This window comes from Limnohabitans sp., from assembly GCF_034680285.1.
Taxonomy (GTDB): domain Bacteria; phylum Pseudomonadota; class Gammaproteobacteria; order Burkholderiales; family Burkholderiaceae_C; genus Limnohabitans_A.
Map to the genome: position 1 here is coordinate 56,511 of NZ_JAXITC010000008.1, position 56,938 is coordinate 113,448.

A 56,938-nucleotide genomic window follows, 5' to 3' on the forward strand; every position below is an offset into this window, starting at 1 on the left:
ATACCAAACTGGACAGCTGCACATCCAAGACTTGAAGGTCGGTGCCAGCGAGCAAAACACCATCACCCAAGCCCTGAACAAGCTCGGTTACCAATGGCGTGCCGATGGCACCAGCTGGGTCATGCGACCTCAGGAGGGGAAGCCATGAGCACACCCATGACCGAGGCCAGTGCTTCACTGTTTGCGGGGCTGCGCACTGCATTTCACCAAGCTTGGCAACAACGCTCAGCACGAGAACAGCAGCTGATGCGCATCGCCGTTTGGCTTGTGCTCGCAGCTGCCCTTTGGAGTGGGGCACTGGCGCCGGCTTTGCGCACTTGGCATGAAGCACCTGCGCGCCAAGCATCACTGGACGCCACATCACAACAAATGCAGCAGCTGCAAGCGCAAGCCCAAACCTTGAAAAAACCCATAGCTGTCACGCGCGCCGAAGCCATACGCTGGCTGGAAGAAAACATTCCCACCCAGCTGGGCGCACAAACCCGTTGGCAACTGCAAGGCGAGCGCTTGAGCGTGCAGCTGGCTGACACCTCACCTGAGCGGCTCGCCTCTTGGCTGGGACAAGCGCGTGAACGCGCCCAAGCGCTGCCCGTTCAAGCCCAACTTCAGCGGTCGCCCGCTGAGGCGGCGAAACCCAAAGCGCCAAATTCTGCGTCCAACGCCACTGACAAGCCAGAGCTGGCAAGCCATCCGGTCCTTTGGCAAGGCAGCTTGCTGCTGAGCTTGCCCTGAGCGAAAGACCTCCACAGATGGCCACCACCACCGCAAACCCCGTACGACTGCACCAGACTGCAACTTGGTCCTGGGCAGCTTGGGGGACTTTGATCGGCTTGCTTTCGGCTTTGCTGGTTTGGGCCCCTGCCACTTGGTTAGCTTGGGGCTTGGCGCAAGCCAGCCAACACCGCGTGGTGCTGCAATCGGTCCGAGGTAGCGTCTGGAACGGATCGGGACAGCTGCTGCTCAGCGGTGGAGCGGGCAGTCGAGATGCCCAAGCCCTGCCCGGACGGGTTCAGTGGCGCATTCAGCCTGGTTGGCTGTCGGCCACACTGAGCCTCCATGCCGATTGCTGCATGGCTGAGCCCTCGCATTGGGCAGTCCGAACCGAAGGCACCACCCTGCGCTTGAACACGGCCAACCACCGCTCCCAGTGGCCCGCCGTTTTACTCAGTGGCTTGGGTGCGCCTTGGAACAGTTTGCAAGCAAGCGGTCAACTGACTTTGCAAACCGAAGGACTGGCCCTGCAATGGGCTTCGGGCCGTTTGTTGCTCCAAGGCCAACTTGAACTTCAAGCCCAACAAATGGCGTCTCGCCTCAGCACCATGAAACCCATGGGCAGTTACCGCATCGTTCTGCGCGGAACTCCCGAGGGAAGCCCCACCCCCGAGTTGCAACTCAGCACCACCCAAGGGCCCTTGCAACTGACGGGTCAAGGTCAATGGGTTGGGGCACGTTTGCGTTTCACAGGCGAAGCCAGCGCCGAAGAGGGCAGCGAAAATGCCCTGAACAATTTGCTCAACATCATCGGCCGCCGCCAAGGCGGCAAAAGCCTGCTTTCATTGGGATAAGCCATGCACACGCCTCACTTTTTGACCACTCCACGCCTTTCAGCCATGGTCTTGGCCGTGGCCTGCTGCGCGCCCATGGCCATGGCCCAAAGCAGCAACAGCAAATCCAATACAGGCAAAGAGCCCGTCACGCTGAATTTCGTCAATGCCGAAATTGACGCTGTGGCTCGCACCTTGGCCACCCTGTCAGGCCACAACGTGGTGGTGGACCCCCGAGTCAAAGGCACCATGACCCTGTCCAGCACCGTGGCGGTGCCACCTGCACAAGCGCTGCGCTTGTTTGCTTCCCAGCTCAGGACTCAAGGTTTCGCACTGGTCGAGTCGGCGGGTCTTTACACCGTCATTCCGGAGGCTGAGGCCAAGCTGCAGAGCAGCGCGGTCTCAGCAGGTGCGGTGCCTGCCAGCAGCGGCCAAATCGTGACGCAAATTTTCAAGCTCAACCATGAGAGCGCCAACAACCTGGTGCCTGTGCTGCGCCCCCTCATCAGCCCCAACAACACCATCAACGTGAACCCCGGCACAAACGCACTGGTCATCACAGATTACGGCGATAACCTGCAAAGGCTGGGGCGCATCATCGCTGCACTTGATGTGGCCAACGCCACCGGGGTGGAGGTCATTCGCCTGAAACATGGCATCGCAGGCGAAATGGCGCCCATGTTGCAGCGCCTGATCGATTCGGGCGCCGCAGCGGGTGCGCCTGCGGCCCAAGGTCAAACCGACAACGGCTTCAAAACCACCGTGCTGGCAGAAGTACGTACCAATTCACTGATCGTGCGGGCCGCCAACCCGGCCCGATTGGCCTTGACACGCTCTTTGGCCGATCAGTTGGACCAACCCAATGCCACGGGTGCAGGCGCTGCCAGCGGCAACATCCATGTGGTGTATTTGAAAAACGCCGATGCCACCAAATTGGCCGGGACTTTGCGCGCCGCCATGACTGGCCAAGGGGGCACGACCAACATGCCAACCAGCGCATCACCCACAGGCACACCCAGCGCTGCGAACAATGCAGCCGCGAACGCCTCGGCGCCAGCCACAGGCGGTCAAGTGCAGGCTGACACCGCGACCAATGCGCTCATCATCACCGCGCCTGAGCCGCAGTACCGCCAATTGCGCAGCGTGATCGACATGCTGGACCAACGCCGCGCCCAGGTGTTTGTGGAAAGCCTGATCGCCGAGGTCAGCGCCGACAAAGCCGCCGAGTTTGGCGTCCAATGGATGAGCGGTACGGGCACAGGCAGTAACACCGTCGGTTTGCTGGGGACCAACTTTGCGGTGGGAGGCACCAACTTATTCACCTTGGCTGCGGGCGCTGCTTCAGGTCAAGTCACCCCGTCCACCGGACTGAACCTGGCCATTGGGCAACAGCGCAACGGGGTTTTGGCCTTGGGTGCGTTGGCACGGTTCTTACAGTCCAACGGCGATGCCAACGTGCTGTCCACACCGAATTTACTGACCTTGGACAACGAAGAGGCCAAAATCGTGATCGGTCAAAACGTGCCTTTTGTGACGGGCCAATACACCGCCAACAACAGCAACAGTGGCGCCGTGAACCCATTCCAAACCATTGAACGCAAAGATGTGGGCTTGACATTGCGCGTCAAACCTCAAATCAGTGAAAGTGGCACCGTCAAACTGCAAATCTTTCAAGAAGTCAGCAGCATCGACAGCAAAAGCTCCAGCAGTGCAGGCCTGATCACCAACAAGCGCTCCATCGAATCGAGTGTACTGGTGGAAGACGGCTCCATCGTGGTGCTGGGCGGGTTGCTGCAAGACGACACCACCAACAGCCAAGAAAAAGTACCAGGCTTGGGGGATTTGCCGATTTTTGGCAATTTATTCAAGTCGGAAGCGCGCAGCCGCAAAAAAACCAACCTGATGGTGTTTTTGCGCCCGATGGTCGTGCGCGACGGTGCGGCCACCGAAGCTTTGTCCATGGGCCGTTACGAGCAAATGCGCCTGAACCAGCAAGGTTTCCAGCCCACCGCCACAGGCACCTTGCCTTTGAATGGTTCGGCTGTCATGCCGCCATTGGCTGAACCCGCCAAACGCCAGCCCTGAACCTGATCATGCGATACCCCCTGCCCTACGCTTTCTCCCGCACCAGCCGCCTGCTGCTGGAGGACGATGGTGAGCGCCTGACCCTTTGCTGGTGCGACGAGAGTGACCGCTCTGCCCTGTCCGAAGTGACACGCAAGTTTGTTGTCCAAGGGCTTCAGATGCAGCACAGCGCCTCGGTTGAGTTGGCGCAACGCATCAACCAAGCGTATTCGGGCGGGCAGGCCAACAGCTCGTCGACGGCAGCGGCAGTCGTCAGCGAGGTCGAATCCGAGGCCGACCTGTCGCGCATGATGCAAGAGCTGCCCGCTGTAGAAGACCTGCTGGAAGCCAGCGACGACGCGCCCATCATCCGCATGCTCAACGCTTTGCTCACGCAAGCGGCACGCGACGGCGCCAGCGACATCCACATTGAGCCCTATGAGCGACACAGCAGCGTGCGCTTTCGGGTGGACGGTACGCTGCGCGAGGTGGTGCAACCCAACCGCGCCCTGCACGCCGCGCTGATTTCTCGCCTGAAAATCATGGCTGAACTCGACATTGCCGAAAAACGCTTGCCACAAGACGGGCGCATCAGCTTGCGCTTGGGCACGCGTGCGGTCGATGTGCGCGTCTCCACCCTGCCCAGCGCGCATGGCGAACGTGCGGTGCTGCGTCTGCTGGACAAAAGTGAAGCCCGCTTGACCTTGGAAGCCGTGGGCATGCAAGGGCGCGTTTTGCAGCAGGTGGACCAACTGATTGCCCAGCCGCACGGTATTTTGTTGGTGACCGGCCCCACGGGTTCAGGCAAAACCACCAGCCTGTATGCGGCCCTGCAGCGGCTGGACGCCACCCGCAACAACATCATGACGGTGGAAGACCCGATCGAATACGAGCTATCCGGCGTAGGCCAAACCCAGGTGAACGCCAAAATCGACCTCAGCTTTGCCAAAGCCTTGCGTGCCATCTTGCGGCAAGACCCGGACGTGATCATGATCGGCGAGATCCGGGATTTCGAGACCGCACAAATTGCCATCCAAGCTTCGCTCACGGGCCACTTGGTCCTGGCCACGCTGCACACCAACGACGCGGCCAGCGCCGTGACGCGCTTGACCGACATGGGCGTGGAGCCGTTTTTGCTGAGTTCGTCGCTCTTGGGTGTGCTGGCGCAGCGCTTGGTGCGCAAGCGTTGCACCCACTGCGGTGGCGCAGGGTGCGAACAATGTGGCCACACAGGCTACGCGGGGCGCACGGGTATTTTTGAATTGCTGGTGGCCAGTGACGAGATCCGCGCCCAGATCCACAACCGTGCCGCCGAATCTGAGTTGCGTGCCACAGCATTGGCACAGGGCATGGTGTTGATGCGCGACGACGGGCAGCGCCTGGTGGAAGCTGGCATCACCAGCGCTGAAGAACTCTTGCGTGTGACGCGCGACTGACCCGCATGCCCGCTTACCGCTTTGAAGCCCTGCAAGCCGATGGCGCCCTGCGCAAAGGCGTGGTGGAGGCCGACAGCCTGAAGTCGGCCCGCACCCAACTGCGTTCGCAGTCGCTGGTGCCCTTGATGGTCGAAGTCATCGCAGCAGGCACTTCGGACGGTCAAGACCAATTGCCTTGGTGGCAGCGCCCGGTGGGCCAAAGGCGTGCGTTCAGTTCCAGCCAACGTGCCACATGGACACGCCAACTGGCCGGCTTGGTCAGCAGTGGCTTGCCGATTGAACGTGCGCTCTCAGCCTTGGCCGAAGAATCCGAACACGAGCAGCAGCGGCAACTCATGGCTGCGATCCGCGCCGAAGTCAACTCAGGCAGCAGCTTAGGCCGCGCATTGGGGCTGCATCCCAGCGAGTTTCCAGCGATTGACCGGGCCGTGATCGCCGCAGGCGAAGAAAGCGGGCATTTGGGCGATGTGTTGAACCAATTGGCCAACGACCTGGAAGACCAGCAAATACTGCGCTCCAAATTGTTGTCGGCTTCTTTGTATCCGGCCATCGTCAGCCTGGTGGCCTTGGCCATTGTGATTTTTTTGGTCACCTCGGTGGTGCCACAGGTGGCCGGTGTGTTTGCGGGTACCAAGCGGCAACTGCCAATGCTCACGCTGGCCATGCTGGCCCTCAGCGACTTTGTGCGCGCTTGGGGTTGGTTGGTCTTGCTGGGTTTGGGTCTGGGAGGATTCGGCTTGCGCCTGGCCTTAAAGCAAAGCGCGTTTCGCTTGAAATTTGATGCCGCCTGGCTGCGTTTGCCTCTGATTGGCCGACTGGCCCGCGGCTACAACAGCGCCCGCTTTGCCTCCACATTGGCCATGCTCACCGCTGCTGGCGTGCCCATTCTGAAGGCTTTGCAAGCAGCCGCCGATACGCTGTCGAACCAAGCCTTGCGGGCCGACGCCTTGGAAGCCTTGGTGCGTGTGCGCGAAGGCGCACCGCTGGGGACGGCTCTGGCCCAAAACGCCCGTTTTCCGGGTTTGCTGTCGATGTTTGCCCGGCTGGGCGAACAAACCGGCCAACTGCCTGTGATGCTTCAACGGGCCGCCACACAGCTGTCATCTGAAGTGCAGCGCCGTGCCATGGCCCTCGCTACCGTGCTCGAGCCCTTGCTGATTGTGGGCATGGGCGGTATGGTCATGTTGATCGTGCTGGCGGTGCTGATGCCCATCATGGAACTCAACCAATGGGTGAAGTAAGCCCGAGGAGCAAGCATGCCCGCATCCCTTGAAGGCCAACTCGTGGTCGCCATCTCGTCTCGTGCCCTGTTCGACTTTGAAGAAGAGAACCAAGTGTTCGAGCAAGGCGATGACCGGGCTTACATGAAGTTGCAGCTCGATCGGTTGGAGGCCCCCGCCAAACCCGGTGTGGCTTTTTCGCTGGTGCGCAAGCTGCTGGCGTTCAATGACGCCGAGGCACAAAGGGTCGAGGTCGTCATCCTGTCACGCAACGACCCGGTCTCGGGCATGCGGGTGTTCCGCTCGGCGCAGCATTACGGCCTGCCGATCCAGCGCGGCAGTTTCACACGAGGCCAACCGCCGTGGCGTTACCTCAAACCCCTCAACGCCAACTTGTTTTTGTCGACCCACTTGTCCGATGTGCGTGCGGCATTGGGCGCTGGTGTGCCGGCCGCTCAGGTCTATCCCCACTCGGCCTTGGCCTCAGAGGCTCACCCCACCGAAGTGCGCATTGCTTTTGACGGGGATGCGGTGCTGTTTTCCGACGAGGCTGAGCGGGTTTTTCAAGCCGAAGGGCTGTCAGCGTTTCAAGCACATGAGCGCGACAAGGCAGGGCAACCTCTCCTGGCAGGACCTTTCAAGCCATTGCTGGCGGCCTTGCACCGCCTGCAGCAAGAGGGCACACCCGCCATGCGCGTTCGCACAGCGCTCGTGACAGCCCGCAGTGCCCCAGCCCACGAGCGTGCCATCCGCACGCTGATGGATTGGAACATCGAGGTGGACGAAGCCATGTTCCTGGGTGGCTTGCCCAAAGGCGAATTTCTGCGTGAGTTCGAACCCGACTTTTTCTTTGATGACCAAACGGGTCACATCGAATCGGCGGCACGGCATGTGCCATCGGGGCATGTGGCTTCAGGCGTATCGAACCCAGACTGAGCCCTCATTTTTTATCGACAAATGGCGCCACCAGTTTCGCCTCCATCCTGTAACTGGACATGCCCATGTGCGAGTCGGTTTGGGTGGCGCTCAAAGCGCCTGTGACCCACAAGGTGTCCATCAGGCGAAAGCGCTTGGTGGGTTTGTCCAGCACCACATGCACTATTTGGTTGGCTGGGGGTGGTGGCGAATGCACGCAAGCGCCAAAGTAGGGCACCAACAAAAATTCCTTGGTGCCTTCAGGCAAATCTTCCAGCGGCACCATGTAACCGGGCAAGCGCACGCTCTGCCCCAAGATCAGCGGATTGATGGGCGCGTTGTCCCACATTTTGCGCATTTTCTTGAGTGCCTCATCGGCCTTGGGGTCGTTGTCCTTGAGCTTGTCCAAATTCAGCGCCTTGAGGTCTTTGTAAGGATCCCAGCCTGCGGGAATCAGTTGCTCCCAACCGATGGTGCGCGTCGAACTGGCCACGCTGGCACCTGGCGGTGGCGCTTCACCCGACAAGGCGGGCTGCACTTGCGGCACAGTTTCGCGCACCGTGTCGCGCACGCTTTGGGCCACAGCCTGGCCCGCGAGCCACAGGCCCAAAGCACACACGCCACACTTCAATAGGGCATAGCAGTTCATTCCTGATCCTTGTTGTTCATACGCGTGGCGACAAGCCATCGGCCAAAGACATACGGTAAGCCCGCCAGGCAGGCCCCAAACTGGCCAACAATCCGGCCAGCAAGACAGCGCCGGCCAAAGCCATTTGTGTGGGCAAAGGTACAGCCAGTTGCAAGCGGATGCCCAGCGACTGCTGCAACCACGGCGTGGCCAGCGCCATGCCCGCGTAGGCCAACAGCACACCCAACACGACCCCGGCACAAGTGACCCACACCCCTTCGAGCGTGAGCAGGCCCAGCACATGGCGCGGCGCGGCGCCCACCGCACGCAGCACGGCCAGTTCGCGGCGGCGTTCGTTCAGGCCCGCCAACACCACCGCCACGAGCGAAACCACACTCACCAAAGCCACCAAGGCCGAGACGGCCAACAAAGCGTTTTCACCCAGCCCCAGCACCGACCACAGCTCACCCAGCGCCACACCAGGCATCACACCCATCAGGGCTTCGTCTTCGTAGAAATTCACAAAGCGCTGCACATTGAACACCGCTGCCCGGCTTTTCAGGCCCACCAAGGCAGCCGTGACTTCTTCGGGCTCGAGCTTGAATTTGCGGGCTTGGTCGGCCGGGATCTGCCCGACTGGCATGGGCGTGCCCGCGACCCAGCCCAAGTGGATGGCTTCGAGGGCCTGCAGGCTCACCTGAACCGAACGGTCTACAGGTGTGCCGGTGGGCGCCAGAATGCCGACCACCTTGAAAGGCTTGTCGGCGTGTTCATCGGCCTGGTCGCCTTCTCCTTTGTGGTCGTGATCGTGCATGCCGTGACCCAGCGTAATGCTTTGGCCCAGGCCATAACCCATCTTGCGTGCCACTTCGGCCCCGATCACGGCCTCGTACAAACCATCGAGCGTGTCGGCAAACGCCTGGCCCTGCTGCAAGACCAGCGGCTGTTTGTCGCCATAGGCAAAGTGCTGGAAAAACGCGGGCGTGGTGCCCAGCACCGGAAAGCCCCGGTGCGAATCACCCAGGCTCAAAGGCACCACCCAAGACACCGAGCGGTGCTGCGCCAGTTTGTTCACGCTGTCCATGCTCATGCTTTGCGGCACGCTGCCAATGTGAAAGACCGAAAACAACATGAGCTGCACCGGGCTGCTGCGGGCACCCACAATCAGATCGACGCCGCTGACCGATTGCGAAAAACTGTGGCGGATGTCTTGGCGCAAACGCTCCAGCGTCCACAACAAAGCAGTGGCCAGCGCCAGCGACACCACCACCCAAACCAAGGTGCTGCGGCGGTTCCAGGCGCTGCTGCGGGCCATGCTCAGTAGGCTGTTCATGTGCTCACCCCCGCTTGCTGCAAGGCGGGCAATGACCATTGCACATCAAAGCGCACCGCCTGCTGCTCGTCGTGGCTCACACACACCAAAGTGCTGCCCGCCTCGCGTGCGGCCTGCAGCAACAAGTCCATGAAGTCCTGGCGCAAGGCGGCGTCGAGCGCCGAGGTAGGCTCGTCGGCCAGGATCAATTCGGGCTGACCCATCAGGGCGCGGGCCGCAGCCACGCGCTGCTGCTGGCCCACCGACAAGGCGTCGGCGCGGCGGCTCCACAGCGTTTGGGGCAAAGCCATGCGCTGCAGCCAGCTTTGGGCCGAGGCCTCGGGGCCACCTTCGGCCTGGCAGCGAGAAAGCCGCAGCTTGGAAAAACGGCAAGGCAGGGTCACGTTGTCCAGAACGCTCAGATAAGGTAACAAATTGAACTGCTGGAACATCACACCCACATGGTTGGCCCGAAAGGTGTCACGCTGGCCGGGCTTTAAAGCCGCCCAGTCTTGCCCCAGCAAAGACACACGGCCATGATGGGGCGACAAAACGCCCGACAACAAACCCAGCAAAGTGCTTTTGCCGCAGCCACTGGGGCCATGCAAAAAAACAGTCTGACCCCGGTCAATATGCAAGCGGCCCAGCACCAAGTTGTCAGGGCCACTCCGGGTCCAGGCAAAGCGCAATGGCTCAATGTCGATCACAGCTACTCCCTGTTGAACGGGGCAATATACCCCGTCAATCGGGCACAACGGTCTTTCTCCGGCTTTCCCTGCGGGCAATCCAGACGGTAGAACCGAGGATGACCAAGGCCCCGGCCCAAGTCCATTGGCTGGGCACGTCGCCAAACACCAACCAGCCCAAGACCGAAGCCCAAACCAAGTCGAGAAAGCGCAGGGATTGAGTGGCCGAAATATCGGACAAGGCAAATGCCCGAGTCAGGCAGTAATGCGCCAGTGTCCCCAACACACCCGTGGCTGCAAAACCCAACCACTGCATCAGCGTGGGCATTTGCCAATGGGGTAAAGCCATGGGGAGGCTGAGCACGGACACCGTCAGCGCCTGCCACAACACGATCACGCCAGGTTTTTCATAACGGGTCAGGGCTTTGGTGATGAGAAAAGACGCCGCAAACACCGGTGAAGACGCCAACATGACGAGGTTGAACCAACCGCCCTCACCCGACATCTTGGGCAAGACCACCACCAACACCCCGGCAAAACCGACGATGGCGGCAATCCAGCGGTCTTTGCGCATCGGCTCGCCCAGAAACCAAGCAGCGCCGAGCATGATGAAAATCGGCCCGGTAAAGCCAATGGCGGTCATGTCGGCCAAAGGGATTTTGGGCAAAGCGGTGAACCACAAAATCAGGCCCAGCGTGTGAACACCGCCGCGCCAAAACTGCCCCGCCATGTTGACGGGCATGTAAGCACGCCAGCCATCGCGAAACACCCAGGGCAAGATCACCAACAGGCCAAACACATAACGCAAGAACTGTGACTGGTAAACGTCCAACTGCAAAGTCAGTTCTCGGGCGATGGTGTTGAGCAGGGAAAACAAAAATCCGCCCAAAACCATCCAAACCATGCCTTGCACTGCCAATGGCCAAGACGAAAAAGCACGGCCAGTGCGGTGCTGCACCAGCCGCCAAGAGCGTGGGAGGGCGAAAAAGGCTTTGCGCGGTTTCATGCGCAGCCACTGCGTAAAAGATGAATCACCCGGCCATCTTAGGCCGGGTCAGCGCGCCAATGGGTCGCTTGGGTTACGCCAAGCTCATACCGCGTTGTTCTGCAAAGCCGCGATGCGCTCTTCGATCGGTGGGTGGGTGCTGAACAACTGGCCAATGCCACCGGCAATGCCCATGGCGGCCATGCTCTTGGGCAGCTCGGCGGTGTGCACGCCACCCAAACGGGCCAAAGCGTTGATCATGGGTTGTTTGCGGCCCATCAATTGGGCAGCGCTCGCATCGGCACGGAACTCGCGCTGACGGCTGAACCAAGACACGATGATCGCAGCAAGTACGCCTAACAAAATGTCCATCACGATGGTGGTGATGTAGTAGCCCATGCCGGGGCCCGTGTTTTCTTCGTCGTTTTTGCGCAAAAAGCTGTCCACCGCATAGCCAACGATGCGCGAAATGAACACCACAAAGGTGTTCATGACGCCTTGAATCAGGGCCATGGTGACCATGTCGCCGTTAGCGATGTGCGCCACTTCGTGGGCGAGCACTGCCTCGATTTCTTCGTGCGTCATGTTTTGCAACAGGCCAGTGGACACGGCCACCAAGGCCGAGTCACGGAAAGCGCCAGTGGCAAAGGCGTTGGGGTCGCCTTCAAAAATGCCCACTTCGGGCATGCCGATGCCAGCTTTGTCGGCCAATTTGCGCACCGTGTCCACGATCCAAGCTTCGTCGGCATTGGCCGGTTGCTCAATGAGTTTCACACCCGAGGACATTTTGGCGATCCATTTGCTCATGAGCAAAGAAATGATGGCACCGCCAAAGCCCATGATCAGCGCAAAACCGAGCAAAGCGCCCAAGTTCAGGCCATTGGACGTCAAAAAGCGATTAACGCCCAACAAGTTGGCGACGATACCCAACACCAGCACCACGGCCAGGTTGGTCACGACGAAAAGAAAAATGCGTTTCATGTTCAATTTCAATTTCACCCGAAAGACGCGGGCACGTTGGAGTGGATATTAGGGTGTCGGAGTTCAAAATCAAGCCGGCGGCAAGATTTCCGAATTGGCGTACGGTTTTTCAGCAGGGGCAGTTTGGCGGCGAGGGCGAAATACGCTCGCATCGTCATAAAACGCGGGGTTCTCGTTGTCGGGCCACCAGCCAGGCACACCCAAAAGAGGCAGAGGGCTGAAGGGTTTCACCGCCAGCTTTTCGGGCGTCAGGTCTTGCGCCAACCAGCCATCCAGATCAGCCGCAGCCACTTCTTGCGGAACGCGCCACAGATGAACGGTGATCGATTTGTAGGGCTGAACCGCTTTTTCAAGCGCAGCATGGCCAAAGGCCCACAGGCGGGTGTGCACCCATTCGGCCCGCAAATCGACCAAAGCCTCCGTCCAGCGGTGTTCGGTCAACGCTGACCAAAGCCCGTCTGATGGCTGGATGAGCCAGGCGTTTTCGTCGAACACCGTGGCTGCATCGCGCACCGGACCACGCACTTGACCGACACCCGCACGGGCAATTTCACGGGCTTGCAATTGGTTCAAACGCTTTTTGGCCAGCGGAAAGTGCATCCAGCACAAAGCATTGAAGAAATCGTGCAAGCCTTCGCGCGTGGGCACCTGGCCATGGGCAAAGATGAAGTCTTCGTAGGCCTGCCCTTCGGGCAAATCGGTTTGTGGCACAAAGCGCACGGGCACTGGCGCGTGCGCCAGGCTAGGGGCTTTCATGAGGGTTTGATTCAGGGCTTCAGGCTGAGGGCAACCCGCTGCCACCTGCTGGGCGATGGGTTCGCCCACAGCACGCCAGTCGGCCAACCAAGGGGCTTGCCAATCGATGTCTGGAACGCTCAGTGCAGATGTTGGGACACACCTGCGTCCCGCCCGGTTCGGGTTCAAGCTGAGGCTCAGAGGCTGACCATCCGCCAGGGCAGACTTTCGCCCGAACGCAAAGGCTTGAGCTCGGCCTCGCCGAAAGCAAAACTTTCGGCAGGGGTCCAGCTTTCGCGGCGCAGGGTGATGGTGCCGCTGTTGCGCGGCAGTCCGTAAAAGTCGGCCCCGAAGAAGCTGGCAAACCCTTCGAGTTTGTCGAGTGCGCCGGCTTGGTCAAAAGCTTCGGCATACATTTCGATGGCCGCGTGCGCGGTGTAGCAACCGGCGCAACCGCTGGCGTGCTCTTTGAGGTGCGCCGGATGCGGCGCACTGTCGGTGCCCAGGAAGAACCGGTTGTTGCCGCTGGTGGCCGCTTGCACCAACGCCAAGCGGTGCGTCTCACGCTTGAGCACTGGCAAACAGTAGTAATGCGGGCGCATGCCGCCCAAGAACAGGGCGTTGCGGTTGTACAGCAGGTGATGCGCCGTGATGGTCGCACCCAGGTTCTCGTCACCTGCAGCCACGTACTGTGCGGCCTCTTTGGTGGTGATGTGCTCCATCACAATTTTCAGGCCCGGAAAATCGCGGCGCAGGGGAATGAGTTGCTGCTCAATGAACATGGCTTCACGGTCAAACAGGTCGATGTCAGACGAAGTGACTTCGCCGTGCACTAGGAGCAACACGCCTTCTCGTTGCATGGCTTCGAGCACGGGGTAAATCTTGCGCAGGTCGGTCACACCCGCATCGCTGTTGGTGGTGGCTCCGGCCGGGTAAAGCTTGCACGCCACCACACCTGCCGCCTTGGCCCGGGCAATTTCTGAAGGGGCCAAGTTGTCGGTGAGGTAAAGCGTCATCAAGGGCTCAAAGCTCATGCCTTGGGGCACGGCGGCCTGGATGCGGGCCTTATAAGCCAGCGCCTGCTCAGCGGTGGTCACAGGGGGTTTGAGGTTGGGCATGATGACGGCGCGGCCGAATTGGGCAGCCGTGTGGGGCACCACCACGTTCAGGGCGGCGCCATCGCGCACATGCAGGTGCCAGTCGTCTGGGCGGGTCAGGGTGAGTTCGTAGGTCATGGGCCGTATTGTCTCAAACCTGCGGCAGTGGCAGGATGGGTGGGCAACTCATGGGACAAGAGGCGGGGCAGTGGGCCGGGACTCCTACTCGCTTCGCTCGCCAAGTCGCCCCAACCCACTGCCCCGCCTCTTGTCCGAAGGTTAGAAATGAACTGCCTCAGTGCCCCAGGATCTTGGACAAAAAGTCCTGTGCCCGATCGGTTTGTGGCGAGTCAAAGAACTGCTGGGGTGGAGCTTGCTCAACCACCTGGCCTTGGTCCATGAAGATGACGCGGTCGGCCACGGCTTTGGCAAAGCCCATTTCGTGCGTCACGCACAGCATGGTCATACCCTGGCTGGTCAGCTCGATCATCACGTCCAGCACTTCCTTGATCATCTCGGGGTCGAGCGCTGAGGTGGGCTCATCAAAAAGCATGATTTTGGGGGTCAAACACAGTGCACGGGCAATGGCCACACGCTGTTGCTGACCACCGGACAACTGCAAGGGGTACTTGTGAGCATGCTCTGAAATGCGTACACGCTCCAGTTGCACCATGGCTTTGTCCACGGCTTCTTTGCGTGGCATCTTGGCGACCCAGGTGGGCGACAGAATCAGGTTTTCCAAAACGGTCAGGTGCGGGAACAGGTTGAACTGCTGGAACACCATGCCAACTTCGCGGCGCACTTTGTCGATGCCTTTGAGGTCATCGCCCAACACGGTGCCATCAACGGTGAGGGTGCCTTCTTGGTATTCCTCGAGGGCGTTGATGCAGCGGATCAAGGTGGATTTGCCTGAGCCCGAGGGGCCACAGATGACCACTTTCTCGCCTTTGGCAAATTGCAGGTTCACATCGCGCAACACATGGTAGCCATTGCTGGCATACCACTTGTTCACGCCTTTGAATTCGATGAGAGGGGTAGCGTTGGAGGTCATAAGAGTCTTTCGTTCAACGGACTTTGCTCACGGCCGTGCGTTCTTCGATCCACAGGCTGTATCGCGACATGGCAAAGCAGAACGCGAAATAAATGAAGGTGATGAAAAGGTAGGCTTCGATCTTGAAGGGGCGCCAGTCGGCGTCCGAGTTGAGCGCCAGGCCTAAGGCGCCGGTCAACTCATAGAGCGAGACGATGGTCACCAAAGAGGTGTCTTTGAACAAGCCGATGAAAGTGTTCATGATGGACGGCACCACGGTGGCCAAGGCCTGAGGCAAGACGATCATGCGCTGGGTCTGCCAGTAGCTCAGGCCCAAAGTGGCCGCCGCCTCGGTTTGCCCTTTGGGCAAAGCTTGCAGACCACCCCGAATCACTTCGGCCATGTAAGCCCCTGAAAACAGGGTGATACCCACCACCACACGCACCAGTACGTCGATTTTCACGCCTTCTGGCATGAACAGCGGCAGCATGAACGAGGCCATGAACAACACGGTGATCAGCGGCACGCCGCGCACCAACTCCACGTACAAAGTGCACAAAGTCTTGATGGCCGGCATGTTGGAGCGTCGGCCCAAAGCCACGAAGATGGCCAAAGGAAAGGCCAAGGTCATGGAAATCACGGTGAGCATGACCGTGAGCGGCAAGCCGCCCCACTGGTCGGTATCGACCGGGGTCAGACCGAAAAACCCACCCTTCATGAGCACGAAATACACAGCGAGCATGACCAGCCATACCAAGGGCAGAGCCTTGTTCCAGAAACGCGGCATGCAGCTGAGGACGACCACGCCGAGCATCAGAGCTGTCGCGATCACCGGACGCCAGTGCTCGGTCTCTGGGTAACGCCCCATCACAATCAAGCGGCCTTTCTCGGAAATGACCCCCCAGCAAGCGCCCACACCGCGCATGTCGTTACACGCTTGCAACTGGCTACCAAAGACGGCTTGAAACAGGGCCCAGTCCAGCGAAGACACCAGGGCCAGAAGGCCCACGGCCAGCAACACCAGCGACAAGACGGTGTTGCCCAAACTGGAGAACAGATTGGTGCGCAACCAAGCCAGAGGACCTGAACTGCGGCCAGGCATCGGCCGGGCTTCCAACGATTTGAAAACAATGCTCATGTCAGCGCTCCTGAATAGCGGCACTGGCGTTGAACCAGTTCATAAGAGCCGACGTGATAAGGGACAGCGTCAGGTAAACCAACATCACGATGGACAAGGCCTCAATGGCACGGCCCGTCTGGTTGAGTGTGGTGTTGGCGATTGACACCAACTCGGGGTAGCCGATGGCCACCGCCAAAGAAGAGTTTTTCGTCAAGTTCAAGTACTGGCTGGTGAGCGGCGGAATGATCACCCGCAGGGCCTGGGGCAAGACCACCAAGCGCATGGATTGGCTTTTGCTCAGCCCCAATGAGGCAGAAGCTTCGTGCTGCCCCAATGACACCGAAGCAATGCCCGAGCGAACCACCTCTGCAATGAAAGATGCGGTGTAAAAAACCAAGCCGCAGAGCAGCGCCATGAACTCGGGGCTGAACACCCCCCCATCTTCGATTTGGAAATCACCCACTTTGGGCACATTCCACTCGGCAGGAGCTCCCCCCACCAACCAGCCCAAGAGCATGAACGCGAAGGTGACCGCCAACGACACCGCCCACACCGGACGGGTATGGCCTGTTTGGTCGAAATGCGCCTTGGCCCGACGGCGATAAAAAATAGCAAATACGCAACCCATGGCCAGCCCGATGAGGGCCAGTGTTTGCCCTAGCTCCCAGACAGGCCAGGGGAAAGAAACACCATTTTTGCTCAAATAGAAGTGCCCCAATTTCCAAGCTTTGTCGAAATCGGGCAAGGCTTCGGTGAACACCAAATACCAAATCAGCAACTGCAGGTAAACCGGCACGTTGCGAAAAAATTCCACATAGGCGTAGCAAACCTTGCGAACCAAAAAGTTGGCCGAGAAACGCCCCACGCCGACCAACACACCCAGCAAGGTGGCCAGCACAATGCCAATCACAGCCACTTTGAGCGTGTTGAGCATGCCAATGAAAAAGGCCACCAGATACGTGCTGTTGGACGCGTACTCGATCATTGTTTCGCTGATGTCAATGCCGAACGGCTGCAGCAAAAAGTCGTAGCCACTTTGGATGCCACGCAATCGCATATTGGTCAGCGTGTTGCGCACCAACAAGCCCACCAAGGCCAAGGCGGAGAGAATCGCGACGATCTGGTAGATGACCGAGCGCCCTTCGCGGCTTCGCCACGAAATGGATCGGTTTTTCTTGCCAGGCAATGGCCTGGCCTCGATCATGGAAAAATGGGACATGTACAGGGCCTGAAGAAAACCACGGTTACAAAAGATACGCCCCAAGAAGGGGCGTATCCAGAGTCTTTAAGAAAGACCGAAAATCAACGCAGAGGGGCTGCGTACATCAAGCCGCCTTTGCTCCACTGGTTGTTCAGGCCACGTGGCAAGTTGATGGCCGTCTTAGGACCGACGTTGCGCTCGAACATCTCACCGTAGTTACCAGTGGTCTTGATGGCGCGTGCCAACCACTCTTTGTCCAGACCCAGGTGCTTGCCCAAATCTTCAGTGGCACCCAACAAACGGCCCACTTGGGGGTTATCGCTGGATTTCATTTGGTCCACATTGGCTTGTGTGATGCCGTACTCTTCGGCTTCCACCAAACCACTCAGCACCCATTTGTTGATGGCGAACCACTCGTCATCACCGCGGCGAACCATTGGGCCGAGGGGCTCTTTGGAGATCAAGTCAGGCAGCACCACGTGAGCTGCAGGATCTTTGGCTTCCTTGGCGCGAACCGAGGCGAGGCCCGATGCGTCGGTGGTGTAAGCCTGGCAACGGCCAGAGAAGTAAGCACCCGTAGCGGCTTCCACTTTCTCAAACACCACAGGCTTGAGGTTCAACTTGTTGGCACGCGAGAAATCGGTCAGGTTTTTCTCAGTGGTGGTGCCCGATTGCACGCAGACCGTTGCGCCTTTGAGTTGCTTGGCGCTGGTGATCTTGCCTTTTGGCACCATGAAGCCTTGGCCGTCATAGTAGTTGGCGCCAATGAAGTGCAGACCCAAAGAACCATCGCGGTTCAAAGTGTTGGTGGTGTTGCGAGCCAAAACATCCACTTCACCCGACTGGAGAGCGGTGAAACGCTGTTGTGCGGTCAAAGGCACGTACTTCACTTTGGAAGCGTCGCTCAGCACGGCGGCCGCCAGCGCACGGCAATGGTCCACATCCAAACCCGACCAGTTGCCACTGGAGTCGGCGGCAGAAAAACCAGCCAAACCTGTGTTGACGCCGCAGACAATTTGTCCGCGCTGCTTGATTTGGTCCAACGTTTTGCCGGCCATGGCCGAAGTGCCGGCCATCAAGCCCACAGTGGCCAAAACGGCAGTGATCACGGTATGTGCATGTTTTTTCATCGTTTGTATCCTCTTTTCAATTTTGAGCGGCAAAACGCCACTCGTTGATTAAATGCCAAATTTGCGCCCAAACCGACTAGGAGCTTCCCTAGGTGGCGCCTTGAGCTCAAAACACCGATAGGCCGCACCATCATGATGCATTCGCCAAACCCGTATTTTTTGTAAGCACAAAACACGCCAGAATTGGATCAAGCTTTGCGATTGTGATCCAAAAATACCCCTACTTTGCGGCCCCGGCAATGAATCGACAGCTTAGTGGTGGAATTCTTCCGTTTTAGCCAGCAGGCACGTTGTCGCGCAACAAGGCCCGCGTGTTTTGAAGCGACTGCAAAAGGCCCAAAGCCTGCGCATACAAAATCTGCCCTGCGGGTGTGAGCTGGGTCGGGTAAGAACTGCGGTCCACCAAATCCGTCCCCGCCCAAGCCTCGAGCGACTGGATGCGCCTCGAAAAAGCAGGTTGCGTGACATGTCGCAATTGGGCCGAACGGCTGAAACTGCGGGTCTCAGCCAAACTCACGAAGTCTTCAAGCCACTTGGTTTCCATGGGCGTGCACTCCAGTCAGGGTCCTGTCAATCGCCAGATTGCTGCAAAGCCCACATGCTGGCGTAACGCCCTTGACGGGCCAGCAACTCTGCATGGTTGCCTCGCTCGATGATGTGTCCAGCTTCCATCACCAAAATCTCGTGTGCATCGACCACAGTGGAAAGGCGGTGAGCGATGACCAAGGTGGTTTTGTTTTGCGCAACGCTGGCCAATTCAGCCTGGATGGCGCGCTCATTGGCCGAGTCCAGCGCCGAGGTGGCTTCGTCAAACACCAGAATCGGCGGATTCTTGAGCAAAGTCCGGGCAATGGCCACGCGCTGCTTCTCGCCCCCGGAGAGCTTCAGACCCCGCTCGCCCACCGAAGTTTGGTATCCCTTGGGGGTAGAGGCAATGAAGTCGTGGATGCGGGCCGAACGGGCAGCCCCTTCGATTTCAGCTTGACTGGCACCGGGACGACCATAGGCGATGTTGTAAGCCACACTGTCGTTGAAGAGGACTGTGTCTTGCGGCACGATGCCCAAGGCCTGACGCACGCTGGTTTGCGTGACCAGCCGGATGTCTTGTCCCGCAATGCGTATGAAACCTTGCTGCACATCGTAAAAACGAAACATCAAACGCGCCAGCGTGGACTTGCCCGAGCCAGAAGGCCCCACCACCGCCACCGTCTTGCCCGCAGGAATGGTGAAGCTGATGTCTTGGAGGATCGGGCGGTCGCTTTCATAGGCAAAGGACACACGGTCAAACACCACATCGGGTGCACCTTGCAAAGCCAAGGCTTGGGCATCCGGCGCATCGGCCACTTCGCGCTCGCGGTCCATCAACACAAACATCTTGTCCAGGTCGGTCAAGCTTTGCTTGATCTCGCGGTACAGCACACCCAAAAAGTTGAGCGGAATGTAGAGCTGGATCATGAAGGCGTTGATCATGACCAGGTCGCCCAAAGTCATGCGCCCGGCCACCACACCTTCGGTAGCCCGCCAGAGCATGGTCACCAGCGCCGCCGCGATGATGAGCTGCTGCCCCGTATTGAGCACCGACAAAGTGGTTTGCGCCTTGAGCCGCGCAATGCGCAAGCGCTCCAGGCTTTCGTCGTAACGGCCCGCTTCAAACACCTCGTTGCCAAAGTATTTGACGGTTTCGTAGTTCAAAAGTGAGTCAATGGCGCGGGTGTGCGCGGCCGAATCGAACTCGTTGGCCTGCTTGCGAAACTGCGTACGCCATTCGGTGATCCGCACGGTGAAGACAATGTACAAGGCCAAAGCCAACAGCGTGATGCCCGCAAACCAAGCGTCAAACTTGACGGCCAAAATGGTCAATACCAAAGCCACCTCGATCAGCGTAGGGATGATGCTGTAGAGAGAGTAGGAGATCAAAGACTCAATGCCCCGCACGCCGCGCTCGATATCACGCGTCATGCCCCCGGTTTGCCGCGCCAAGTGAAAGCGCAGGCTCAGCGCATGCAGGTGCTCAAAGGTTTGCAAGGCAATGCTGCGCGAGGCACCCTGCGTGGCTTTGGCAAAAACCAGTTCGCGCAACTCGGTGAATGCCGAGGTCAGCAAGCGCAAAGCGCCATAACCCACCAGCAGTGCCACGGGCACCACCAGCACCGCTTGCGGATCGTTGGGCTTGAGGCTCATGGCGTCCACCAACTCCTTGAGCAGCAGCGGAACGCTCACGTTGGCCAACTTGGCACCGACCATGAGAGCCAACGCAATGACCACACGCCATTTGTATTGCCATAAATAGGGCAATAGGCGGGACAAGGTTTGCCAGTCACCGCCTGCAGCGGGCTGTGGAGCCTGCCCAGAAGTTTTGCCAGGAGCGGCTGCAGTTGGGGCGGTTTCGCCGTGGTGGCGCATAGGGGACAATCCAGTTTTGTTGTTAACCACCGATTGTGCCCATGTCTGACACCCCACACCCCCAAGCTGTGTCTTTGCCCACCGACCAGGAACTGGTGCTCAAGGTCATCCCCATGCCTGCTGACTGCAATGCCAGCGGCGACATTTTTGGTGGCTGGGTCATGGCGCAGGTCGACTTGGCAGGCGCCGTTCTGCCCGCCCGGCGTGTGCGCGGCCGCATGGTGACCGTAGCGGTGAACGAGTTCATCTTCAAACAGGCCGTCAAAGTGGGCGATATCCTGTCTTTTTTCTCGCGCATCGTGCGTGTGGGACGCACCTCGGTCACCGTCAAGGTGGAGGTGTTTGCTGAACGCTTTCAGTTGCAGGGGCAGTACATCAAGGTCACTGAAGCGAACCTGACCTACGTGGCGGTGGACGACCAAGGCAAACCCAGGCCCGTGCCTGCGGAGTGAATGGCCCGACAGGTCAGGACACGATGTAAGCGGCAGCGCCAGTCGACATCAAGGTACCGTCGGGCCCACAAAACTCCATGCGCGACGACCCCACCCTCGAGCCGACGCGCAAGGCGTTGGCGGTGATGATGAAGTGCTCGCCAATGCCGGGGCGCAGGTAGTCCACCCGCAAATCGATGGTGCCCAGCTTGGCAAAGCGCTCCAGGCGCTTGGCAGGCGGTTCATCCATGTGCTTCGCGGCCAGCGCCGCCATCACGGCCGCGCTGCCGATGGCGTCAAGCACCGCACTGATGACGCCGCCATGGATGCGGTTGTAGGCAAAGTGCCCCACCAATTCAGGCCGCATGTCGATGCGGGCCTCCACGCCCTCAGGCGTGACCTTGACGAGCTTCAAGCCCAAGGTTTTGTTGAAGACAATTTTTTCTTCGTAGATCTGGCGAAAACCTTCGATGTACTCAGGTTCCAGAACGATGGGGACAGGTGAACGGTGGGGCATGCCTGAGATTCTAGGGAAGAACCGCGCTTGGCAGCCCCCAGCCTTCAAAGTTTGGAAAAATCGGGTTTGCGTTTTTCCATGAACGCACCAAACGCCTCTTTGGCTGCGGGTTCGCGCAGCATGCGGCCAAAGTCTCGGCCTTCTTCGTCCATCTTTTGCAGCACGGCTTGCTGATCGCCGCCCTTCATCAACCGCTTGGTCGCGATGAGTGAGCTCAAAGGTTTGGACGCCAATTTCCGGGCTTGCGCTTGGGCATAGCCATTGACTTCGGTGGGCGGCACGACACGGTTGACCAGGCCGACTTCTTGCGCAGCTTCGGCAAAAAAGGGCTCACCCATGAGCAGTGCTTCGGCAGCACGGTGGTAACCAAACATGCGCGGTGCGAGATAACTCGAAGCCGCTTCGGGGCACAGGCCCAAGTTGACAAAAGGCATGGAGAACGCCGCGTTGTCACCGGCATAAACCAGGTCGCAATGGAACAGCATGGTGGTGCCAATGCCCACCGCAGGCCCAGCGACGGCAGCCAGAAGCGGCTTTTCGAAAGTGGCAATGCCGCGCAGAAAACGGAACACGGGCGACTCTTGTGTGCTGGGCGGCTGGTTCAAAAAATCACCGATGTCGTTGCCAGCACTGAAGATGCTTTCATGCCCCTGAAACACGACCACACGAACGGCCGGATCGGCCGCAGCCTGCGCCACAGCGTCGGCCATGGCCGCGTACATGGACGAGGTGATGGAGTTTTTCTTGTCCAGGCGGTTGAAGGTGATGGTCATCACCCCTGCGTCGGTGTGGGTCAGGATGTCAGACATGGAGAGAGGTCCTTGTGGTGTGGTCAGTTATTTGGAGCAAGTAAGAGCGCTTTACTGAACCCGAATCCAGGTTTGTGTGCGGCCCAACATAGGAGCACCGATGTAGCCGCGCACTTCCAACTTCTTACCCCCGTCGATCGGGGTCAGACGCAGGCTGTAGTTTTTGCCGTTCTCGGGATCGAGGATTTTCCCACCCTCCCACACCACTTTGCCGTCACTTTGTTGACCGCCCCGGATGATTTCCATGCCGATTTTGGGCTTGTCTTTGCGGTCGTCGGTGCACAGGTTGCAGTTCGGCTCAGTGTTGGGGTTGTTTTGCAGCGATCTTTCGACCACGCCCGACAAGCCACCCGATGCGTTTTGGCTGATGCGGATTTCGGCTTTGGGCTGCTTGGTTTCGTCATCAATGCTGCGCCACAGGCCCACCGGGCTCATTTGGGCATGGGCGGCCAGGCTCAGCAGGCCCAAGCTCAGCGTCATTACGGATTTGATCATCGTGTGATTCCTTGATTGAAGTTATGGACTCAGGCCAAGGCCGCGTCGGTGTCCATCAGCACATCGCTGCCGGCACGGATACGGCGCATCAAAGTGGATGTTTCAGGCATCAGGCGGGTGAAGTAAAAACGAGCGGTCTGCAGCTTGGCCTGATAGAACGGATCGGGGCGCTGCGCTTCTTCTTCGGCCTCGGCCAATTTGGCCAAAGCGATTTGCGCCGAGCGGGCCCAGAAGTAACCCAGCACCAGGTGGCCCACCACGCGCAGATAGTCTACGGCGGCTGCGCCGACTTCGTCGGCATTGCTCATGGCTTTCATGCCCACTTCGCCAGTCAGCTGCGTCAGCTTTTGGCCCAGATCGGCCAGTGGCTTGATGAACTCGCCCATGGCTTCATTGGCCATTTCGGCCTTGACCAGTTGCTCAACCAGTTTGCCGAACTTTTTGAGTGTAGCGCCTTGGTTGCCGAGCACCTTGCGACCCAGCAAATCCAGTGATTGGATGGTGTTGGTGCCTTCGTAAATCATGTTGATGCGGGCATCGCGCACATACTGCTCCATGCCCCACTCCTTGATGTAGCCGTGGCCACCAAACACCTGCATACAGGCCGAGGTGGACTCCCAAGCGTTATCGGTGGTGAAGGCTTTGACGATGGGCGTGAGCAGGGCCACGACTTCTGCAGCCTCAGCACGCACGGCCTCGTCAGGGTGGTTGAATTCTTTGTCGAGCAACAAAGCGCAGTAGCAAGCCAGAGCCCGGCCGCCTTCGGCATAGGCCTTGGCGGTCATGAGCATGCGGCGCACATCGGGGTGAACGATGATCGGGTCAGCAGGTTTACCGGGGGCTTTGACACCGGTGAGCGAACGCATTTGCACGCGGTCTTTGGCATAAGCCAGCGCGTTTTGGTAAGCCACTTCGGTCAGGCCCAATGACTGGTTGCCGACACCCAAACGGGCGGCGTTCATCATCACAAACATCGCTGCCAAGCCCTTGTTGGGCTGACCCACCATCGTGCCCACGGCTTCGTCCAACACCATCTGGCAAGTGGCATTGCCATGGATGCCCATCTTGTGCTCCAGGCCACCGCAGTAAATGCCATTGCGCTCACCCATGGCGCCATCGGCCGACACATTGAACTTGGGCACCAAAAACAAGCTGATGCCTTTGTTCCCGGGAGGGGCATCGGGCAAACGGGCCAACACCAGGTGAACGATGTTGGGAGCCAAGTCGTGCTCGCCTGCGCTGATGAAAATCTTTTGTCCGGTGATGCGGTAGGTGCCATCGGCTTGGGGCTCGGCCTTGGAACGCAAGAGTCCCAGGTCGGTGCCACAATGCGGCTCGGTCAGACACATGGTGCCGGTCCACTCGCCGCTGGTGAGCTTGGGCAGGTACAAGGCTTTTTGCTCGGGCGTGCCGTGCGCATGCAAGGCTTCGTAAGCGCCGTGCGACAAACCGGGGTACATGGTCCAAGCTTGGTTGGCCGAGTTGAGCATTTCGTAGAAACACTGATTGACCACAAATGGCAAGCCCTGCCCGCCGTATTCGGGGTCGCAGCTCAGGGCGGCCCATCCACCAGCGACGTATTGCTCGTACGCGGCTTTGAAACCGTCTGGTGCTTTCACCGCGTGGGTCTCGCGGTTGAGCTCGCAGCCTTGCGTGTCGCCAGAGACGTTGATGGGGAAAATCACCTCGGAGGCGAACTTGCCCCCTTCTTCCAGCACCGCGTTGATGGTGTCTGCATCGGTGTCGGCGTGCTTGGGCAGCGCCTTGAGCTCGGCGCTGACGTTGAGTAATTCGTGCAACACAAACTGCATGTCACGGAGGGGCGGGTTGTAGACGGGCATGGGAGCTCCTGGTTAATAGGGGTCAGGTGTTGGAAATATTGAACGGTCAAACCTTGGCCGCATAGCGGTCCAAAATGTGCAAAAAGCCCCGGCGTGCACGCTCGGTCGCGTTGGGGTTGCGCAAAAAACGGGCTTCGTAATGCAGCGCCAAAATCAGGCCATGGATTTCAAAGGCGATTTGGTGCGCATCGGCCTCTTTGATGAGCTGACCTTCTGCCTGGGTCAACTCGACGGCTCTGCGCAAGGCGGTTTGCCAAGTGGCCACCGATCGGGCTAAAGCGTCACGCACCGGACCTGTGCGGTCATCGAATTCCACAGCGCCACTGATGTAAATGCAACCTGAATCGATCTCCGCCGAAGTCTGAACCATCCAGTTATCAAACAAAGCTTGCAAACGTTGCAGGCCACGGGGCTTTTGCATCGCCGCATAAAACACCTCGGCCTCAAAACGGTCGTGGTACTCGCGAATCACGGAAATTTGCAATTCCTCTCGCGAACCAAAGTGAGCAAAAACCCCGGACTTGCTCATGCCAGTGACCTCGGCCACAGCACCAATAGACAAGCCTTCCAAGCCAATCTGCGAAGCCAAGCCCAAGGCCGCATCGATGATCACCGCTTTGGTTTGTTGACCTTTGATCAGGACACGCTTGCCTGGCTCGGACGCAGGCGGGCCTTCAACTTTGGAAGATGGGAAACGATCGGTCATAGGGCATCAAAAAAGAACGATCGTTCTATTTTGCACCAAAACCAGACCAAATCCAACAAACCCTGCGCAAGTCAAGGTAAATCGGGGGGTAAGGCGTCGGGGCTGGAATTGAGCCCCGACATGGCCTCGTTCAAAGACTCGGTGTCAAGCCTTGAAAGCGACGACCTTCTGGGTTTGCTCACCCAAACCGTCGATGCCCAAGCGCATCACATCGCCGCGCTTCAAGAACACCGGAGCAGGCTTGCCATCTTTTTTCACACCCATACCCACACCTGGAGGTGTGCCCGTCGTGATGATGTCGCCGGGCTCAAGGGTCATGAACTGGCTCACATAACTGACCAACTTGGCCACACCAAAAATCATGGTCTTGGTGTTGCCGGTCTGGAAACGCACACCATTCACGTCCAACCACATGCCCAGTGCTTGTGGATTGGGCACTTCGTCACGCGTGACCAGCCAAGGGCCTACGGGACCGAAAGTGTCGCAACCTTTGCCCTTGTCCCAAGTGGCGCCGCGCTCAAGTTGAAACTCGCGTTCGCTCACATCGTTGACCACGCAGTAACCGGCCACATGGTTGAGCGCGTCTTTTTGCGACACGTAGCGAGTGCGTGTCCCGATCACAATACCCAGTTCCACCTCCCAGTCAGACTTTTTGGAGCCCTTGGGCAACATGACATCGTCGTTCGCACCTTGAATGCAGGAGATAGCCTTGGTGAACACAATGGGTTCGGCCGGGATGGGCATGTTCGACTCGGCCGCATGGTCGGCATAGTTCAAGCCAATGGCAATGAACTTGCTGGTGTAGGAGATGGGCGTGCCAAAACGCTTTTTGCCGCGCACCAAGGGCAGCTTGTCGGTTTTGACTTTGGCCAATTTGGCCAAGGCCTTGTCGTTCAGCAGATCAGGCGAGATGTCTTTGACCAAGCCACTCAAGTCGCGCAAGCGGCCTTCAGCGTCGATCAGACCGGGTTTTTCTTTGCCGGGTTGGCCATAACGAACGAGTTTCATGGTTGCCTTTCAGTTTTCAAAAAATCAATAAGTGGAGCGGCCGCCGGACAAGTCAAAGACCGCGCCGGTGGAGAAGGAACATTCTTCGGTGCTGAGCCAGGTCACCATGGCGGCGACTTCTTCGGGCTCGCCAAAGCGGGCCATCGGAATTTTGGAGAGCATGAACTGGATGTGCTCGGGCGTCATTTGATCAAAGATCGCCGTCTTCACAGCCGCCGGGGTGACACAGTTGACGCGCACACCCGTATCGGCCAGCTCTTTGCCGAGCGATTTGGTCAGGCCAATCACCGCCGCCTTGCTCGCACTGTAAGCGCTGGCGTTGGGGTTGCCGTCTTTGCCCGCCACCGAGGCGATATTGACGATGCGCCCGTAATTGCGGCTCTTCATGTGGGCGCTCAGTTCGCGGCAGCAATGGAAAAGGCCATGCACGTTCACATCGAACACCTGCTTCCAAGCGTCCACCGGATAGTCCCAAACCTTGACGTTGGGGCCGGTGATGCCCGCGCTGTTGACCAGTACATCGACGCCTGCCAGCGCCGTGGTTTGAGCGGTGGCGTTCACCACCGAGGCGTGGTCGGCCACATCCACCTGCACCGTGTTGACCACCACACCCAGCTGGCCTTGGCGCAGCTGCTCAGCGGCTTTGGCCATGCCTGCGGCGTCGCGGTCCCAAATGGTGACGCGAGCACCCGAGGCCAGCATGCGCTGTGCAATGGCAAAGCCCAGGCCCGTGGCCCCACCGGTGATGACCGCGTGGCGGCCTTTCATGTCGAGCAAGTTCATGTGTGGCTTTCAGTCATTCAATGAGGTGGTTCAGATGGTCATGCCACCGTCGACCATGTAGGCATTGCCCGTGGCAAAGATGGATTCGTCCGATGCGAGGAAAGTGACGATGGGTGCAATCTCATGCGCCTGCGCCAAACGGCCCATGGGCTGGCGGTTGATGAAGTCTTGGCGCGCCTGCACCGGGTCGGCATAGCTGTTGATGCGGTCCTGCAGCGAAGGCGTGTCCACGGTGCCAGGGCAAATGCAGTTGCATCGCACACCCTGACGCACATAGTCAGCCGCCACGCTTTTGGTCAGGCCAATCACCGCCGCCTTGCTGGTGCCGTAGATGAAACGGTTGGGCAGGCCGCGCACGCTGGAGCACACGCTGGCCATGTTGATGATGCTGCCGCCGTGGCCGTCCTGTGCAAACTGCGCAACCATTTTGGGAACGACCGCTTGAATCATCCAGAACTGCGAACGCACGTTCAAGTTGAAGGCGAAATCCCAATCATCGTCAGTGGCCAGTTCGATGTTGCCGTTGTGCACAAAGCCTGCGCAATTGAAGACGATATCAATGCGTGGCAAGCTGGCCACTTGCGCTGCAATGGCTTTCTTGTCGAGCACATTGAGCACGGCAGTGTGCACATTGGCCACGCCTTGATACGACTTGAGCAGATCCGCATTCACATCGGTGGCGTACACCGTTGCACCCTCTGCAGCCATGGCCAATGCGGCGGCTTGGCCAATGCCTTGTCCAGCGGCGGTCACCAGCGCGATTTTTCCTTTGAGTCTCATGGTGTCTTGATCTCCAGATGGGTCATTTGTCTACTTGAAATGGCCGACCAATCCCAGGCAATGCCCAAACCGGGGGCAGCGGGAGGGATGGCAAAGCCGTCTTGAACTTGCATGCGAGAAGTGGTGATGTCGTCGAGCTGCGGAATGTACTCCACCCAAGTGGCGTTGGGCACAGCCGCGCACAAGCTCACATGCAACTCCATCAAAAAGTGCGGGCACACCGCCACATCAAAAGTTTCGGCCAAGTGCGCGGTTTTGATCCAGGGCGTGATGCCGCCAATGCGTGACACATCGGGTTGCACGATGGAACACGCGCCTTGCTCCAGATATTCACGGAACTGCATGGGGTGGTACATCGACTCCCCCACCGCCACGGGGATGGTGCTGTGCTCGCGCAGTTGGCGGTGGCCCGAGACATCTTCGGCGGGCAAAGGCTCTTCCATCCACGCCAGCCCCAGTCCATCGAAAGCCCGCGCACGTCGCACCGCCTCGGCGCGGTTGAAGCCTTGGTTGGCGTCGGTCATCAAATCAAAAGCAGGCCCCACCGCATCGCGCACAGCACTCAAGCGGGCCACGTCTTCGCTCACATGCGGGCGGCCAATTTTGATTTTGGCTCCTTTGAAGCCCTGGGCTTGCGCCTCCAAGGTTTGGTCCACCAAGGCTTCAGGTGACAAATGCAGCCAGCCACCTTCTGTGGTGTACAGAGGGACACGCGCTTGCGCCCCGCCCAGCAACTGCCACAGCGGCAGGCCCTGGCTTTGCGCACGCCAGTCCCACAAAGCGGTGTCGACACAGGCCAGCGCCAAGCTGGTCATCGCCCCAACAGCCGTGGCATGGGTATGAAAGAACAAATCTTTCCAGATCGCTTCGATCAAGACAGGGTTGCGGCCGATGAGTCGGGGCACCAAGTGGTCTTTGAGCAGCGCAACTACTGAAGAACCACCGGTGCCGATGGTGTAGGCATAGCCAGTGGCCTCGACCCCATCGCTGCAATGCAGCGTGAGCAGCACCGTTTCTTGTGTCACGAAAGACTGGATGGCGTCGGTGCGCAAGACCTTGGGCGGCAAATTCACTTGCCGAAGGCTCACGCGGTCTATGGTGACAGGAGACATGGGATTGAAGTCGGTGGACTGAGGGTTTATGCGGGTCTAAAAAGACTTGACCGCTGAAAACTGACCGTGTGATGATTGTGCAACTGGTCTGACCACTTGTCCAATTCACGTTATCCCTGATCACCCCCATGCCTTTGCATTCCGTGGCCCCGCAACGCTTGTACCGACAAATTGCCGATCAACTTCGGCAGTTGATGGTGTCGGGCGAATTCGCGCTGGGCTCACGCTTACCCGCCGAACGCGACTTGGCTTTGCAACTGGGCGTGAGTCGTCCATCGGTGCGCGAAGCACTGATTGCACTCGAAGTGGAAGGCATGATCGAAGTGCGTACGGGCTCAGGAATTTATGTGCAACGCCTTGAGGCGCCCAACCAATTAACCGTTACGCCATCGGCTGAAGCAGACACTCCGGCCGACTGGGGCCCTCTGGAAGTGATGAGTGCCCGTTTGTTGATCGAGGCCGAGGTGGCGGCATTGGCCGCTACGCACGCACAAAAGGCAGACCTCAAAGCCATCAAAACGGGCTTGCAGCAAATGAAACTCGAAGCCGCACGGGACGAAGTGCCTCGCGATGGTGACGAAGCCTTTCATGCCGCCATTGCCAAAGCCTGTGGCAACAGCGTTTTGCTCGATACCGTGCAGCGCTACTGGCAAGCCCGAAATGGCCCATTGTTTGAGAGGCTGGGGGACTATTTTGAGCATCCCGCATCCTGGCAATCTGCCATCAACGAACACCAGCAAGTCTTGCAGGCGATTGAGGCGCACGACGCCACGGCCGCTCGCAAAGCCATGCAAAAGCACCTGAAACAAGCCCACAAAAGATACAGCGCGAGCTGGCGCCGCGCTCCCGCCCGTTAGCTGGCAGCTAACGGGGTATGCAGTTTTTTTCGCGTCAGCATTTTTCAAAACCACTGAGGAGACAACGATGAGCAAACGATTCACCCTGAAAACTCTGGCCGCCGTCGGCGCAATGGGCATGGGCACGCTGCTGGTTAGCACCGGCGCAATGGCCCAGCAAAAGCTCAAATGGGCGCACGTCTACGAGACGTCTGAGCCGTACCACACCTCCTCGGTGTGGGCTGCCGAAGAGATCAAAAAACGCACCGCCGGACGCTATGAAATTCAAGTTTTTCCAGCTTCCACCTTGGGCAAGGAAAGCGACATCAATCAGGGCCTGCAAATGGGCACCGTAGACATCATCATCTCTGGTGCCTCGTTTGCAGCGCGCAGTTTCCCGCGTATCGGCGTGGCTTACTATCCCTACACTTTTCGCGATTCAGACCATTTGCTGAAATACGCTAAGAGCGATGTTTTCAAAGAGCTGTCTGATGGCTACAAAGCCAAGACCGGCATTCAGACCGTGGCCGTGACTTACTACGGCGCGCGCCACTCCACAAGTAACAAAGCTTTCAAGAACTGCGACGAGATGAAGGGGCTGAAGATGCGCGTGCCTGACGTGCCGGCTTATATGGCCTTGCCACGCGCCTGCGGTGCCAACCCTACACCGATCGCCTTTGCCGAGGTCTATCTGGCGCTGCAAAACGGCACAGTTGACGCCCAAGAAAATCCGCTACCCACCATCGAAGCCAAGAAGTTCTATGAAGTTCAGAAGAACATTATTATGACCGGCCACATTCTAGATTCACTGGTCACGCAAGTCGGCCCTCACGTCTGGAACAAGCTGAGCGACACCGACAAAAAAATCTTCACCGACGTGATGCAGGAAGCCGCCGCCAAAGGCACGGCCGAGATCAAAAAGCGTGAAGGCGAGCTGGTAAGCGAATTTAAGAAAAAGGGCATCAACATGATTGAAGTGAATAAAGACGACTTCCGAGCCCGCATCGTCAAAGCAGTGGACATGGCCACCATGGGCTATGACATGAAAGACTGGGACCGCATCCAGGCCATAAAGTAAAGACCCGTGTTAGAGGATCAGGCCGGTGGCCTGATCCCGGCCCGGGTGGATGCAGCAAACGCCACCCCGTTTTTTAATCCACCGTAACGGATTTCCCATGAGTTCCACATCAGATATTGACGCCTTGCCCAAAGTCATGGGCGACGATGGCCAGTTTCACGCCACCGACGACGAAGTCGACCTGTCTGGTACCCCCATTGAAGCTTGGGTGGCACTGGCCTTCTTTTGGACTTTGGGCCTCACGGTTTTTTACCAATTTTTCACACGCTACGTGATGAACAACTCGGCTTCTTGGACCGAGGAAATTGCACGCTATCTGCTCATTGCAACGGTCTTTACGGGCGCCACGATTGGCGTGGCCAAAAACAACCATATTCAAGTGGACTTCTTCTTTCGCTTTATGCCCGATTGGATGGGCCGCGCCATGGGCATGGTGGTCGATGTGATGCGCATTGCCTTCTTTGCAGCTGCCACTGTCCTCACCGGCCAAATGATGGAAAAACTGGGCAGCTACAAGATGACCATCATCGACTTGCCCATGAACCTCGTCTACGGCGTGGTCATGGCCGGGTTTGCTGCCATGTGCCTGCGCGCCGTGTGGGTGGCCAAAGTGCACTGGCAACGCGGCTACACCGTGCTGCAACGCCCTGAATCCGAAATGACCGACCGCTGAAACGACTTTAGAAAGTTCTCCATGTTGAAGATCCTTTTTCTCATTTTGATGAGCGGCGGCATCCCGGTGGCCATTGCCATGGCGGGTGCATCGCTCATTTATCTTTTGTTTGCCGAAAGCTCCCCGCCTTTTGTGGTCATCCACCGCATGGTCTCGGGCATTGACAGCTTTCCGCTGTTGGCTGTTCCCTTCTTCATTCTGGCCGGCAACCTGATGAACAACGCGGGCATCACCAACCGCATTTACAACTACGCGCTGGCCTTGGTGGGCTGGCTCAAGGGGGGACTCGGTCACGTCAACGTGGTGGGTTCGGTGGTGTTTGCGGGCATGAGCGGCACGGCCATTGCCGACGCGGCCGGCCTGGGCACCATCGAGATCAAGGCGATGAAAGACCATGGCTACAGCACCGAGTTTGCGGTGGGCGTCACGGCGGCGTCGGCCACGCTGGGTCCCATCATTCCGCCCAGCCTGCCCTTTGTGATCTACGGCATGATGGCCAACGTCTCCGTGGGTGCATTGTTCCTCGCGGGCATCTTGCCAGGCATCTTGATGGCGCTGCTCATGATGCTGACGGTGGCCTATTTCGCTCACAAAAACGGCTGGGGTGCCGATGTGAAATTTGAGTGGCCCAAGGTCATCAAGGCGCTGGCTGAAACCGCTGTGGTCGTGGGCTGGCCATTGGCCATTTGGTGGTCGGTGAACACCATGGGCACGCCTGCACAAATGACGGTGTTTCTGGCTCTGATCGTTTTGTTCGCAGCTGACAAATTTTTCAACTTTCAGGCCGTTTTACCCATCATGACGCCCGTGATCCTGATTGGCGGCATGACCACCGGGGTCTTCACCCCTACCGAAGGCGCGATTGCCGCTTGCGTCTGGGCCATTGCACTGGGCTTTTTCTGGTACCGCACGCTCAACTTCAAGATGTTCGTGAAGATCTGCTTGGACACGGTAGAGACCACCGCCACCGTGCTGTTCATCGTGGCGGCCGCCAGCATTTTTGGCTGGATGCTCACCGCCACGGGTGTCACCACGGCCATCTCTAGCTGGGTGCTGGCCTTCACGCAAGAGCCTTGGGTGTTTTTGCTGCTGGCGAACGCGCTGATGTTGTTTGTCGGCTGCTTCCTGGAGCCCACCGCAGCGATCACCATCCTGGTGCCCATCCTGGTGCCGATTTGCCAGCAGTTGGGCATTGACCTGGTGCACTTCGGTTTGGTCATGGTGCTGAACCTGATGATCGGCTTGCTGCACCCGCCCATGGGCATGGTGCTGTTTGTATTGGCCCGTGTGGCCAAACTCAGTGTGGAGCGAACCACCATGGCCATCTTGCCTTGGCTGTTCCCTTTGTTGGGCAGCTTAGCCGTCATCACCTATTTCCCCAGCTTGGTGTTGTGGTTGCCCAAGCAGTTTTATTGACCCCTCGGGGCTGATGATCGGCCCCGTATTCCAACGACTCTCAACATGTCCAATCTCTTCATTCGCCTGCACCCGTCTGACGACGTGGTGATTGCCCGCAGCCAGCTCATGAGCGGCAGCGCCGTCGAAGGCATTCCCGTGCGGGGCCTGATCCCGCCGGGCCACAAAGTCGCCACCCGCGCCATCGCGGTGGGTGAGCCGGTGCGGCGCTATAACCAGATCATTGGATTTGCACACCAAGCCATTGCGCCGGGCGAGCATGTGCACACGCACAACCTGAACATGGGTGCAGACAAAGGCAACTTCGAACGCGACTACGCCATCGGGCAAGACGTGAAGCCCGAGCCCGCGCGCCAACAGGCGACATTCATGGGCTACAAGCGCGCGGATGGCCGTGTGGCCACGCGCAACTACATCGGCGTCCTGTCGAGCGTGAACTGCTCGGCCACCGCCGCTCGCGCCATTGCCGACCATTTCTCCAAACGGAACAACCCGCAAGCACTCGCCAACTTCCCGAATGTGGACGGTGTGGTCGCTTTGACGCATGGCACTGGCTGCGGCATGGACACCGAAGGTCTGGGCATCCAGCTTTTGGAGCGCACGCTGGCCGGCTACGCCACGCACGCCAATTTTTGGGGCGTGGTGGTTGTGGGCCTGGGCTGCGAGGCCAACCAGCTCAACACCTGGCTGGCGCACAGCAGCTTGCGCGAAGGCGACACGCTCAAGGTCTTCAACATCCAAGACACGGGCGGCACGCGCCTCACGGTGGAAAAAGGCATTGCCTTGATCGAAGAAATGCTGCCCCGCGCCAATGCCATCACGCGCGAACCTTGTAGCGCCGAACACATCACGGTGGGCTTGCAGTGCGGCGGCTCGGATGGTTATTCGGGCATCAGCGCCAACCCCGCTTTAGGTGCAGCGGTGGACCTGCTGGTGCAACACGGCGGCACCGCGATCCTCAGCGAAACGCCCGAGATTTATGGGGCGGAGCATTTGCTCACCCGCCGCGCGGTCAAGCCCGAAGTGGCGCACAAACTGATCGAGCGCATCCGCTGGTGGGAAAACTACACCGCCATCAACGGCGGCGAGATGAACAACAACCCCTCGCCCGGCAACAAGGCGGGCGGCCTGACCACCATCCTTGAAAAGTCGCTGGGCGCGGTGGCCAAGGGCGGCACCAGCAACCTGCAAGCGGTGTACGAATACGCCGAGCCGGTCACCGCCAAAGGCTTTGTCTACATGGACACGCCCGGCTACGACCCGGTGAGCGCCACAGGCCAGGTGGCGGGCGGCGCTAACCTGATCTGCTTCACGACCGGGCGCGGCAGTGCCTACGGCTGCGCGCCCTCACCCAGCCTGAAGTTTTCGACCAACACGGCATTGTGGAAAAAGCAGGAAGAAGACATGGACCTGAACTGCGGCGAGATCGTGGATGGCGGCGTGAGCATCGCTGACATGGGCCAACGCATCTTTGAAATGATCTTGGCGGCTGCTTCGGGTGAACCCACCAAGAGCGAGCGCCATGGCTATGGCCAAAACGAGTTTGTGCCATGGCAAGTCGGCGCGGTCATGTGAGGACAGTGTCATGAGCCACACCATTTCTGCAAGCGACCTGCGCACCAAAGTCGCCCGCATCATTGAACAAGCAGGCAGCGCCCCGGCTGAAGCCACTCAGGTGACCGATAACCTGGTCATGGCCAACCTGAGCGGTCACGACTCGCACGGCGTGGGCATGGTGCCGCGCTATGTAGACGCTGTGCTCGAAGGGGGTCTGTCACCCAATACTGGCGTCAAAGTCTTGCTCGATACGGGTCCGCTCCTCAACCTCGACGGCCAGCGCGGCTACGGCCAAATCACCGGCGTGCAAGCCATGCAGATGGGCATTGAGCGCGCCAAGCAGCACGGCGTGTGCACCGTGGCGCTCAGTCGCTCCCACCATCTGGGCCGCATCGGCCACTTTGCCGAAATGGCTGTGGCCCAGGGTCTGGTGTCGATTCATTTTGTAAATGTGCTCTCGCGCCCCGTGGTCGCGCCCTTTGGTGGTGGCGATGGCCGCTTTGGCACCAACCCCTGCTGCATCGGCGTGCCCATGGGCAGCCGTGCCCCCTTCGTGCTGGACTTTGCCACCAGCCGCGTGGCGCAAGGCAAGATGCGCGTGGCCCACAACAAGGGTGAGCAAGTGCCGCCCGGTTATTTGATCGACGAACACGGCCACCCCACCACCGACCCCGGCGTGGTGGTGGTGCCGCAGTCGAACGGATTGTTTGGTGCGCTGATGACCTTTGGCGACCACAAAGGCTTTGGCATGGCCATGGCCTGCGAGCTGCTGGGCGGTGCGCTCACAGGCAGCGGCACTTGGCACCGGGAAGCTGACCAGCAACGGGCGGTGTTGAACGGCATGCTGACGATGCTGATTGACCCAGTGCGTTTGGGCACACAAACCATGTTCGAACAAGAAGCCCTGGCCTTCGCCGACTGGCTGCGCCAAAGCCCCGATGCGCCGGGCAGCGATGGCGTCAAGCTGGCGGGCGAACCCGAACGCACAGCCCGCACCGAACGCGAACAATCGGGCATCTGGATCGACGACGCCACTTGGGCTGAGATCGAAGCGTCTGAACAGAAACTCCAACAGCGTTGAACGCAAGGCCGCTGGCCCTGCGTTCAAGGTCTTTACATCCCACACCATGAACCTGTCTGCTGCCACACTCCGCGCCCTGCCCGAGTCCGTGCAAACCCCTGCGTATGACCGCACAAGCCACGCCCCCGGCGTGGTGCACTTGGGGCTGGGGGCCTTTCACCGCGCCCACCAAGCCATGGTGTTTGACCAGCTGCTGACCGGTGGCGACACGCGCTGGGGCATTCACGGTGTGGGCATGACACGGCCCGATTTGGTGAACCAGTTGCGTGCACAAGATGGCTTGTACGCTGTGCGTGTGGCCGATGGTCAAGGCGTGAAGTGGCAAGTGCCTGGCGCTTTGTGGCGAACCAACGTGGCCGCCACCGAGCGCGATGCCGTGGTGCAAGCCATCGCGGCACCATCCACACGCTGGGTCACGCTCACCGTCACCGAAAAAGGCTACGCCCCCGCTTTGGGCCAGCTGCTGCTGGACGGCTTGCGCCTGCGCCAGCAAGCAGGCTTGCCTGGCATCACCGTGGCTTCGTGCGACAACCTGCAAGGCAATGGACACAAGTTGTTGGCTTTGGTCAAAGCCGCAGCCACGGGGCAAGACGCTGATGTGCTGCGTTGGCTGGACGCACAATGCGCTTTCCCTTGCAGCATGGTTGACCGCATCGTACCTGCTGCCACACCCGAAGTCTTGGCCGCAGCGCAAGAAGCACTGGGCTTGCAAGACCATTGCGCCCTGAGCACCGAAGGCTTTTGGGAGTGGGTGATTGAAGACCGATTTGCCGACCCGCTTGACGCCGCCCTGCTGCAAAGCGCAGGCGTTCGCGTCACGAGCGATGTTCACAGCTACGAAGAAGCCAAGCTGCGCATGCTCAACGGCAGCCACACAGCCATGGCGCTGATGGGCGCCATCACAGGCAGGCCTTTCATTGCCAGTTGCATTGGCGTGCCCCACATTCGTGAGTTTGTGTACCGCCTGATGGGCCAAGAAGTCGCGCCACACCTGAGCCGCAGCGATTGGGCCAATTACCGCGAAGCCTTGATCCAACGCTTTGGCAACCCATATCTGAAGCACAGCGTGCACCAGATCGCGACCGACAACTCGCAAAAAATCCCACAGCGCTGGCCACCTTCGGTGCTCGGGCAAATCGCACAAGGGGCGTCGTTTGAACACCATGCGCTGGCCGCAGCCGTGTTCGTGCGCTACACCCTGGGCGTGAACGAGCAAGGCCAGGCCTACCCACTCAACGACCCACAAGCCGAAAGCCTGATGGCGCTGGGCGGGGCTCAGCTCACCGAGCCCGAGGCGTGTGTGCGTGCCCTGCTGGCACGCGAAGACCTGTGGGGCAGCGCCCTGCCTCAGCACGCAGCCTGGATCGCCCGAGTCATTCACTGGCACCAACAGATCCTGCAGCACGGTGTGGACCACGCTGTCCAGCAACTGACCGAGGCCTGAGCCATGAAAATCACCGCCGCCCGCGTCATCGTTTGCAGCCCAGGCCGCAACTTCGTCACCCTCAAAGTCGAGACCGACCAAGGCGTGTACGGCGTGGGTGACGCCACGCTCAATGGCCGCGAACTGGCCGTGGTCAGCTATCTGGAAGACCACCTCATCCCTTGCCTGATCGGGCGCGACCCGCAGCAGATCGAGGACATCTGGCAGTACCTCTACAAAGGCGCTTACTGGCGGCGTGGCCCGGTCACCATGAGCGCGATTGCCGCCGTGGACACCGCGCTGTGGGACATCAAGGCCAAGATGGCGAATATGCCGCTGTACCAGCTGCTGGGCGGGCGCAGCCGCACCGGAGTGATGGTCTACGGCCACGCTAATGGCCGCGACACCGCCGAGACGGTGGAAGAAGTGTTGCGCCACAAAGAAGAAGGCTACCTGGCGATCCGCGCCCAAAGCGGCGTACCGGGCCTGAACAAGGTTTATGGCGTGAGCGGCACGAACAGACTTTACGAGCCCGCCGACGGCAACTTGCCGAGCGAACACGACTGGAGCACCGAAAAATATTTGCGCCACACCCCCGGCCTGTTTGAAGCAGTGCGCGAAGCCGTGGGCCCCGACATCCATTTGCTGCACGACGTGCACCACCGCTTAACGCCCATCGAAGCGGGCCAGCTGGGCAAAGCGCTGGAGCCGATGCGCCTGTTCTGGATGGAAGACCCGACCCCGGCAGAAAACCAGGACGCCTTCCAATGGATACGTCACCACACCACCACGCCGATCGCGGTGGGCGAGATTTTCAACAGCATCTGGGACTGCAAGACTCTGATCGAGAAACAGCTGATCGACTACATCCGCACCACCGTGGTCCACGCGGGCGGCATCACGCACCTTCGGCGCATCGCCGACTTGGCGAGCCTGTACCAGGTGCGCACCGGCTGCCACGGCGCGACCGACCTGTCACCCGTGTGCATGGGCGCGGCACTGCACTTTGACACCTGGGTGCCCAACTTCGGCGTGCAAGAGTTCATGCCGCACAGCGAAGAAATGCTCTCGGTCTTTTCGCACGACTACCGCTTTGAGCGGGGCATGATGCACTGCGGCGAATCCCCAGGACACGGGGTGGACATCGACGAGAAGCTGGCCGCCAAGTACCCCTACCAGAGAGCTTATTTGCCAGTGAACCGGCTGCAGCACGATGGGACGCTTTGGAACTGGTGAGGACAAAAGACCACTGAAGCGGACCAGCGCCCCAACTCGCAGTCGCTGCATCCAGGCCGGCACTCAAAAACTGGACGGCAATCCGCGACAATCGGGGGATTACCGATGAACACCATGCACACCCCCCATTTCTCCCATCTCTCCGTCGCGCTCGCCATCACAGTGGGCGCCTTGCTTCCCAACTCTGGCGCTTTGGCAGCCAAGCCCCACAAAGCCAAAACAAGTGCCGCCAAATCCGCGGCAACCAAGCCGGTAGCCTCCAAAAAGGCGGCATCGGCGGTCAATGCTTTGCCACCACTGCCCGCAGAAGTGGCTTTGGCACCCAACCCGCCGGCTCTGCAGTCCAAAGCCTGGCTGCTGATGGACTTTGACTCTGGCGAAGTGCTGGCCTCGGCCAATGCCAACGAGGCGCTGCCCCCCGCCTCTCTCACCAAGATGATGACCAGCTACATCGTCGAGCAGGCGCTTCGCTCAGGCAAGCTCAAGCCCACCGACCTGGTCACCGTGAGCGAGAACGCTTGGTGCCGGGGCACCAGCGCAGAGTCTTGCATGTATCTGCCCTTGAACAGCCAAGCCACCGTGATCGACCTGCTGCGCGGCATCATCATCCAGTCTGGCAACGACGCATCCAAGGCGATTGCCGAGCACATGGCCAGCTCTGAATCGGGTTTTGCCAAGTTGATGAACGCCGAAGCACAGCGCTTGGGCATGACGCACACCAACTTTGTCAACCCCACAGGTTTGCCTGATCCAGCGCACAAGTCGTCTGCGCGAGACTTGGCCATTTTGGCGCGCGCCATCATCAAAGACGGTGCGGAGTACTACCCCCTCTACGCTGAGCGTGACTTCAAGTACAACGGTATCAAGCAAGGCAACCGCAACGCCCTGCTTTACACCGACCCCACAGTGGACGGCCTCAAAACCGGCCATACCTCAGAAGCGGGTTACTGCCTGGTCACATCTTCCAAACGCAACGACACACGGCTGATCTCGGTCATCCTCAACACCCACAGTGCCCAGGCACGGGCCGACCAAACCCGCACGCTGCTCGGCTGGGGTTTTGGCAGTTTCGAAAAAGTCACCCCGATTGCAGCCAACGCGGTGGTCGGTACGGCCAAGGTCACCTTCGGCAAAGCCGACACCGTGTCTGCAGGATTGGCGACTCCTTGGATGCTGACGGTGCCACGCGGCACAAGCGTGCAAACTGCGGTGGAAATCAAGCCAGGCTTAGAGGCTCCGGTGGCCAAAGGTGCGGTAATTGGCAAAGTGGTGGCCACGTCCAATGGCAAACCGATAGGTGAAGCACCGCTGGTGGCGCAGGCTGAAGTGGCGCGCTCAGGTTGGCTCTTGTTGGCTTGGCAGCATGTGACCCAGTTGTTCAGCAAGTAAACCGCAGCTTCAAGGGTGCCGCTAAAGCACCCGAGCCAAGGCCGCCTGCAAATGCTCTGAGGGCAGGCGCTTGAAACCGGAGCGGGCGAAGCGCTGCAAACGGCCTTGCATGAAAGCAACCAACAAGGAGGCCTGCACCTGAGTGTCCACGGTGGGCGTACTCGACGCGGCGTTCGCATCGCGCAGCGATTGACGCAGCTGCGCCTCGATCTTGTCAAACAACAAGTTGATGCGTTCTTGCAAACGCTCGTGCTCCAGTACCAACGCGTCGCCAATCATCACGCGGCTCATGCCGGGGTTTTTCTCAGCGAATTGCAGCAACAAGGCGACGATGCGGCTGGCCTGCACAGGACCTGCGGGTTCACGGTCGGTGACCTGACGGATCAGACCGATGACCGATTGGTCCACAAAATCGATCAACCCTTCAAACATCTGAGCCTTGCTGGCGAAGTGGCGGTACAAAGCCGCTTCGCTCACACCAATTTTGGCGGCCAAACTGGCCGTGGTGACGCGCTCTGCACCGGGCTGCTCCAGCATGGCGGCCAGGGTTTGCAATATTTGCAAGCGTCTCTCGCCCGGACGCGGGCGTTTGCGGGTGGGGGCCTCATCAACCTCTGAAAATCGCTCGCTTTGTGGCTCTTGTTCCGACATGTTGCCCCCACTGCATTTTTAAATTATTGACGGCTACAACACTCAGCGGCTGCGGATCATGGTGCCAAAGGCTTGCTCGGACAACACTTCGAGCAGCATCGCGTGGGGCACACGCCCATCGATGATGTGCACTGCATTGACACCGCTCTTGGCGGCATCCAAAGCACCCGCGATCTTGGGAATCATGCCGCCGCTGATGGTGCCGTCAGCGCACAGCTCGTCGATGCGGCTGGGCGTCAACTCGGTCAGCAACTGGCCTTCTTTGTCGAGCACGCCACGGATGTTGGTGAGCATGAGCAATTTTTCAGCTTGAAGTACGGTGGCCAGCTTGGCGGCCACCACGTCGGCGTTGATGTTGTAACTCTCGTTGTTCACACCAAACCCAATGGGGCTGACCACTGGAATGAAGGCGTCATCTTGCAGGCAAGTCAAGATCGACGGGTCAATGCTTTCAATTTCCCCGACCTGCCCCACATCGTATTCAATGCTCGCATCTTGGCTATCCACCAGACGCAGCTTTTTGGCGCGGATCAAGCCACCGTCGCGGCCAGTCAAGCCCACGGCCTTGCCACCTGCGCGGTTGATCATGCCCACGATGTCTTGCTGCACTTCGCCACCCAGCACCCACTCCACCACTTCCATGGTTTCGGCATCGGTCACACGCATACCCTGAATGAACTCGCCGGTTTTGCCCAGGCGCTTCAATGCGGTTTCGATCTGCGGTCCGCCGCCATGCACCACCACCGGGTTCATGCCCACCAGCTTGAGCAGCACCACGTCTTCAGCAAAAGCCTGTTGCAACGCTGGATCCGTCATGGCGTTGCCGCCGTATTTGATGACCAATGTTTTGCCATGGTACTTGCGGATATAGGGCATGGCCTGCGCCAAAATCTGGGCTTGGTCATGCGGGGCAACGGCAGCGGCTTTGGTGGTGTCGGTCATGTTCAAAAGCATCCAGCAAAAAATGAAAAACAAGGCTCAAGCATTTGGCAGGCATTGTGCCGCATGCCCAAGGTACATCACAGAATCTCGGCGAGCATGCGGTCCACACCCAGCTGCCAAGGTGGCAACACCAAACCGAAGGTTTGCTGCAGCTTGTGTGTGCTCAATCGAGAATTTAAAGGACGCTGCGCAGCCGTCGGGAAAGCAGCGGTCGATACAGGCGCAATCTCGTTGACTTTCAAAGCCAGATCCGGCTTGAACAAGCGGGCCTTGGCGATCACATGGCTGGCGTAGCCGTGCCATGTCGTCTCGCCTGCAGCCACCAAATGGTAGATGCCAGCCAGATCTTGTTGCTGCAACACCCGTCGGATGGCATGCGCAGTGACATCGGCAATCAAATCGGCACCAGTAGGCGTCCCGTGCTGGTCGTCGATGACGGTCAGGCGTTCGCGCTCACCGGCCAATCGCAACATGGTTTTAGCGAAGTTGCCGCCCCGCGCCGCATAGACCCAGCTGGTCCGAAAAATAAGGTGCTTCGCGCACGCGGCGGCAATGGCTTGCTCACCCTCCAGCTTGGTTTGTCCGTAAACACTCAAAGGTGCAGCCGCCCCGCCCTCTTGCCAAGGCTGGTCGCCCTGACCATTGAACACGTAATCGGTGGAGTAATGCACCAACCAAGCGCCCACCTCCGCAGCGGCTTTCGCCAAGGCTTCGGGGGCCGTGGCATTGAGGCAGCGGGCCAATTCAAGCTCGGATTCGGCTTTGTCCACCGCCGTGTGAGCAGCCGCATTGACAATCACGTCCGGTCGGTAATCGCGCACTGTCTGGGCCAGACGCTCGGGCTGGCTCAGGTCACCACACCAAGGCGCACTGTGCCGATCCAGCGCCAAAACTTCTCCCAGCGGGGCCAAGCTGCGCTGCAATTCCCAACCCACTTGCCCGTTTTTCCCCAGCAGCAGAATCTTCATGTCTGGCGCTCTGAATAGTTCTTACTGACCCATTCGCGGTATGCACCGCTTTGCACATGAGCCACCCAGTCGGGGTTGGACAAATACCACTCGACCGTCTTGCGTATGCCGGTCTCAAACGTTTCGGCCGGCTTCCAGCCCAGCTCGGCTTCGAGCTTGCGTGCGTCGATGGCATACCGGCGGTCGTGTCCTGGGCGGTCGGTTACGTAGGTGATTTGACTCGCGTACGGCGTGCCGTCCGACTTGGGTCGCATCTCGTCAAGCAGTTGGCAAATTGTTTCGACGATTTCGATGTTGGGCTTTTCATTCCAACCGCCTACGTTGTACACCTCACCCAAGCGCCCGGCTTCCAGCACGCGGCGAATGGCACTGCAGTGGTCTTTGACATAGAGCCAATCGCGAATTTGCATGCCGTCGCCGTACACCGGCAAGGGCTTGCCTGCCAGAGCATTGACGATCATGAGGGGGATGAGCTTTTCCGGGAAGTGATAGGGCCCGTAGTTGTTGGAGCAGTTGGTGGTCAGCACCGGCATGCCATAGGTGTGGTGCCAAGCGCGGACCAAATGGTCACTGGCCGCTTTGCTGGCGCTGTAGGGACTGTTGGGCTCATAGCGGTGGGTCTCGCTGAACGCCGCATCGCCTTTGGCCAAAGAGCCATAAACCTCATCGGTTGAAACGTGCAAAAAGCGGAAATCCTTTTTTTCGGCTGAGGGCAAATCAGTCCAATAAGCACGCACCGACTCCAGCAAACGGAAGGTGCCAACGATGTTGGTTTCAATGAACTCGCCAGGACCATGAATGGAGCGGTCTACGTGGCTTTCTGCCGCGAAGTTGACCACCGCACGCGGTTGGTGCTCCGCCAACAAGCGGGTGACCAATGCGACATCGCCAATGTCCCCTTGCACCAGTTGGTGGCGCAAATCGCCTTGCAAGCTCACCAGCGTTTCGGGGTTGCCCGCGTAGGTGAGTTTGTCGAGGTTGATGACGGCCTCGTTGCTGGCGGCCAGCCAATCGAGGACAAAGTTGGCGCCAATGAAGCCGGCGCCGCCGGTGACGAGAATGGTCATGAGGATGCGGTTCTGGTGGGTGCCACGGGACGCGGCACCACTGACTTGCGATTTTAGAAGCATTGCGCCTGAACGCAGGTTAAAGTGGCACCTTGTTCAGGAAGTGCAACATGGCCAAATCAAACAACTCCACGCGCAACACAACAAGCGCCTCCGCGCCACAGGGCAGTACCCCGCCGCCCGCCCAGCATGTTTGGCTGGCCGGTTTGGGCGCCATGGCCAAAGCCCAAGAGCAAGGCAGCAAAGCCATCGAGACCTTGTTGAGCGACGGTTTGGCGTTCCAGCGCAAAAGCCAGGCTGAAGCTCAGCAACGCCTGCACGAAGCCACCGAGCGTCTGAGCCACTTGGCCACTGACTTTGGCCAACAGGCCACAGGCCGCGTCGACAAACTGGAGCATTTGTTTGAAGACCGAGTGGCCAAAGCCTTGCACCGCTTGGGCATGCCGACGCTCTTGGACATCCAGATGTTGACTGACCGTGTGGCGCAACTCGAATCCCAATTGGCTGCAGCGCTGAAAACGTCATCGGCATCAGCCCAAAAAACACCCACCAAGACTGCTGCAAAAACTGGGGCCCATGTGCCTGCTCAAAATTCGGGAAAGACTGCCGCGAAAAAAGCAGTCAAAACTCCCGCCAAGAAAAGCCGGTCGAAGTCAGCCTGAGGACTGGCAGGGCGCACCGACATGGCCAAAAAAGCCCCCCGCCGAACCGCCGAGCGCATTGCCGAGGTCACGCTGGCCTTGTTCAACCGATTCGGCGAACCCAACGTTTCCACAACGCTGATCTCTGCCGAGCTGAACATCAGTCCAGGCAATCTCTACTACCACTTTGCGTCCAAGGATGCCTTGGTCAACCACTTGTTTGACCAATACGAAGTGTCGATGCTGGCCCTGCTGGATGCCGCACCCGATGTGCGCGACATCGAAGACGCCTGGTTCTTTTTGCACTCACTGTTTGAGCAAGTGTGGAATCACCGTTTTTTGTACCGCGACCTGAACAATCTGCTCTCGGGTAACCGTCACTTAGAGACGCATTTCCATGCCGTGTTGGAGCGTCAAACATTGGCATTCAGGCAAATGCTCGAGTCTTTGGCATCGGCAGGCTTGATGGCGATAGACCCAGACAGCATCGAAACCCTCTCAGCCAGCATGTCGGTGATGGTGACCTATTGGCTCAGTTATGAGTATGTGCGCAACCCTCGGCAGGCGCTTGAGCCCGCCAGTGCAGGCTTGGCCCTGACACGGGGTGCGCAGCATGTACTGGCGTTGTTGACGCCCTACATGGCCAACCAGGATTTGCAAACGCATTTGCAATCCTTGAGCTCGGCCTACAGCGCCAACGAAACGCGTTGAATCCGCCGGTCAGGTTCTTCCGCTTGTGGCTCGCGGTCAGGGTGTTTTCGTGAACCGCAAAGCCGCCAAAGCGAGCAAGCCGTCAAATATCAGGTTGTCCACCAGGTCAAATTGAAGTGACATGCTGGGGGCCATTTTCCAACCTGCACCCCCGGTCATGATGCACATGGGCTCCTGCCCTGTGCGTTCACGCAAATGCTGCACCATGCGTTCGCAAGCCCCAGCAATGGCGTAAGTTCCGCCGCTGGTCAGGGCATCGCTGGTGTTGGTCGGGAAAGGGGTCACTTCACCGGTCGGCACATGCAAACCGGCAGTACCGGATTCCAGCGCCCGCAGCATGATGCCGTGGCCGGGCAAGATCAGCCCACCTAAAAACCGGCCACCCGCGTCGATGGCTTCGACCGTCACAGCCGTTCCCACCATGACCACCACCAATGGGCGTGCAGGACCGGAGGCCAGCAAACGGTGACGAGCACCAATCATGGCCACCCAGCGGTCTGAGCCCAATCGCGAGGGGTGATCGTAGCCATTGGTCAGTCCGGCCTCTTGGGCACTCGGTACCACCCAATGTGGGGTGACATCCCAGATGTCCATTTGCTCTTGCACCCGGCGTTTGATCGCATCGCCAGCCACCACGCAACCCAGCATCTGGTCCGGCTTGGGCAACTGAGCCCAAGCGCCTTCTGACAGCCGGTCAATGTTCTCCAGGAATTCGGCGCCATGCGCCAGCAATTGGCCCTGAGGGCTCGGTTGGTCATAAAGCGCCCATTTCAGGCGCGTATTACCCACATCGATGGCTAAAAATGTCATCCGAGGATGATAATGAGTTTCAGCCCCTATGGATGCCGTTCGGCACAGCTCGCTCTACCTCAAGTCAAATTTGAGGGCGAATCACGGGCATCACCGACTCATAAGCCCTGGCAGCACGCAAGACCAGTGCATCGCCAAACATCGGACCCACAATCTGTAAGCCCATGGGCAAGCCATCACGCGTCAAACCACAAGGGACTGTGATGGCCGGTTGTTGGGTCAAGTTGAAGGGGTAACTGAAAGGCGTCCAACCCAACATGGACTGCGGATTCATGGCCACGGTGCCGGCTGCACGCGCCTCGAACGCGGGGATCGATACGGCGGGCGTGACCAGCAGGTCGTAGCGCTGCATGAACTGGCGCATGTGCGAGCCCAGCACGCCACGGCGCTGGTTGAGTTGTTGGATTTGCAAGGCACTCAGTTGCGCACCGAACTCGGCCTCGGCTTTGAAGTCGGGGTCGGCCACGGCCTGCTGCTCGGCGCTCAAGCCTTTCCAAACGGTGTAAGCGCCCAAAAACCAAAGCCCTGTGGTGATCTCCAAAGGGTCTTCGAAACCCGGGTCTACTTGCTCCACATGGGCACCCAGCGCTTGCAGTTGCTGCACAGCGGCATGCACTGCAGCGGCGATTTCGGGGTCCACGTTCTGCGCATAACCCAAGGTGGGCGAGTAGGCGATCTTGAGGCCGCGGATGCCGTCTTCCAGGCCCACGGTGTAGTCACTCGCATCCGGTGGCAGCGATGTCCAGTCGCGGGCATCAGGTTGCTTGAGCACATTGGTCATCAAGGCGGCATCACGCACGCTCATGGTGTGCGGGCCAAGATGCGCCACCGAGCCAAAGGGGGACAAGGGGTAGGCTGGCACGCGGCCGAAGCTGGGTTTGAGGCCCACATTGCCGCAAAAGGCCGCCGGAATGCGTACGCTGCCCGCACCGTCGGTGCCCACGCCAATGGGCCCCAGGCCTGCCGCTACGGCGGCGGCTGTGCCGCCTGAAGAGCCGCCAGGCGTGTGGTTCAAATTCCAGGGATTGCGCGTGATGCCGGTGGCCGGCGAATTGGTCTCACCCTTGCAGCCAAACTCAGGGGTGGTGGTTTTGCCCAGTAAAACGGCACCCGCTTCGCGCAAGCGGGCGGTGGCTGGGGCGTCCACATCCCAAGGTTGGTTCGGGTCAATGGTGCGGCTGCCGCGCAGGGTGGGCCAGCCTTGGGTCAGGATCAGGTCTTTGATGGACGTGGGCACCCCGTCCAAAGCGCCCACGGGCGTGCCTTGCTGACGGTGCGCCTGCCAGCGCGCTTCGCTGGCACGGGCGCTGTCCAAAGCAGCCTTCTCATCCACCAGACAAAAGGCGTTGATTTGCGGGTTGACACGTTCGATGCGCTGCAGCACCGCCTGCGTGACTTCGACAGGTGAGACCTGACCACTGCGGAACAACGCCAGGAGTTCGTGGGCGGGGGCTTGGGTCAAGTCTTGCGGTGTCGCGCTCATGGGTGGTGCCTTTTCAAAAAAGTTCGAAAGCCCGGCCGTCATGTCGCGTCAAGGCCGGGTGCGGGTGTTTGGACTGAGTTTTTTCCAGGGTAAATCCCCAGGATCAGCGGCCATGGGTCCGGCGGCTTTGGCCACCAGCACACGGCTGGCGATGGGGGTGAAATCGGCCCGGAAATGGTTGGAGCTTTTGACCACCAGCAGCTTCATCTGCTCGGGGTGGATGCCCACGGCGCGGAACAGTTCGCGGTCGAGCATTTGGCATTTGCCACTGGACACGGCGATGAGCACGCCGTCGATTTCGAGGCATGCACAAGGGCCGATGTGGGCTTTCATGCCGGTCATCATCGGACCTTTGAGTTCGCAATATTCAGGCCCCAAAGACCGCACCGTGAAGCGCCCCTGCAAGGGCGGGTCACTCGCCTCGCCGGTGAACGTGGGCACCGCTTTGCCCAATGCCAGCTGCATGCTGGCCCCCACCCCAGCAGCATGGGCCATGCGGGCAGCTTCGGGGTCGTACAACAAGCCCAGCGCCACCTGGCCAGGCCAGCGTTGGCCTGCGCCTTGTTGCAACAAGGCATGCAGCATACCGGTGGTGTTGCTGTCGCCGCCTGCGCCCGGGTTGTCTTGGGTGTCGGCCATGACGACGGGGGCGGCTGACACCTCGGCCGTGGCCAGGGCTTGGGTGACCGCCTCGCGTGCAGGCAGCACATCTGGGCGCCATTGGCCGGGCTCGGCCACGCGCTCAAACAAGCGTTGCACCGCCGCTTCCGCCTGCGGGCCGTGGCCCCAGACCACCGGGCCGCATTCGGCAAAGTCGGACGCCGGAAAACCCATGCAAAAACTGAGCATGCAACCGGTTTGAGACTCCAGCGCGATCATCTCGTCATAGAGGTCTTTGGCCGGGGCCATCCAGGTGCTTTGGGCATTCAATGGAATCAAAAACGGCAAGCGACGGGCCTTCAATGGGCGCTTGGCGCCTGCACGCAAATGCTCGCGCAGCAGCAGGGCGGCCCGCTCGCCAGTCTCGGCCATGTCGATGTGCGGGTAGGTGCGGTAGGCCACCAGACCATCGGACAGTTGCAGCATGCGCTCGGTCACGTTGGCGTGCAGGTCCAGACTGGCCACGATGGGCAGCTTGGGGCCGACCACCGCGCGGATGCGGGCGATCAACTCGCCTTCACTGTCGTCGGCGTTTTCAGCCACAGCCGCGCCGTGCAGATCGAGGTACACACCGTCCAGACCCTGCACCAAGGCTGCGCGAACGTCTTCAACAATGGCCGAGCAGATGCGGTCGAACGCATCCCGGGTGACATACGACGAGGGCGTGGCCCCGGCCCAGGCAGAGGGCAGCAGTTGCCAGCCTTCGCGCCGCGCCGCGTCGATGAAGCCACCCACCGGGATGTTCACACCCGTCATCTGGTCGATCATGGCCTGCCCGCGCACATAGGCCGGAAAGGCCTCGCCGCTTTGGAAGGCGGCCCAATCGGCCAGGCTGGGGGCAAAGGTGTTGGTCTCGTGCTGGTAACCAGCGATCAGGATACGGGTCATGGGCGCGTTAGGTGTGACAGCTCAGGCCGCTTCGAGCGGCGGCAAAGCGGCAGGCGCAGCTTGGAGCAGGCGGCGCGTGTAGTCTTGTTGAGGGTTGGTGTAAAGCGCGGTGGTTGGGCCTTCTTCGACAATTTGGCCCTGGTGCATCACGATCACGCGGTCGCACAACTGCGCGGCCACACGCAGGTCATGCGTGATGAAAAGCACCCCCAGGCCCAGACGACCCTGAATCTCGCGCAGCAAGTTCAGGATCTGCGCTTGCACGCTCACATCCAGTGCACTCACCGCCTCGTCGGCCACCAACACTTGGGGCCGACAAGCCAGTGCACGGGCAATGGCCAGGCGTTGGCGTTGTCCGCCGCTGAATTGGCTGGGGTAGCGCTGCAGCGCTTCGACGGGCAGGCGCACCTGCGTCATCAACTCGGCCGCCAAGGCTTCGGCCTCGGCGCGGGACTGGCCAAAGTTCATAGCCCCTTCGACCATGGACTGCCCCACCGTGCGACGCGGGTTGAGCGAGCGATTGGGGTCTTGAAACACCACTTGCACACGGTTGCGCAAAGGCCGCAAACGGCCTTCAGACAAGGTGGCCACCTCGTCCTCGCCCCACAAGATGCGGCCCTCGGTCGGGTCGATCAGGCGAATGAGACAACGTGCAAACGTGGACTTACCCGAACCGGACTCGCCCACAATCCCCACGGTCTCGCCTGCGTGCACCGCCACATGGGCGTTTTGCAGCGCGGCGGTGGCGCGGTTGCGGCCCAGCCAGTCGCGGCTGGAATAGGTTTTGCCAACGCCCTGGCCCGACAGCAGCGCCGGGCCACTGAAGGCGGGTTTGGCCACCGGTGGCGTCATGCCTGGCACAGCGGCCAACAACTGGCGTGTGTAGGCGGCTTGGGGTCGTCGCAAGACCTGCTCACAAGGTCCACCTTCGACCGCTTCGCCTTGGTTCATCACCAGCACATCGTCAGCAATTTCAGCCACCACACCCATGTCGTGTGTAATAAACAGCACAGCACTGCCTTGCTCGCGCTGCAAGTCGGCAATCAAACGCAAAATTTCTTTTTGTGTGGTCACATCGAGCGCGGTAGTGGGCTCATCGCAAATGATCAAGGCAGGCTTGAGCACCACGGCCATGGCGATCACGATGCGTTGGCGCTGCCCGCCGCTGAGTTGGTGCGGGTAGCTGCGCAACATGCGCTCGGGGTCGGGCAGGCGCACCCGTTCGAAAATGCGCAAAATTTCGGCGCGACGCTGGTCGCGGGGCCAATCGGTGTGGGTCGAGAGCAATTCATCGACTTGGTCACCACAGGTCATGACCGGGTTGAGTGCGGTCATGGGTTCTTGGAACACCATGCCCATGCTGCGCCCGCGCAAGGCACGCAAACGTGCAGCGGAGGCGCCCAGCAAAGACTCGCCTTGCAACAAAATTTCACCCTCGCTGGGGCGAAGTTCTTTGGCCAACAAGCCCATCACAGTGGTGGCCATCACGGATTTGCCCGATCCCGACTCGCCCACCACACACAAAGTCTGTCCTGGAAGGATGCTGAGCGACACCTGGTGCACCGCATGCACACGATCCCCCCCAGCAGGCAAAGCCACCGAAAGTTGGCGAATGGACAGAACCGCTTGAGGAGATGCTGTACTCATCACGCGCCCCTTTTTGCAAACTTGGGATCGAGCACGTCGCGCAAACCATCTCCCAGCAAATTCACAGCCAACACCGTGGGCACCAAAAACAAAGCGGGGTACAGCACGTTGCCGGGATACTGGCTGAACTGCACGCGCCCCTCGGCCATGATGTTGCCCCAGGTGGGGATATCAGGCGGCAAGCCCAGACCCAGAAAACTCAAAATCGCCTCGGTCAACACGGCGGAGGCAGCCACAAAAGTACCTTGGACAATCAGCGGTGCCAAAGCATTGGGCAAAATGTGTCGCCACAAAATCACAGGCGTGGGGGTGGCCAACGCACGGGCCGCTTCCACAAAAGGCTCTTCGCGCAAGCTCAGCACCAAAGAGCGCACCAGCCGCGTCACACGCGGCACCTCGGGAATCGCAATGGCCACCACAACGGTGCCCACCTGAGCCCCGAGCGCGGCCACCAGCGCAATGGCCAGCAAGATGGCTGGAATGGCCATCAGGCCATCCATGAAGCGCATCAGCACCGCATCGACTTGCCGAAAATAACCAGCCAGCATACCCAACAATCCGCCCAGCGCCAGTGCCAAAGCGGCCGTAAATCCGCCTACCAGCAAGGAGACACGCGCACCGTACACCACGCGGCTGTACATGTCGCGTCCGAAGCTGTCGGTGCCCAGCCAAAAGGTGTGGGCCACCGTGCTGCCATCCACCAATGTAAAGTCACCCTTGAGGCCCGCTGGCTTGTTGATGAAATTGGAATCCATGGCAGCGGGGTCCACGGTACCAAGCCACGGCGCCAGCAAAGACAGCAGCACCATGAACCCGAGCACCACCGCACCAAACCGGATTGAGCCATTGGCCCACAAACGTTGAGAGGCAGACATCAGTAACGAATCCTCGGATCAAGAAAGAGGTAGCTCAAATCGACCAAGAGGTTGATGAACACATAAGCGCAAGAAAAGAGCAACACCAAGCCCTGAATCACAGGGAAGTCACGGTTGAGCACCGCATCCACCGTGAGCATGCCCAAGCCGGGAATGGCGTAAACGGTCTCGGTCACAACCACACCACCAATCAGCAAGGCCACACCAATGCCGATGACCGTGACTATCGGCACCGCAGCATTGCTCAGTGCATGGCGCAACAACACCACGCTCTCGGTCAGCCCCTTGGCCCGGGCGGTTCGGATGTAGTCCTCGGTCAATGCCTCGGACACACTCGCCCGCGTCACCCTTGCAATCAGCGCCACATAGATCATGGCCAACGTCATCCAAGGCAGGATCAATTGCCGCATCCACTCCCAAAGACTGGCACCCTTGGGACCAAGCAAGGCCTTGTACCCTTGCACTGGTAACCACTCCAGACGAATGGCAAACAAATAAATGAGCAAATAGCCGATCACAAAAACCGGCACCGAAAATCCGGCCACCGAAAATCCAGACAGAATTTTGTCGAGCCAGCCCCCCATTCGCCAAGCGGCAATGGTTCCCAAGGGAATGGCCACAGCAATCGCCAGCACCAAGGTGCCAGCCGCCAAGGACAAGGTGGGCTCTATGCGCTGAGCGATCAACTCGGTGACGGGTTTGCTGAGGTAATAGGAATACCCCAAGTCCCCCTGAAACACTCGTCCGACCCAAATGAAGTACTGGGACAGGATCGAGCGATCCAGGCCCAGTTGTTCACGAATGCGGTCAATTTCTGCGTTGGTGGCACTGTTGCCGGCGATCACCGCCGCCGGGTCACCCGGAGCCAACCTCAGGATGAGGAAGACCACCAGTGACACGACGAGCAGGACCGGCAGCACCGCCAGCAGGCGGCGCAGGACGAATTGAAACATCGCTCAGAACCCGATCAGTTTTTCTTGATGTTCCACATGGCTGGGATGCCGGGGGTTTGCAAAATGCCACTCACATTGCTGCGGATCACAGTGGGTGAGCGGTACTGACCCAAAGGTGCATGGGTGGCGGTTTCGAAGGCCACGGCCTGGATCTGGCTGGCCAGTTTCTTTTTCTCTTCGGTCGAGCTTGCACGGGCAAAGCTGGCTTTCAGAGTTTCAATGCGTGGCTCGTTCTGCCAGCCAAACCAACCCGTGTCACCTTTGGCGTTCAACATGGCCATGGCCAAGGGGTTGGAGATGTCACCTGCGGTCCACGCGGTCAGGAATGCGTTCCAACCACCGGCTGCAGGCGCGTCCTTCTTGGCACGACGGGCCACCAAAGAGGCCCAGTCCATTTGCTGCATGTCGACTTTGAAGCCCGCAGCCTCGAGCTGCTGCTTGGCCACCAACGGAATCTTGGCAATCGAGGCCAGGTCGGTGGGGCGCATCAAGAGCACAGGCGTGTTGTCATAGCCAGCCTCTTTGAGCATTTCGCGGGCTTTGGCTGGGTTGGCCACACCGGTGAAGTAACCGGTGTTTTCATCCGCATACACCGTGCCGCAAGGGAAGATACTGCGGCACAGTTTGCCCAACTCGGGCACACCGATTTGGGTGTTGATGTAAGCCTGCTGACCCATCGCCACCATGGCCGCCTGACGGATTTTGGGGTTGTCAAACGGCTTGTGCAGGTGGTTGAAGCGCATGATGAACTGCAGGCCCGCTGGCGAGAAGTCATCCACTTTCAAACCTTCGGTTTTCTTCAAGGTTTCGTACTGCTCAAAACTGGGCTGTTCGACCATGTCCACTTCACCGGCTTTGATGGCGTTGAACTGGGTTTGCGGGTCGCGAATGATGACCCACTCCACACGGTCAAAGTTGACCGGACGGCCACCGGCCATGCCGCTGGGTGCTTCAGCACGAGACTTGTATTTGGCATTGCGCGTGTACACCGCCAGAGCGCCGGGCTTGAATTCGTCGGCCTTGAAGATAAAGGGGCCCGAGCCAATGTGCTCCTTGATTTGCTCAGCACCAGGCGTGGCCGCAATGCGGGCGGGCATGATGAAAGGCACATTGGACGAAGCCTTGCCCAAAGCGTCGATCACGATACCGCTGGGCTCCTTGAGGATCATGCGGAAGGTGTTGGCGTCGGGGGTCTCATAACGGTCGATGAAGGTGTTCAAGATGCCACCCATGGCGTCGCGGCTGGCCCAACGCTTGAGCGAGGCCACCACGTCTTCGCTGGTCACAGGCTTGCCATCGTGAAACTCCAAGCCGCTGCGCAGCTTGAAAGTCCAAGTCTTGCGATCGGGGGAGTTGGTGTAAGTGTCCACCATCTGAGGCTTGATGTTGCCCTGTGCATCTTCCGAGAACAGCGTGTCGTAGATCATGTACGCGTGGTTGCGCGTCACGTAGGCCGTGGTCCAGATCGGATCGAGCACCGCCAGGTTGGCGTGCGGCACAAAGCGGAACACTTTGTTGTCTTGGGCTTGCGCCACCACAGGGGCCAGCATGCTCAAACCCAACAAACCCGTAGCAGCAAACAGAACACGTCTCTTCATGATCAGATCTCCAAAAAAGGAACAGTTGAAAAATCATGATGACAGCTTTCAAAACGAAACAGCGTCACCTTTGCGCAAATCAGAGTCGGGGTTTTCACCAGTGACTGGCTACCCTTCGACCGCTTTCATAATACAAATAAAACTGAAAGCATCACCCCATGGTCAACCCTGATACCTCCGCCATCGATTTGTCTCGCGCCATTCACCTCAAGCAGGTGTCGTGCCAGGAAGTCATGCAGTCCACACTCGAGCGCATTGCGCGTCTGAATCCGCAGTCCAATGCCATCGTCAGCCTGCAAGAACCCGAACTATTGATGGCGCAAGCACGCGAGCGCGATGCTCAGCTGGCCCGCGGCGAGTCCATGGGCTGGATGCATGGCATGCCCCAAGCCATCAAGGATTTGGCCCATTCAAAAGGCTTGCGCACCACTTTGGGCAGTCCACTCATGAAGGACTTTGTGGCCCCTGAAGATGGCCTCATGGTTCAGCGGATGAAGGCCGCTGGCGCCATTGTCATCGGCAAAACCAACACGCCCGAATTTGGATTGGGTTCGCACACGTTCAATGAAGTGTTTGGCCCCACCCGCAACGCTTGGAACCCCAACAAAACCGCTGGCGGCAGCAGCGGTGGTGCGGCGGTGGCGGTGGCCCAGCGCTTGTTGCCGGTGGCCGATGGTTCCGACTTCATGGGCAGCTTGCGCAACCCCGCCGGCTGGAACCATGTGTTTGGTCTGCGCCCCTCACAAGGCCGCGTGCCCATGTCGCCCGCACAAGATGTGTTCATTGCCCAACTGCCCACCGAAGGCCCCATGGCACGCCATGTGGCGGATTTGGCCATGCTGCTTTCGGTGCAAGCGGGTGCTCACCCATCCAGCCCTTTGAGCCTGACGGAAGACCCCGCCGCATTTACAGGATCTTTGGCCAGCAATCCCCAAGGATTGCGCATGGGTTGGCTGGGCAATTTGCAGGGCTACTTGCCCATGGAAGACGGAATTCTCGATGTCTGCCAATCCGCGCTGAACAGTTTTTCGGGGATGGGCTGCACCGTGGATGAAGCCCGACTGGGTATGCCTGCCGAAGAAATTTGGCGAGCTTGGTTGGTCTGGCGGCAAGCTTTGGTCGGTCCGCGCATCGCCCCATTCTTGATCAACCCTGCCAACCGAGCACACATCAAAGCCGAAGCACTTTGGGAACACGACCAGTCCATGGGTTTGACCGGCTCTCAACTGTTGGCAGCCAGCGCCAGCCGCACGCGCTTTTACCAAAGCATGTTGGCCCTGTTTGAAAAATTCGATGTGCTGGCCACTCCCGTTGCACAGGTATGGCCTTTCGATGTGAGCCTGCGCTGGCCAGAAACTGTTGCCGGGCAAAGCATGGACACTTACCACCGCTGGATGGAAGTGGTGATTTATGCCACCTTTGCAGGTTTGCCGTCGATCAGCGTGCCAGCGGGCTTTGGCGAGAACGGTTTGCCCATGGGCCTGGCCTTGATTGGCAAACCGCAAGGCGACTGGGATTTGCTGAAGCTGGCCCACGCTTATGAAATGGCGAATCAAGACATGATCGCCCGCCGCCCGCCTGGCGTTTAAGCCTAGCGGTTTGTTCCGTTCAGTTTTGCTGCCAAGGCAAGCCCCGCACTCGCCATCCGCCTTGTGTGCCTCGGTGGGCTTGGTCGTCGGGATCGCCTTCAAACCCCTCTAGGATGTTGTAGGCCTGCACGCCCAACTCGGTGGCACGCTGTGCGGCGGCAATGGAGCGCACACCGCTGCGGCACAGCAACACCAGTTTCTTGCCGTTCGCACCCAATGCCTGCACGCCCGCATCGAAACCTGGGTTCATCGCCATGCCGGGCCACTGCTTCCAAGCCAGCGCATGGGCCCCTGGCACAAAGCCAACCCAGGCACGTTCTGCATCGGTGCGCACGTCCACCAGTTCTGCTTCACCTGACTGCACCCAGGCCCAAGCCTGCTCTGGGGAAACATCACCCGCGTAGCCTGTGGCCGATTGAAGTGGGGGGAGTACGGGTGCTGCAGCAGTGGTCATGGCGCGTTCATCCAAAAATGGGAGAGTTCATTGTGAAAGGCTATTGAGAACAAATCATAGCTTTTCACCCACTCGCCAATGTGTCAGTGACAGGACAGGCCGCAACGGCTAAGATGCGGGTTTTGATTGACGTTTACGTCAACGTCAAAGCTGCAAGCCTGCCCTGCTACCGGAGACCCTGATGACCGACCTGTCCGCCGAATTCAAAGCCTTGGCCGAATACCGCCCCACCAACAAGGTGCGTTTTGTCACCGCCGCTTCTCTGTTTGATGGCCACGACGCCGCCATCAACATCATGCGCCGCATCCTGCAAAGCATGGGCGCCGAGGTCATCCACCTGGGCCACAACCGCTCGGTGGACGAGGTGGTGACCGCCGCGCTGCTGGAAGACGCACAGGGCATCGCGATCAGCTCTTACCAGGGCGGTCACAACGAATACTTCAGCTACATGGTCGATTTGCTCAAAGCCCGGGGCGGCGAGCACATCAAGGTGTTTGGCGGCGGCGGCGGCGTGATCGTGCCGTCTGAAATCCGCGCCCTGGCGGACAAAGGCGTGCGCATTTTCAGCCCCGAAGACGGCCAAAAAATGGGCCTGGCCGGGATGATCGGCGAGATGGTCATGCGCTGCGACCAAGACGTGAGCCCCCTGGCCCCTAAATCCGTGGACGCGATTCAGGGCCACGGCGAGATGAACTGGCGTGCTTTGGCACAACTGATCACCGCTTTGGAAAACGACAAGGCCGATGCCAGCGTGGTCAAGGCTGTGCGCGAACAAGCCGCGCAAAAGAAAGTGCCCGTGTTGGGCATCACCGGCACCGGCGGTGCGGGCAAGTCATCCCTGACAGACGAACTGATCCGCCGCCTGCGCCTGGACCAAGGCGACGCGCTGCGTGTGGCCGTGATCTCCATTGACCCCTCGCGCCGCAAGAGCGGTGGTGCGCTGCTGGGCGACCGCATCCGCATGAACGCGATCAGCCCCTGGTCGCAAGGCCCGCGCGTGTTCATGCGTTCGCTGGCCACGCGTGACTTTGGCTCTGAAATTTCTGCCGCTTTGCCCGACGTGGTGGCGGCCTGCAAGGTGGCGGGTTTTGATGTGATCGTGGTGGAAACGTCTGGCATTGGCCAGGGCGACGCCGCCATCGTGCCGCATGTTGACGTGCCCATGTACGTGATGACGCCCGAGTTCGGTGCGGCCAGCCAGCTCGAAAAAATCGACATGCTGGACTTTGCCGAGTTTGTGGCCATCAACAAGTTTGACCGCAAAGGCGCATCGGACGCCCTGCGCGACGTGGCCAAGCAAGTGCAGCGCAACAAAGAAGCCTGGACCGTGCCCACCGAGCAGA

The 56,938-nt window shown here is 59.5% G+C and carries 54 protein-coding genes and 1 pseudogene (2 of these 55 only partly in view); 21 read left to right on the forward strand and 34 right to left on the reverse strand.

Features of this window, described 5'->3' with window-relative positions:
- The 7 genes in view from gspL to SWE17_RS08345 are tightly spaced (at most 17 nt apart) and all read left to right on the forward strand, a layout consistent with a single transcriptional unit that may run on beyond the window.
- Positions 1-148, forward strand: the 3' end of a protein-coding gene (gspL, locus tag SWE17_RS08315) for a type II secretion system protein GspL (protein WP_322992634.1). Its footprint begins 1,085 nt before the window's first position; the window shows 148 of its 1,233 coding nt (coding positions 1,086-1,233); its start codon lies off the left edge, out of view; the stop codon is at positions 146-148.
- Entirely contained in the window at positions 145-732 is a 588-nt protein-coding gene (gene gspM, locus SWE17_RS08320) for a type II secretion system protein GspM (protein ID WP_322992635.1), read from the forward strand. The genes gspL and gspM overlap by 4 nt, the downstream gene beginning before the upstream one ends.
- Before the next feature lie 17 nt (positions 733-749).
- A complete protein-coding gene (gene gspN, locus SWE17_RS08325) occupies positions 750-1,565 on the forward strand; it encodes a type II secretion system protein N (protein ID WP_322992636.1) in 816 nt (271 codons plus the stop codon).
- 3 nt (positions 1,566-1,568) lie between these two features.
- Positions 1,569-3,629 carry a type II secretion system secretin GspD gene (gspD, locus tag SWE17_RS08330; RefSeq protein WP_416234995.1) on the forward strand — a complete coding sequence of 687 codons (2,061 nt, stop codon included), beginning with the start codon at positions 1,569-1,571 and terminating at the stop codon, positions 3,627-3,629.
- Positions 3,630-3,637: 8 nt separating this feature from the next.
- A complete protein-coding gene (locus SWE17_RS08335; protein WP_322992637.1) occupies positions 3,638-5,044 on the forward strand; it encodes a GspE/PulE family protein in 1,407 nt (468 codons plus the stop codon).
- A gap of 5 nt (positions 5,045-5,049) precedes the next feature.
- Positions 5,050-6,285: a type II secretion system inner membrane protein GspF gene (gene gspF, locus SWE17_RS08340; protein WP_322992638.1), complete on the forward strand. Its 1,236-nt coding sequence runs from the start codon at positions 5,050-5,052 to the stop codon at positions 6,283-6,285.
- 15 nt (positions 6,286-6,300) lie between these two features.
- Positions 6,301-7,200 (forward strand): 5'-nucleotidase, encoded by a 900-nt coding sequence (locus tag SWE17_RS08345; protein WP_322992639.1) that lies wholly within the window; start codon positions 6,301-6,303, stop codon positions 7,198-7,200.
- A gap of 4 nt (positions 7,201-7,204) precedes the next feature.
- On the opposite strand, the gene SWE17_RS08350 is transcribed toward SWE17_RS08345, so the two are convergent.
- The 13 genes and pseudogenes from SWE17_RS08350 to SWE17_RS08410 form a co-directional block, all read right to left on the reverse strand.
- Positions 7,205-7,828, reverse strand: coding sequence for a DUF3299 domain-containing protein (locus SWE17_RS08350; RefSeq protein ID WP_322992640.1), 624 nt, complete (start codon positions 7,826-7,828; stop codon positions 7,205-7,207).
- A gap of 16 nt (positions 7,829-7,844) precedes the next feature.
- Complete coding sequence (locus SWE17_RS08355; RefSeq protein ID WP_322992641.1) at positions 7,845-9,140, reverse strand: ABC transporter permease; 1,296 nt, start codon at positions 9,138-9,140, stop codon at positions 7,845-7,847.
- Positions 9,137-9,826, reverse strand: a complete 690-nt coding sequence (locus SWE17_RS08360; protein WP_322992642.1) for an ATP-binding cassette domain-containing protein — start codon at positions 9,824-9,826, stop codon at positions 9,137-9,139. Before SWE17_RS08360 ends, SWE17_RS08355 begins: the two co-directional genes overlap by 4 nt.
- A gap of 34 nt (positions 9,827-9,860) precedes the next feature.
- Positions 9,861-10,811 (reverse strand): DMT family transporter, encoded by a 951-nt coding sequence (locus SWE17_RS08365; RefSeq protein WP_322992643.1) that lies wholly within the window; start codon positions 10,809-10,811, stop codon positions 9,861-9,863.
- 84 nt (positions 10,812-10,895) lie between these two features.
- Positions 10,896-11,771, reverse strand: a complete 876-nt coding sequence (gene htpX, locus SWE17_RS08370; RefSeq protein WP_322992644.1) for a protease HtpX — start codon at positions 11,769-11,771, stop codon at positions 10,896-10,898.
- A gap of 69 nt (positions 11,772-11,840) precedes the next feature.
- Positions 11,841-12,695, reverse strand: coding sequence for a DUF3025 domain-containing protein (locus tag SWE17_RS08375; protein ID WP_322992645.1), 855 nt, complete (start codon positions 12,693-12,695; stop codon positions 11,841-11,843).
- 8 nt (positions 12,696-12,703) lie between these two features.
- Positions 12,704-13,741 (reverse strand): dihydroorotase, encoded by a 1,038-nt coding sequence (pyrC, locus tag SWE17_RS08380; RefSeq protein ID WP_322992646.1) that lies wholly within the window; start codon positions 13,739-13,741, stop codon positions 12,704-12,706.
- Between the two features lie 157 nt (positions 13,742-13,898).
- On the reverse strand, positions 13,899-14,654 hold the full coding sequence (locus SWE17_RS08385) for an amino acid ABC transporter ATP-binding protein (RefSeq protein ID WP_322992647.1): 756 nt from the start codon (positions 14,652-14,654) through the stop codon (positions 13,899-13,901).
- Between the two features lie 13 nt (positions 14,655-14,667).
- The gene (locus tag SWE17_RS08390) at positions 14,668-15,771 is read right to left on the reverse strand and encodes an amino acid ABC transporter permease (RefSeq protein ID WP_322992648.1); all 1,104 of its coding nucleotides are present in this window, start codon (positions 15,769-15,771) and stop codon (positions 14,668-14,670) included.
- Between the two features lies 1 nt (position 15,772).
- Entirely contained in the window at positions 15,773-16,972 is a 1,200-nt protein-coding gene (locus SWE17_RS08395; RefSeq protein ID WP_322992649.1) for an ABC transporter permease subunit, read from the reverse strand.
- A gap of 83 nt (positions 16,973-17,055) precedes the next feature.
- Positions 17,056-18,084, reverse strand: a complete 1,029-nt coding sequence (locus tag SWE17_RS08400) for an amino acid ABC transporter substrate-binding protein (protein ID WP_322992650.1) — start codon at positions 18,082-18,084, stop codon at positions 17,056-17,058.
- 277 nt (positions 18,085-18,361) lie between these two features.
- A pseudogene (locus SWE17_RS08405) lies at positions 18,362-18,628 on the reverse strand (LysR family transcriptional regulator); the annotation flags it as partial.
- A gap of 26 nt (positions 18,629-18,654) precedes the next feature.
- Complete coding sequence (locus SWE17_RS08410) at positions 18,655-20,487, reverse strand: ABC transporter ATP-binding protein/permease (protein WP_322992651.1); 1,833 nt, start codon at positions 20,485-20,487, stop codon at positions 18,655-18,657.
- Positions 20,488-20,528: 41 nt separating this feature from the next.
- On the opposite strand from SWE17_RS08410, the gene SWE17_RS08415 reads away from it, so the two are divergent.
- Complete coding sequence (locus SWE17_RS08415) at positions 20,529-20,939, forward strand: acyl-CoA thioesterase (RefSeq protein ID WP_100118655.1); 411 nt, start codon at positions 20,529-20,531, stop codon at positions 20,937-20,939.
- 13 nt (positions 20,940-20,952) lie between these two features.
- On the opposite strand, the gene SWE17_RS08420 is transcribed toward SWE17_RS08415, so the two are convergent.
- From SWE17_RS08420 to SWE17_RS08460, 9 genes are all read right to left on the reverse strand, one after another.
- Positions 20,953-21,435, reverse strand: coding sequence for a thioesterase family protein (locus SWE17_RS08420; protein ID WP_322992652.1), 483 nt, complete (start codon positions 21,433-21,435; stop codon positions 20,953-20,955).
- 44 nt (positions 21,436-21,479) lie between these two features.
- Positions 21,480-22,244, reverse strand: a complete 765-nt coding sequence (locus tag SWE17_RS08425; RefSeq protein WP_322992653.1) for an enoyl-CoA hydratase — start codon at positions 22,242-22,244, stop codon at positions 21,480-21,482.
- Positions 22,245-22,295: 51 nt separating this feature from the next.
- A complete protein-coding gene (locus SWE17_RS08430; RefSeq protein ID WP_322992654.1) occupies positions 22,296-22,739 on the reverse strand; it encodes a DUF2147 domain-containing protein in 444 nt (147 codons plus the stop codon).
- 29 nt (positions 22,740-22,768) lie between these two features.
- The gene (locus tag SWE17_RS08435) at positions 22,769-24,580 is read right to left on the reverse strand and encodes an acyl-CoA dehydrogenase C-terminal domain-containing protein (RefSeq protein WP_322992655.1); all 1,812 of its coding nucleotides are present in this window, start codon (positions 24,578-24,580) and stop codon (positions 22,769-22,771) included.
- Between the two features lie 46 nt (positions 24,581-24,626).
- Positions 24,627-25,286: a TetR/AcrR family transcriptional regulator gene (locus SWE17_RS08440; protein WP_322992656.1), complete on the reverse strand. Its 660-nt coding sequence runs from the start codon at positions 25,284-25,286 to the stop codon at positions 24,627-24,629.
- 144 nt (positions 25,287-25,430) lie between these two features.
- Positions 25,431-26,294, reverse strand: coding sequence for a fumarylacetoacetate hydrolase family protein (locus SWE17_RS08445; protein ID WP_322992657.1), 864 nt, complete (start codon positions 26,292-26,294; stop codon positions 25,431-25,433).
- A 24-nt stretch (positions 26,295-26,318) separates the two neighbouring features.
- Positions 26,319-27,077: an SDR family NAD(P)-dependent oxidoreductase gene (locus tag SWE17_RS08450; protein WP_322992658.1), complete on the reverse strand. Its 759-nt coding sequence runs from the start codon at positions 27,075-27,077 to the stop codon at positions 26,319-26,321.
- Between the two features lie 30 nt (positions 27,078-27,107).
- On the reverse strand, positions 27,108-27,857 hold the full coding sequence (locus SWE17_RS08455) for an SDR family oxidoreductase (protein ID WP_322992659.1): 750 nt from the start codon (positions 27,855-27,857) through the stop codon (positions 27,108-27,110).
- The gene (locus SWE17_RS08460) at positions 27,854-28,969 is read right to left on the reverse strand and encodes a mandelate racemase/muconate lactonizing enzyme family protein (protein ID WP_322992660.1); all 1,116 of its coding nucleotides are present in this window, start codon (positions 28,967-28,969) and stop codon (positions 27,854-27,856) included. Before SWE17_RS08460 ends, SWE17_RS08455 begins: the two co-directional genes overlap by 4 nt.
- A gap of 128 nt (positions 28,970-29,097) precedes the next feature.
- On the opposite strand from SWE17_RS08460, the gene SWE17_RS08465 reads away from it, so the two are divergent.
- The 9 genes from SWE17_RS08465 (at position 29,098) to SWE17_RS08505 (ending at position 39,658) form a co-directional block, all read left to right on the forward strand.
- Positions 29,098-29,826 (forward strand): FadR/GntR family transcriptional regulator, encoded by a 729-nt coding sequence (locus SWE17_RS08465; protein ID WP_322992661.1) that lies wholly within the window; start codon positions 29,098-29,100, stop codon positions 29,824-29,826.
- 67 nt (positions 29,827-29,893) lie between these two features.
- Positions 29,894-30,883: a sialic acid TRAP transporter substrate-binding protein SiaP gene (locus SWE17_RS08470; protein ID WP_416234996.1), complete on the forward strand. Its 990-nt coding sequence runs from the start codon at positions 29,894-29,896 to the stop codon at positions 30,881-30,883.
- Positions 30,884-30,980: 97 nt separating this feature from the next.
- The gene (locus SWE17_RS08475; RefSeq protein ID WP_322992663.1) at positions 30,981-31,556 is read left to right on the forward strand and encodes a TRAP transporter small permease; all 576 of its coding nucleotides are present in this window, start codon (positions 30,981-30,983) and stop codon (positions 31,554-31,556) included.
- Between the two features lie 21 nt (positions 31,557-31,577).
- On the forward strand, positions 31,578-32,972 hold the full coding sequence (locus tag SWE17_RS08480; RefSeq protein WP_322992664.1) for a TRAP transporter large permease: 1,395 nt from the start codon (positions 31,578-31,580) through the stop codon (positions 32,970-32,972).
- 45 nt (positions 32,973-33,017) lie between these two features.
- A complete protein-coding gene (locus tag SWE17_RS08485; protein WP_322992665.1) occupies positions 33,018-34,547 on the forward strand; it encodes an altronate dehydratase family protein in 1,530 nt (509 codons plus the stop codon).
- Positions 34,548-34,557: 10 nt separating this feature from the next.
- Complete coding sequence (locus SWE17_RS08490) at positions 34,558-35,610, forward strand: malate/lactate/ureidoglycolate dehydrogenase (protein ID WP_322992666.1); 1,053 nt, start codon at positions 34,558-34,560, stop codon at positions 35,608-35,610.
- Between the two features lie 46 nt (positions 35,611-35,656).
- Complete coding sequence (locus tag SWE17_RS08495) at positions 35,657-37,054, forward strand: mannitol dehydrogenase family protein (RefSeq protein WP_322992667.1); 1,398 nt, start codon at positions 35,657-35,659, stop codon at positions 37,052-37,054.
- Positions 37,055-37,057: 3 nt separating this feature from the next.
- Entirely contained in the window at positions 37,058-38,269 is a 1,212-nt protein-coding gene (gene manD, locus SWE17_RS08500) for a D-mannonate dehydratase ManD (RefSeq protein WP_322992668.1), read from the forward strand.
- Positions 38,270-38,383: 114 nt separating this feature from the next.
- Positions 38,384-39,658: a D-alanyl-D-alanine carboxypeptidase family protein gene (locus SWE17_RS08505; RefSeq protein ID WP_322992669.1), complete on the forward strand. Its 1,275-nt coding sequence runs from the start codon at positions 38,384-38,386 to the stop codon at positions 39,656-39,658.
- A gap of 21 nt (positions 39,659-39,679) precedes the next feature.
- Here the strand turns inward: SWE17_RS08505 and slmA are convergent, their stop codons facing one another.
- The 4 genes from slmA to rfbB form a co-directional block, all read right to left on the reverse strand.
- Positions 39,680-40,309: a nucleoid occlusion factor SlmA gene (gene slmA, locus SWE17_RS08510; protein ID WP_322992670.1), complete on the reverse strand. Its 630-nt coding sequence runs from the start codon at positions 40,307-40,309 to the stop codon at positions 39,680-39,682.
- 42 nt (positions 40,310-40,351) lie between these two features.
- Positions 40,352-41,251: an acetylglutamate kinase gene (gene argB / locus SWE17_RS08515; protein WP_322992671.1), complete on the reverse strand. Its 900-nt coding sequence runs from the start codon at positions 41,249-41,251 to the stop codon at positions 40,352-40,354.
- Positions 41,252-41,328: 77 nt separating this feature from the next.
- Positions 41,329-42,219: a dTDP-4-dehydrorhamnose reductase gene (gene rfbD / locus SWE17_RS08520; protein WP_322992672.1), complete on the reverse strand. Its 891-nt coding sequence runs from the start codon at positions 42,217-42,219 to the stop codon at positions 41,329-41,331.
- On the reverse strand, positions 42,216-43,286 hold the full coding sequence (rfbB, locus tag SWE17_RS08525; protein WP_322992673.1) for a dTDP-glucose 4,6-dehydratase: 1,071 nt from the start codon (positions 43,284-43,286) through the stop codon (positions 42,216-42,218). Before rfbB ends, rfbD begins: the two co-directional genes overlap by 4 nt.
- Before the next feature lie 110 nt (positions 43,287-43,396).
- On the opposite strand from rfbB, the gene SWE17_RS08530 reads away from it, so the two are divergent.
- Positions 43,397-43,948, forward strand: coding sequence for a phasin family protein (locus SWE17_RS08530; RefSeq protein WP_322992674.1), 552 nt, complete (start codon positions 43,397-43,399; stop codon positions 43,946-43,948).
- A gap of 21 nt (positions 43,949-43,969) precedes the next feature.
- Positions 43,970-44,638, forward strand: a complete 669-nt coding sequence (locus SWE17_RS08535; RefSeq protein WP_322992675.1) for a TetR/AcrR family transcriptional regulator — start codon at positions 43,970-43,972, stop codon at positions 44,636-44,638.
- Positions 44,639-44,674: 36 nt separating this feature from the next.
- Here SWE17_RS08535 and SWE17_RS08540 read toward each other — a convergent pair whose 3' ends face one another.
- From SWE17_RS08540 to SWE17_RS08570, 7 genes are all read right to left on the reverse strand, one after another.
- The gene (locus tag SWE17_RS08540) at positions 44,675-45,448 is read right to left on the reverse strand and encodes a type III pantothenate kinase (RefSeq protein WP_322992676.1); all 774 of its coding nucleotides are present in this window, start codon (positions 45,446-45,448) and stop codon (positions 44,675-44,677) included.
- 64 nt (positions 45,449-45,512) lie between these two features.
- A complete protein-coding gene (locus SWE17_RS08545) occupies positions 45,513-46,931 on the reverse strand; it encodes an amidase (RefSeq protein WP_322992677.1) in 1,419 nt (472 codons plus the stop codon).
- Between the two features lie 48 nt (positions 46,932-46,979).
- The gene (locus SWE17_RS08550) at positions 46,980-48,479 is read right to left on the reverse strand and encodes a M81 family metallopeptidase (protein WP_322992678.1); all 1,500 of its coding nucleotides are present in this window, start codon (positions 48,477-48,479) and stop codon (positions 46,980-46,982) included.
- 21 nt (positions 48,480-48,500) lie between these two features.
- Positions 48,501-50,126, reverse strand: a complete 1,626-nt coding sequence (locus SWE17_RS08555) for an ABC transporter ATP-binding protein (RefSeq protein ID WP_322992679.1) — start codon at positions 50,124-50,126, stop codon at positions 48,501-48,503.
- On the reverse strand, positions 50,126-51,001 hold the full coding sequence (locus SWE17_RS08560) for an ABC transporter permease (RefSeq protein ID WP_322992680.1): 876 nt from the start codon (positions 50,999-51,001) through the stop codon (positions 50,126-50,128). The genes SWE17_RS08555 and SWE17_RS08560 overlap by 1 nt, the downstream gene beginning before the upstream one ends.
- Positions 51,001-51,954 carry an ABC transporter permease gene (locus SWE17_RS08565; protein ID WP_322992681.1) on the reverse strand — a complete coding sequence of 318 codons (954 nt, stop codon included), beginning with the start codon at positions 51,952-51,954 and terminating at the stop codon, positions 51,001-51,003. The genes SWE17_RS08560 and SWE17_RS08565 overlap by 1 nt, the downstream gene beginning before the upstream one ends.
- Before the next feature lie 14 nt (positions 51,955-51,968).
- Complete coding sequence (locus SWE17_RS08570) at positions 51,969-53,552, reverse strand: ABC transporter substrate-binding protein (RefSeq protein WP_322992682.1); 1,584 nt, start codon at positions 53,550-53,552, stop codon at positions 51,969-51,971.
- Between the two features lie 158 nt (positions 53,553-53,710).
- Here SWE17_RS08570 and SWE17_RS08575 point away from each other — a divergent pair, with 158 nt between their 5' ends.
- A complete protein-coding gene (locus SWE17_RS08575) occupies positions 53,711-55,141 on the forward strand; it encodes an amidase (protein WP_322992683.1) in 1,431 nt (476 codons plus the stop codon).
- Positions 55,142-55,160: 19 nt separating this feature from the next.
- Here the strand turns inward: SWE17_RS08575 and SWE17_RS08580 are convergent, their stop codons facing one another.
- Positions 55,161-55,595, reverse strand: coding sequence for a rhodanese-like domain-containing protein (locus tag SWE17_RS08580; protein WP_322992684.1), 435 nt, complete (start codon positions 55,593-55,595; stop codon positions 55,161-55,163).
- 181 nt (positions 55,596-55,776) lie between these two features.
- Here SWE17_RS08580 and icmF point away from each other — a divergent pair, with 181 nt between their 5' ends.
- Positions 55,777-56,938, forward strand: the beginning of a protein-coding gene (icmF, locus tag SWE17_RS08585) for a fused isobutyryl-CoA mutase/GTPase IcmF (RefSeq protein ID WP_322992685.1). 2,129 nt of this gene lie beyond the right edge of the window; the window shows 1,162 of its 3,291 coding nt (coding positions 1-1,162); it begins with the start codon at positions 55,777-55,779; its stop codon lies off the right edge, out of view.

Bases quoted from the DNA above. Each gene is read 5' to 3' on its own strand.
- gspM (WP_322992635.1), top strand. From the start codon at position 145: ATGAGCACACCCATGACCGAGGCCAGTGCTTCACTGTTTGCGGGGCTG.
- gspN (WP_322992636.1), top strand. From the start codon at position 750: ATGGCCACCACCACCGCAAACCCCGTACGACTGCACCAGACTGCAACT.
- gspD (WP_416234995.1), top strand. From the start codon at position 1,569: ATGCACACGCCTCACTTTTTGACCACTCCACGCCTTTCAGCCATGGTC.
- SWE17_RS08335 (WP_322992637.1), top strand. From the start codon at position 3,638: ATGCGATACCCCCTGCCCTACGCTTTCTCCCGCACCAGCCGCCTGCTG.
- gspF (WP_322992638.1), top strand. From the start codon at position 5,050: ATGCCCGCTTACCGCTTTGAAGCCCTGCAAGCCGATGGCGCCCTGCGC.
- SWE17_RS08345 (WP_322992639.1), top strand. From the start codon at position 6,301: ATGCCCGCATCCCTTGAAGGCCAACTCGTGGTCGCCATCTCGTCTCGT.
- SWE17_RS08350 (WP_322992640.1), bottom strand. From the start codon at position 7,828: ATGAACTGCTATGCCCTATTGAAGTGTGGCGTGTGTGCTTTGGGCCTG.
- SWE17_RS08355 (WP_322992641.1), bottom strand. From the start codon at position 9,140: ATGAACAGCCTACTGAGCATGGCCCGCAGCAGCGCCTGGAACCGCCGC.
- SWE17_RS08365 (WP_322992643.1), bottom strand. From the start codon at position 10,811: ATGAAACCGCGCAAAGCCTTTTTCGCCCTCCCACGCTCTTGGCGGCTG.
- htpX (WP_322992644.1), bottom strand. From the start codon at position 11,771: ATGAAACGCATTTTTCTTTTCGTCGTGACCAACCTGGCCGTGGTGCTG.
- pyrC (WP_322992646.1), bottom strand. From the start codon at position 13,741: ATGACCTACGAACTCACCCTGACCCGCCCAGACGACTGGCACCTGCAT.
- SWE17_RS08385 (WP_322992647.1), bottom strand. From the start codon at position 14,654: ATGACCTCCAACGCTACCCCTCTCATCGAATTCAAAGGCGTGAACAAG.
- SWE17_RS08390 (WP_322992648.1), bottom strand. From the start codon at position 15,771: ATGAGCATTGTTTTCAAATCGTTGGAAGCCCGGCCGATGCCTGGCCGC.
- SWE17_RS08395 (WP_322992649.1), bottom strand. From the start codon at position 16,972: ATGTCCCATTTTTCCATGATCGAGGCCAGGCCATTGCCTGGCAAGAAA.
- SWE17_RS08400 (WP_322992650.1), bottom strand. From the start codon at position 18,084: ATGAAAAAACATGCACATACCGTGATCACTGCCGTTTTGGCCACTGTG.
- SWE17_RS08410 (WP_322992651.1), bottom strand. From the start codon at position 20,487: ATGCGCCACCACGGCGAAACCGCCCCAACTGCAGCCGCTCCTGGCAAA.
- SWE17_RS08415 (WP_100118655.1), top strand. From the start codon at position 20,529: ATGTCTGACACCCCACACCCCCAAGCTGTGTCTTTGCCCACCGACCAG.
- SWE17_RS08420 (WP_322992652.1), bottom strand. From the start codon at position 21,435: ATGCCCCACCGTTCACCTGTCCCCATCGTTCTGGAACCTGAGTACATC.
- SWE17_RS08425 (WP_322992653.1), bottom strand. From the start codon at position 22,244: ATGTCTGACATCCTGACCCACACCGACGCAGGGGTGATGACCATCACC.
- SWE17_RS08430 (WP_322992654.1), bottom strand. From the start codon at position 22,739: ATGATCAAATCCGTAATGACGCTGAGCTTGGGCCTGCTGAGCCTGGCC.
- SWE17_RS08435 (WP_322992655.1), bottom strand. From the start codon at position 24,580: ATGCCCGTCTACAACCCGCCCCTCCGTGACATGCAGTTTGTGTTGCAC.
- SWE17_RS08440 (WP_322992656.1), bottom strand. From the start codon at position 25,286: ATGACCGATCGTTTCCCATCTTCCAAAGTTGAAGGCCCGCCTGCGTCC.
- SWE17_RS08445 (WP_322992657.1), bottom strand. From the start codon at position 26,294: ATGAAACTCGTTCGTTATGGCCAACCCGGCAAAGAAAAACCCGGTCTG.
- SWE17_RS08450 (WP_322992658.1), bottom strand. From the start codon at position 27,077: ATGAACTTGCTCGACATGAAAGGCCGCCACGCGGTCATCACCGGTGGG.
- SWE17_RS08455 (WP_322992659.1), bottom strand. From the start codon at position 27,857: ATGAGACTCAAAGGAAAAATCGCGCTGGTGACCGCCGCTGGACAAGGC.
- SWE17_RS08460 (WP_322992660.1), bottom strand. From the start codon at position 28,969: ATGTCTCCTGTCACCATAGACCGCGTGAGCCTTCGGCAAGTGAATTTG.
- SWE17_RS08465 (WP_322992661.1), top strand. From the start codon at position 29,098: ATGCCTTTGCATTCCGTGGCCCCGCAACGCTTGTACCGACAAATTGCC.
- SWE17_RS08470 (WP_416234996.1), top strand. From the start codon at position 29,894: ATGAGCAAACGATTCACCCTGAAAACTCTGGCCGCCGTCGGCGCAATG.
- SWE17_RS08475 (WP_322992663.1), top strand. From the start codon at position 30,981: ATGAGTTCCACATCAGATATTGACGCCTTGCCCAAAGTCATGGGCGAC.
- SWE17_RS08480 (WP_322992664.1), top strand. From the start codon at position 31,578: ATGTTGAAGATCCTTTTTCTCATTTTGATGAGCGGCGGCATCCCGGTG.
- SWE17_RS08485 (WP_322992665.1), top strand. From the start codon at position 33,018: ATGTCCAATCTCTTCATTCGCCTGCACCCGTCTGACGACGTGGTGATT.
- SWE17_RS08490 (WP_322992666.1), top strand. From the start codon at position 34,558: ATGAGCCACACCATTTCTGCAAGCGACCTGCGCACCAAAGTCGCCCGC.
- SWE17_RS08495 (WP_322992667.1), top strand. From the start codon at position 35,657: ATGAACCTGTCTGCTGCCACACTCCGCGCCCTGCCCGAGTCCGTGCAA.
- manD (WP_322992668.1), top strand. From the start codon at position 37,058: ATGAAAATCACCGCCGCCCGCGTCATCGTTTGCAGCCCAGGCCGCAAC.
- SWE17_RS08505 (WP_322992669.1), top strand. From the start codon at position 38,384: ATGCACACCCCCCATTTCTCCCATCTCTCCGTCGCGCTCGCCATCACA.
- slmA (WP_322992670.1), bottom strand. From the start codon at position 40,309: ATGTCGGAACAAGAGCCACAAAGCGAGCGATTTTCAGAGGTTGATGAG.
- argB (WP_322992671.1), bottom strand. From the start codon at position 41,251: ATGACCGACACCACCAAAGCCGCTGCCGTTGCCCCGCATGACCAAGCC.
- rfbD (WP_322992672.1), bottom strand. From the start codon at position 42,219: ATGAAGATTCTGCTGCTGGGGAAAAACGGGCAAGTGGGTTGGGAATTG.
- rfbB (WP_322992673.1), bottom strand. From the start codon at position 43,286: ATGACCATTCTCGTCACCGGCGGCGCCGGCTTCATTGGCGCCAACTTT.
- SWE17_RS08530 (WP_322992674.1), top strand. From the start codon at position 43,397: ATGGCCAAATCAAACAACTCCACGCGCAACACAACAAGCGCCTCCGCG.
- SWE17_RS08535 (WP_322992675.1), top strand. From the start codon at position 43,970: ATGGCCAAAAAAGCCCCCCGCCGAACCGCCGAGCGCATTGCCGAGGTC.
- SWE17_RS08540 (WP_322992676.1), bottom strand. From the start codon at position 45,448: ATGACATTTTTAGCCATCGATGTGGGTAATACGCGCCTGAAATGGGCG.
- SWE17_RS08545 (WP_322992677.1), bottom strand. From the start codon at position 46,931: ATGAGCGCGACACCGCAAGACTTGACCCAAGCCCCCGCCCACGAACTC.
- SWE17_RS08550 (WP_322992678.1), bottom strand. From the start codon at position 48,479: ATGACCCGTATCCTGATCGCTGGTTACCAGCACGAGACCAACACCTTT.
- SWE17_RS08555 (WP_322992679.1), bottom strand. From the start codon at position 50,126: ATGAGTACAGCATCTCCTCAAGCGGTTCTGTCCATTCGCCAACTTTCG.
- SWE17_RS08560 (WP_322992680.1), bottom strand. From the start codon at position 51,001: ATGTCTGCCTCTCAACGTTTGTGGGCCAATGGCTCAATCCGGTTTGGT.
- SWE17_RS08565 (WP_322992681.1), bottom strand. From the start codon at position 51,954: ATGTTTCAATTCGTCCTGCGCCGCCTGCTGGCGGTGCTGCCGGTCCTG.
- SWE17_RS08570 (WP_322992682.1), bottom strand. From the start codon at position 53,552: ATGAAGAGACGTGTTCTGTTTGCTGCTACGGGTTTGTTGGGTTTGAGC.
- SWE17_RS08575 (WP_322992683.1), top strand. From the start codon at position 53,711: ATGGTCAACCCTGATACCTCCGCCATCGATTTGTCTCGCGCCATTCAC.
- SWE17_RS08580 (WP_322992684.1), bottom strand. From the start codon at position 55,595: ATGACCACTGCTGCAGCACCCGTACTCCCCCCACTTCAATCGGCCACA.